Source organism: Nostoc sp. 'Peltigera membranacea cyanobiont' 232 (assembly GCF_002245985.1).
In the GTDB taxonomy this organism is placed as follows: domain Bacteria; phylum Cyanobacteriota; class Cyanobacteriia; order Cyanobacteriales; family Nostocaceae; genus Nostoc.
Window position 1 is genome coordinate 1 of the sequence record NZ_NOLK01000008.1, and the last position, 57,671, is coordinate 57,671.

The 57,671-nt window shown below is 39.0% G+C and carries 52 protein-coding genes, 1 tRNA gene and 1 pseudogene (1 of these 54 running past the window's edge); 32 read left to right on the plus strand and 22 right to left on the minus strand.

What is annotated here, in order from left to right:
* From CDG79_RS04320 to CDG79_RS04345, 6 genes are all read right to left on the minus strand, one after another.
* The coding region (locus tag CDG79_RS04320) for a citrate/2-methylcitrate synthase (protein WP_317616570.1) at window positions 1-262 on the minus strand (262 nt) is incomplete at its 3' end.
* A 108-nt stretch (window positions 263-370) separates the two neighbouring features.
* Complete coding sequence (gene sixA, locus CDG79_RS04325) at window positions 371-865, minus strand: phosphohistidine phosphatase SixA (RefSeq protein WP_094341031.1); 495 nt, start codon at window positions 863-865, stop codon at window positions 371-373.
* Window positions 866-916: 51 nt separating this feature from the next.
* Window positions 917-1,177 carry a ParE family toxin-like protein gene (locus CDG79_RS04330; protein ID WP_094341032.1) on the minus strand — a complete coding sequence of 87 codons (261 nt, stop codon included), beginning with the start codon at window positions 1,175-1,177 and terminating at the stop codon, window positions 917-919.
* Window positions 1,174-1,374 (minus strand): hypothetical protein, encoded by a 201-nt coding sequence (locus CDG79_RS04335; protein WP_094341033.1) that lies wholly within the window; start codon window positions 1,372-1,374, stop codon window positions 1,174-1,176. The genes CDG79_RS04330 and CDG79_RS04335 overlap by 4 nt, the downstream gene beginning before the upstream one ends.
* A gap of 259 nt (window positions 1,375-1,633) precedes the next feature.
* Window positions 1,634-1,777, minus strand: coding sequence for an HNH endonuclease signature motif containing protein (locus CDG79_RS04340; RefSeq protein ID WP_094341034.1), 144 nt, complete (start codon window positions 1,775-1,777; stop codon window positions 1,634-1,636).
* 74 nt (window positions 1,778-1,851) lie between these two features.
* Window positions 1,852-2,307, minus strand: a complete 456-nt coding sequence (locus CDG79_RS04345) for a DUF29 domain-containing protein (protein ID WP_094341035.1) — start codon at window positions 2,305-2,307, stop codon at window positions 1,852-1,854.
* 13 nt (window positions 2,308-2,320) lie between these two features.
* On the opposite strand from CDG79_RS04345, the gene CDG79_RS04350 reads away from it, so the two are divergent.
* On the plus strand, window positions 2,321-2,716 hold the full coding sequence (locus CDG79_RS04350) for a hypothetical protein (protein WP_094341036.1): 396 nt from the start codon (window positions 2,321-2,323) through the stop codon (window positions 2,714-2,716).
* Window positions 2,717-2,760: 44 nt separating this feature from the next.
* Here the strand turns inward: CDG79_RS04350 and CDG79_RS04355 are convergent, their stop codons facing one another.
* Window positions 2,761-3,768 (minus strand): hypothetical protein, encoded by a 1,008-nt coding sequence (locus tag CDG79_RS04355; protein ID WP_143855414.1) that lies wholly within the window; start codon window positions 3,766-3,768, stop codon window positions 2,761-2,763.
* A 391-nt stretch (window positions 3,769-4,159) separates the two neighbouring features.
* Here CDG79_RS04355 and CDG79_RS04360 point away from each other — a divergent pair, with 391 nt between their 5' ends.
* The gene (locus CDG79_RS04360; RefSeq protein ID WP_094341038.1) at window positions 4,160-4,528 is read left to right on the plus strand and encodes a hypothetical protein; all 369 of its coding nucleotides are present in this window, start codon (window positions 4,160-4,162) and stop codon (window positions 4,526-4,528) included.
* A gap of 755 nt (window positions 4,529-5,283) precedes the next feature.
* On the opposite strand, the gene CDG79_RS04365 is transcribed toward CDG79_RS04360, so the two are convergent.
* Both CDG79_RS04365 and CDG79_RS04370 read right to left on the minus strand, forming a co-directional pair.
* On the minus strand, window positions 5,284-6,567 hold the full coding sequence (locus CDG79_RS04365; RefSeq protein ID WP_094341039.1) for a DHH family phosphoesterase: 1,284 nt from the start codon (window positions 6,565-6,567) through the stop codon (window positions 5,284-5,286).
* A 644-nt stretch (window positions 6,568-7,211) separates the two neighbouring features.
* Window positions 7,212-7,709, minus strand: a complete 498-nt coding sequence (locus tag CDG79_RS04370; RefSeq protein ID WP_069070622.1) for an HNH endonuclease — start codon at window positions 7,707-7,709, stop codon at window positions 7,212-7,214.
* A gap of 393 nt (window positions 7,710-8,102) precedes the next feature.
* Between CDG79_RS04370 and alr the strand changes: the two genes are divergently transcribed.
* From alr to CDG79_RS42080, 3 genes are all read left to right on the plus strand, one after another.
* On the plus strand, window positions 8,103-9,290 hold the full coding sequence (alr, locus tag CDG79_RS04375; protein WP_094341040.1) for an alanine racemase: 1,188 nt from the start codon (window positions 8,103-8,105) through the stop codon (window positions 9,288-9,290).
* 124 nt (window positions 9,291-9,414) lie between these two features.
* Window positions 9,415-9,496, plus strand: a tRNA-Leu gene (locus tag CDG79_RS04380).
* A gap of 636 nt (window positions 9,497-10,132) precedes the next feature.
* Window positions 10,133-10,447: a hypothetical protein gene (locus tag CDG79_RS42080; protein WP_094327288.1), complete on the plus strand. Its 315-nt coding sequence runs from the start codon at window positions 10,133-10,135 to the stop codon at window positions 10,445-10,447.
* 84 nt (window positions 10,448-10,531) lie between these two features.
* On the opposite strand, the gene CDG79_RS04390 is transcribed toward CDG79_RS42080, so the two are convergent.
* Window positions 10,532-11,236 carry an HAD family hydrolase gene (locus tag CDG79_RS04390; RefSeq protein WP_223278004.1) on the minus strand — a complete coding sequence of 235 codons (705 nt, stop codon included), beginning with the start codon at window positions 11,234-11,236 and terminating at the stop codon, window positions 10,532-10,534.
* 653 nt (window positions 11,237-11,889) lie between these two features.
* On the opposite strand from CDG79_RS04390, the gene CDG79_RS04395 reads away from it, so the two are divergent.
* From CDG79_RS04395 to CDG79_RS04415, 5 genes are all read left to right on the plus strand, one after another.
* Complete coding sequence (locus CDG79_RS04395) at window positions 11,890-12,957, plus strand: response regulator (protein WP_094341042.1); 1,068 nt, start codon at window positions 11,890-11,892, stop codon at window positions 12,955-12,957.
* Between the two features lie 66 nt (window positions 12,958-13,023).
* Entirely contained in the window at window positions 13,024-13,401 is a 378-nt protein-coding gene (locus CDG79_RS04400; RefSeq protein ID WP_094341043.1) for a response regulator transcription factor, read from the plus strand.
* A 4-nt stretch (window positions 13,402-13,405) separates the two neighbouring features.
* Window positions 13,406-13,903, plus strand: coding sequence for a chemotaxis protein CheW (locus CDG79_RS04405; RefSeq protein WP_094341044.1), 498 nt, complete (start codon window positions 13,406-13,408; stop codon window positions 13,901-13,903).
* A 56-nt stretch (window positions 13,904-13,959) separates the two neighbouring features.
* On the plus strand, window positions 13,960-16,788 hold the full coding sequence (locus tag CDG79_RS04410) for a methyl-accepting chemotaxis protein (protein WP_094341045.1): 2,829 nt from the start codon (window positions 13,960-13,962) through the stop codon (window positions 16,786-16,788).
* Window positions 16,789-16,927: 139 nt separating this feature from the next.
* On the plus strand, window positions 16,928-19,981 hold the full coding sequence (locus tag CDG79_RS04415; protein ID WP_094341046.1) for a hybrid sensor histidine kinase/response regulator: 3,054 nt from the start codon (window positions 16,928-16,930) through the stop codon (window positions 19,979-19,981).
* Between the two features lie 721 nt (window positions 19,982-20,702).
* Here CDG79_RS04415 and CDG79_RS04420 read toward each other — a convergent pair.
* Window positions 20,703-21,653, minus strand: coding sequence for a 1-aminocyclopropane-1-carboxylate deaminase/D-cysteine desulfhydrase (locus CDG79_RS04420; RefSeq protein ID WP_094341047.1), 951 nt, complete (start codon window positions 21,651-21,653; stop codon window positions 20,703-20,705).
* Between the two features lie 208 nt (window positions 21,654-21,861).
* On the opposite strand from CDG79_RS04420, the gene CDG79_RS04425 reads away from it, so the two are divergent.
* From CDG79_RS04425 to CDG79_RS04435, 3 genes are all read left to right on the plus strand, one after another.
* Entirely contained in the window at window positions 21,862-23,592 is a 1,731-nt protein-coding gene (locus tag CDG79_RS04425; RefSeq protein ID WP_094341048.1) for a diflavin flavoprotein, read from the plus strand.
* A 138-nt stretch (window positions 23,593-23,730) separates the two neighbouring features.
* Window positions 23,731-24,252 (plus strand): phosphate-starvation-inducible PsiE family protein, encoded by a 522-nt coding sequence (locus tag CDG79_RS04430; RefSeq protein WP_094341049.1) that lies wholly within the window; start codon window positions 23,731-23,733, stop codon window positions 24,250-24,252.
* A 36-nt stretch (window positions 24,253-24,288) separates the two neighbouring features.
* Window positions 24,289-26,025 carry a diflavin flavoprotein gene (locus tag CDG79_RS04435; RefSeq protein WP_094341050.1) on the plus strand — a complete coding sequence of 579 codons (1,737 nt, stop codon included), beginning with the start codon at window positions 24,289-24,291 and terminating at the stop codon, window positions 26,023-26,025.
* A gap of 352 nt (window positions 26,026-26,377) precedes the next feature.
* Here CDG79_RS04435 and CDG79_RS04440 read toward each other — a convergent pair whose 3' ends face one another.
* Window positions 26,378-26,644 carry a hypothetical protein gene (locus CDG79_RS04440; protein ID WP_442946168.1) on the minus strand — a complete coding sequence of 89 codons (267 nt, stop codon included), beginning with the start codon at window positions 26,642-26,644 and terminating at the stop codon, window positions 26,378-26,380.
* A gap of 206 nt (window positions 26,645-26,850) precedes the next feature.
* On the opposite strand from CDG79_RS04440, the gene CDG79_RS04445 reads away from it, so the two are divergent.
* On the plus strand, window positions 26,851-27,855 hold the full coding sequence (locus CDG79_RS04445) for an ABC transporter ATP-binding protein (RefSeq protein ID WP_094341052.1): 1,005 nt from the start codon (window positions 26,851-26,853) through the stop codon (window positions 27,853-27,855).
* Window positions 27,856-28,668 (plus strand): ABC transporter permease, encoded by an 813-nt coding sequence (locus CDG79_RS04450; RefSeq protein ID WP_094341053.1) that lies wholly within the window; start codon window positions 27,856-27,858, stop codon window positions 28,666-28,668.
* A gap of 62 nt (window positions 28,669-28,730) precedes the next feature.
* Here CDG79_RS04450 and CDG79_RS04455 read toward each other — a convergent pair whose 3' ends face one another.
* A complete protein-coding gene (locus tag CDG79_RS04455) occupies window positions 28,731-29,078 on the minus strand; it encodes a four helix bundle protein (protein ID WP_094341054.1) in 348 nt (115 codons plus the stop codon).
* A gap of 280 nt (window positions 29,079-29,358) precedes the next feature.
* On the opposite strand from CDG79_RS04455, the gene CDG79_RS04465 reads away from it, so the two are divergent.
* From CDG79_RS04465 to purU, 3 genes are all read left to right on the plus strand, one after another.
* A complete protein-coding gene (locus CDG79_RS04465; RefSeq protein ID WP_094341112.1) occupies window positions 29,359-31,170 on the plus strand; it encodes a GldG family protein in 1,812 nt (603 codons plus the stop codon).
* A gap of 152 nt (window positions 31,171-31,322) precedes the next feature.
* The gene (locus CDG79_RS04470) at window positions 31,323-31,949 is read left to right on the plus strand and encodes a DUF4340 domain-containing protein (RefSeq protein WP_094341056.1); all 627 of its coding nucleotides are present in this window, start codon (window positions 31,323-31,325) and stop codon (window positions 31,947-31,949) included.
* Between the two features lie 33 nt (window positions 31,950-31,982).
* Window positions 31,983-32,837, plus strand: a complete 855-nt coding sequence (gene purU, locus CDG79_RS04475; protein WP_094341057.1) for a formyltetrahydrofolate deformylase — start codon at window positions 31,983-31,985, stop codon at window positions 32,835-32,837.
* 153 nt (window positions 32,838-32,990) lie between these two features.
* On the opposite strand, the gene CDG79_RS43390 is transcribed toward purU, so the two are convergent.
* Both CDG79_RS43390 and CDG79_RS43395 read right to left on the minus strand, forming a co-directional pair.
* The gene (locus tag CDG79_RS43390; protein ID WP_223278005.1) at window positions 32,991-33,227 is read right to left on the minus strand and encodes a PEP-CTERM sorting domain-containing protein; all 237 of its coding nucleotides are present in this window, start codon (window positions 33,225-33,227) and stop codon (window positions 32,991-32,993) included.
* A gap of 90 nt (window positions 33,228-33,317) precedes the next feature.
* Entirely contained in the window at window positions 33,318-33,596 is a 279-nt protein-coding gene (locus CDG79_RS43395) for a hypothetical protein (RefSeq protein ID WP_223278006.1), read from the minus strand.
* 513 nt (window positions 33,597-34,109) lie between these two features.
* Here CDG79_RS43395 and CDG79_RS04485 point away from each other — a divergent pair.
* Window positions 34,110-34,793: an ATP-dependent Zn protease gene (locus CDG79_RS04485; protein ID WP_094341058.1), complete on the plus strand. Its 684-nt coding sequence runs from the start codon at window positions 34,110-34,112 to the stop codon at window positions 34,791-34,793.
* A gap of 18 nt (window positions 34,794-34,811) precedes the next feature.
* Here the strand turns inward: CDG79_RS04485 and CDG79_RS04490 are convergent, their stop codons facing one another.
* Window positions 34,812-35,834 (minus strand): GGDEF domain-containing protein, encoded by a 1,023-nt coding sequence (locus CDG79_RS04490; protein ID WP_094341059.1) that lies wholly within the window; start codon window positions 35,832-35,834, stop codon window positions 34,812-34,814.
* Window positions 35,835-36,765: 931 nt separating this feature from the next.
* Entirely contained in the window at window positions 36,766-36,966 is a 201-nt protein-coding gene (locus CDG79_RS04495) for a heavy-metal-associated domain-containing protein (RefSeq protein WP_094341060.1), read from the minus strand.
* 246 nt (window positions 36,967-37,212) lie between these two features.
* Here CDG79_RS04495 and alaS point away from each other — a divergent pair, with 246 nt between their 5' ends.
* Together alaS and CDG79_RS40725 are read left to right on the plus strand one after the other, a co-directional pair.
* Window positions 37,213-39,855 carry an alanine--tRNA ligase gene (alaS, locus tag CDG79_RS04500; protein ID WP_094341061.1) on the plus strand — a complete coding sequence of 881 codons (2,643 nt, stop codon included), beginning with the start codon at window positions 37,213-37,215 and terminating at the stop codon, window positions 39,853-39,855.
* A gap of 132 nt (window positions 39,856-39,987) precedes the next feature.
* The gene (locus tag CDG79_RS40725; RefSeq protein ID WP_143855416.1) at window positions 39,988-40,305 is read left to right on the plus strand and encodes a hypothetical protein; all 318 of its coding nucleotides are present in this window, start codon (window positions 39,988-39,990) and stop codon (window positions 40,303-40,305) included.
* A gap of 5 nt (window positions 40,306-40,310) precedes the next feature.
* On the opposite strand, the gene CDG79_RS04505 is transcribed toward CDG79_RS40725, so the two are convergent.
* The 5 genes and pseudogenes from CDG79_RS04505 to CDG79_RS04520 all read right to left on the minus strand — a co-directional run bounded on the left by CDG79_RS04505 (window position 40,311) and on the right by CDG79_RS04520 (window position 43,787).
* Window positions 40,311-40,805, minus strand: a complete 495-nt coding sequence (locus CDG79_RS04505; protein ID WP_094341062.1) for an ureidoglycolate lyase — start codon at window positions 40,803-40,805, stop codon at window positions 40,311-40,313.
* 123 nt (window positions 40,806-40,928) lie between these two features.
* Window positions 40,929-41,948 carry an RNA polymerase sigma factor, RpoD/SigA family gene (locus CDG79_RS04510; RefSeq protein WP_223278007.1) on the minus strand — a complete coding sequence of 340 codons (1,020 nt, stop codon included), beginning with the start codon at window positions 41,946-41,948 and terminating at the stop codon, window positions 40,929-40,931.
* A gap of 628 nt (window positions 41,949-42,576) precedes the next feature.
* Window positions 42,577-42,690, minus strand: a pseudogene (locus tag CDG79_RS40730) (DUF3172 domain-containing protein); the annotation flags it as partial.
* Between the two features lie 261 nt (window positions 42,691-42,951).
* Window positions 42,952-43,299 (minus strand): deaminase, encoded by a 348-nt coding sequence (locus CDG79_RS04515; RefSeq protein WP_094341063.1) that lies wholly within the window; start codon window positions 43,297-43,299, stop codon window positions 42,952-42,954.
* Between the two features lie 71 nt (window positions 43,300-43,370).
* Complete coding sequence (locus tag CDG79_RS04520) at window positions 43,371-43,787, minus strand: hypothetical protein (RefSeq protein ID WP_094341064.1); 417 nt, start codon at window positions 43,785-43,787, stop codon at window positions 43,371-43,373.
* Between the two features lie 1,526 nt (window positions 43,788-45,313).
* On the opposite strand from CDG79_RS04520, the gene CDG79_RS04530 reads away from it, so the two are divergent.
* From CDG79_RS04530 to CDG79_RS04580, 11 genes are all read left to right on the plus strand, one after another.
* Window positions 45,314-47,518: a GumC family protein gene (locus CDG79_RS04530; RefSeq protein ID WP_094341066.1), complete on the plus strand. Its 2,205-nt coding sequence runs from the start codon at window positions 45,314-45,316 to the stop codon at window positions 47,516-47,518.
* Window positions 47,519-47,591: 73 nt separating this feature from the next.
* On the plus strand, window positions 47,592-48,533 hold the full coding sequence (locus CDG79_RS04535; protein WP_094341067.1) for a hypothetical protein: 942 nt from the start codon (window positions 47,592-47,594) through the stop codon (window positions 48,531-48,533).
* A 51-nt stretch (window positions 48,534-48,584) separates the two neighbouring features.
* A complete protein-coding gene (locus tag CDG79_RS04540) occupies window positions 48,585-49,538 on the plus strand; it encodes a glycosyltransferase family 2 protein (protein ID WP_094341068.1) in 954 nt (317 codons plus the stop codon).
* 96 nt (window positions 49,539-49,634) lie between these two features.
* Window positions 49,635-50,957 carry a flippase gene (locus CDG79_RS04545; RefSeq protein WP_094341069.1) on the plus strand — a complete coding sequence of 441 codons (1,323 nt, stop codon included), beginning with the start codon at window positions 49,635-49,637 and terminating at the stop codon, window positions 50,955-50,957.
* Between the two features lie 54 nt (window positions 50,958-51,011).
* Complete coding sequence (locus CDG79_RS04550) at window positions 51,012-51,938, plus strand: hemolytic protein HlpA-like protein (RefSeq protein ID WP_094327333.1); 927 nt, start codon at window positions 51,012-51,014, stop codon at window positions 51,936-51,938.
* 37 nt (window positions 51,939-51,975) lie between these two features.
* Complete coding sequence (locus tag CDG79_RS04555) at window positions 51,976-53,196, plus strand: O-antigen ligase family protein (RefSeq protein WP_189524880.1); 1,221 nt, start codon at window positions 51,976-51,978, stop codon at window positions 53,194-53,196.
* A 47-nt stretch (window positions 53,197-53,243) separates the two neighbouring features.
* Window positions 53,244-54,071 (plus strand): class I SAM-dependent methyltransferase, encoded by an 828-nt coding sequence (locus CDG79_RS04560; RefSeq protein ID WP_094341071.1) that lies wholly within the window; start codon window positions 53,244-53,246, stop codon window positions 54,069-54,071.
* A gap of 67 nt (window positions 54,072-54,138) precedes the next feature.
* Entirely contained in the window at window positions 54,139-55,410 is a 1,272-nt protein-coding gene (locus CDG79_RS04565; RefSeq protein WP_094341072.1) for a glycosyltransferase family 4 protein, read from the plus strand.
* Between the two features lie 24 nt (window positions 55,411-55,434).
* Window positions 55,435-56,451, plus strand: coding sequence for a hypothetical protein (locus CDG79_RS04570; protein WP_094341073.1), 1,017 nt, complete (start codon window positions 55,435-55,437; stop codon window positions 56,449-56,451).
* A gap of 75 nt (window positions 56,452-56,526) precedes the next feature.
* The gene (locus CDG79_RS04575; RefSeq protein WP_094341074.1) at window positions 56,527-57,420 is read left to right on the plus strand and encodes a glycosyltransferase family 2 protein; all 894 of its coding nucleotides are present in this window, start codon (window positions 56,527-56,529) and stop codon (window positions 57,418-57,420) included.
* A gap of 112 nt (window positions 57,421-57,532) precedes the next feature.
* Window positions 57,533-57,671: the 5' end (the start) of a glycosyltransferase family 4 protein gene (locus CDG79_RS04580; protein WP_094341075.1), read on the plus strand. 1,013 nt of this gene lie beyond the right edge of the window; the window shows 139 of its 1,152 coding nt (coding positions 1-139); it begins with the start codon at window positions 57,533-57,535; its stop codon lies beyond the right edge, outside the window.

A 57,671-nucleotide genomic window follows, 5' to 3' on the forward strand; every position in this document is an offset into this window, starting at 1 on the left:
AGCATTTCATCATGTCCCGAATGCGGTATTTTATCCGCCGGTGGTAACGAACTTCATGCTCAAATGCTTCCAGTTCTTCCTTGTTTGGCAGTTCACCCCAAATCAAGAGATAAGCAGTTTCCAGGAATGTACTTTTTTCTGCTAGTTCCTCAATTCGGATGCCACGATATTCTAGTATTCCTTTTTGCCCATCAACATAGCTGATACTTGATTGAGCGGCGGGAATGCCTTCTAAACCAGGCTTGTATTCGCACACCATCATGGCACCACCATTTGCTTTTTGAAATATCTGATCGAGTTAACTTACCAGAAATTTATTGTCGCCATAACAGTAGCCGTTCTAACAACAATCGAAAATGTTGAAAAACTGTTATAGCAGGTACTTGGGTGGTGTCAACCAAAACATCTGACTCCGACCCAGAGGAGAACCTGTTTCTGGTAGTTTTATCCCAATCATACCTGCTTTTTTCAAGACTAAGCTTTCTTTGACTTCTCCCCACAGGAGAATTTCTGCCCAATTGGTCAAACCAGGTTCGTGTCCAACCAGCGCCAGTTGGGTATTTTGGGAATAATTTCTTGGTTCTAACCAGTCTTTGAGCCAACTAGAGATTTGACCATCGTGAGCAAGGTGGCTAGATTCCTCTAATTGGGAGCTTAGTTTTTCTGCTATCAGGATTTCAGCCGTTTGGCGGGCCCGCACTAAGGGACTGGTGAGAATTAAATCAAAGTTTAAACCTAATTTAACAAGTTTTTGGGCAACTTTCTCAGTTTTTTGCCTTCCTTCTTTGGTTAGGCTGCGTTCCTCATCCTTGATGCCTAATCCCTGGTCTTCGGCGATACCATGACGAATTAAGTATAGTTCCATACTTTGTATTATGAGCGATCAATTAGGCTGCTCTTATGCAATGTTAGAACGCTATCCACCACTTAGCAATCTGTCATACTCTGGATGCGATCCAATCCAAAACCATACAAAATTATCATCTTCTTTTACAGCAAGCGCCCGATAATATATACCAATACGCACTGACCAAAACTGACCGACTTTTTTGAAATGCAATGATGGATATTTGGGATCTTCCCGAAGAAACTCGTAACATCGATCAGCAAGCTCTTGGATATCAATTGGTAACTGGCGATAGTAATACCAAAAATCAGGGGTTGCTCGATGTTTCACAGATCAGTACAACGTCCTTCTCGAAGATGTTTGAGTGCTTTCTGTGCCAATGCATCTAACCGACCAGCAGCCACATCTTTTTCAATCTGTTTATCCCAGGCTGCTGCATCGAATTCCGCAAACCAGGCACGAAAAGCAGCTAAATCCTCTGGTGAAAGTTGACTAACAGCGAGTTCTACTTCATTTAGGGTACTCATAATCTAGGTAAATCAAGCTTGTTATTCTCTAACTTAAATATACAAGTACTTCCGAACAAAATAACTGAATTTATTTAGGCTAAATATTTTGACACCATTTACACTGCTCCAACCTCTGTTTCAAAAATTCTTGGTTGGGACGGCACATTTCATCTTTTGGAACTCGTATCTCTTTACCATCGATTGTTTTATATTCAGTTTCTTTGAGAACAGGGGAAATATGTACCTTCATTGTTTTTGGATCGATAACAATGAGATTTCAATCAAATAAGGTATGTAAGTCAGCACGTAATAATAAACCATTTGACGGATGATTATTCTCTGTTTCGCTGTAAGGAATTATGTGAGCAGCTTCGAGCGCAACCTCAGCATCAAAATTGGTAATAATCATGATGTTAGCCATTTAGTATACTAAATATAAACAGTATATTTACTTGTTTGAAGTATGGCATCGTGATTGTCGTAGCGCAAATAACCTTACGATTGTTCCTCAACGTTAGGATAAAAGTCTAAGTCTAAAATCTCATCAACAGAAAACGGACAAGCGATCGCAAAGTTATCTTCTGATAAACTTGTTTCCACCATTGCCTCTGGCCGCGCTCTTTGATAAGTAGTATTTATCCACTCGGCATCATTTAAAAAACGCCGCAAGCTAGGACTTTCTTGCAGCAATTCATCTATATTCAGTCGCTCACGGGTAATGGTCACTTGCCAACTGTGACTACGACGTTCTGGTTGATACTTCCATTTCAACAAATGCGATAAGACTAACCGCAACGCACTTTGCAACGCTCGCTGTTGACTCTTACCCAAGTCCACCACTTCCTCAATTAAGTGTTCTAAATCCAGCGTGTCCCAGTGGTGCGATCGCAAAAGCTCTGCTGTCTGCTCTACCCAAGCACAAAAATCTTGCTCATACAGAGTTTGTAACATTTGCAGTTTTAAAATGTTTTTACAAGCAGCAGGGCAATATGATCCAAAATCAAAAGAAACACAAATCTTTTTTGGTAGAGTTCATAATGAATTAAATATAGTTTTGAGTAGTGAAAAAGCTATAGATATGCGACAAAGATTAGAAAATCATCTTAATAAGAAAATTAGTGAATCTGAGTTATTACGAGATTATTTTCCAATTATTGATTTAGCTAATTATGCTGCTGTATGTCAAGCTGCTACTAACAATATGGAACAAGGTATGCATCCTATAAATGCTATTAGATTAGCTGCAAAACAGGTTTTATCTTCAAGCTATATTCCAAAACCTATAGATTTTACTGAGCGTATAGCTTTGGTTCGTTTAAGAATACAGCATTCAAATCAAATTAATTTGTTGCCTGAATGAATTTTAAAATTAATGATTGCATAGATTTTTCCATTAAAGTTAAATTATTCAGTAAATAAGTTCTCATTTTTTTTAACCATTTCTTCGTTAATTAGATTTTCTTCTTTGAAATCTTTATTGTTATCAACTTGATAACTAGTGTTATTATGGGTTATATTCGGATTTAGTAAGCCTAGTATAACATTTTGATAACTTTCGTTATCAGGGATTAAATTCCAGACTGGTTTTTCTTTAAAATTTTCTCCAGCATAAAAAAGTCTATAAAGATTCCCCTCAATTTGTATACCAGATTTGTTGATTACTTCGATAGGCTCTTCTAAAAGTTTTCTAGGTTTTATTACTTTACCCTGCTGTTTTATTTTTTCTATAGCTTTACTCATTAAATAGTCAACTTGACTTCGTGATAAGTTAGTCTTTTTAACAACTTCAGCAGTAATTATTTCCTCAAATTTCGGAAGTTCTTGTAAGTTTTCCGAAACTTTAGACTCACTTATGATTTTATTTACTTCTGTTTGTAAAGGCTTGTTATTATTTTTGTTATTAATTTTGATAACGGGCTTGTTTGTTTTTGGCTTATTGTTATCACCTTCGTTATTAATAGCTTCTAAAATGTTATCACTTTCGCTTTTTTCTGGATTATCAATTCTGTTATCATTTATGATAACATCTTGAATTTTACTTTCTACATTGAGACTATCAGTTTTGTTATCAGAAGTTTTTACACTGTTATCATTATTGGCTTCCTCAATTTCCTCAGTATTTCTGCTCTTGTTATCATCGTTATTATTATTGATAACATTTACAGGTAAAGCTTTTAGGGTATGTTCTAATATTCTTATTCTTTCTTCCAGAGTTTCAAACATTTCTTTAGTAACTTCTGGACTAGGAGCAATAATGTTTTTTCCAGGAATTGCTATTGGAAAGTTAAGGTAAGTAGATAGTGCTTTAATTAGTACTTCAGTTTTGCTATCTCCAGTTTCTTCACAATGCTTTTCTGCTTGCTCATATAGTTCATTTGGAATTCTGCCTGAAAAAAATCGGTTAGATGCCATACTGTTATCATAGATCGATAACGTCATAATAACAGTACTTTCGATTAAAATCTATACTTTTATCAGATTGTTATCACTGTTATTAAATTTCATTTGATGCCGGCAAGCCGTATTGCTGTACTGACAGCTTTGGCTATTTCTCTTTATCCGTGGACTTCCGAGGACAAGTAATTTATTTTTTAAGCCGGGATCTAAGAACTGGAAGCGATTAGGCGGCGAAGCGGAGTGGCAGGGGCGGGCTTGCGAAAACTGGTTGGCCTCACGACAATTCTTCTGCCCGTCCCTGCCACCGCCTAATCGAGCGAAGCGGTCTTCCAGTTCGTTGGGCCTCATGAGGGGGATTTGTTTAACTTCTTTTGTCTAAAAGCTAACCACGTCTCAGATGACCAATATGAAAAAGACTTTTGAATTGGGCTTAAGTTTTAGAGATTTGATTGATTATATTCATATTGGGCAGTGCTACTCTAATGCCTTATTGGTGGCTGACGTTTACCCTGAAATTGAGTATGTAGAAGGTTGGGTATTTAATCATGAAGAATGGATACAGCACGCTTGGAATCGGAAGTCTGGTGAAGAATTTGATTTAACTTATCAAATTCACCTACCCCACCTTCTCTACTGCGATCGCAAAATTGAAGTTGTGGGAACTCTCAAAGGCTTGGAAATGAAGGGATATTCATTTGCTCCAGGGTTTGCCCCTTTAATTGAGCAGCGCTATCGAGTAGCACCAAGCGGGTTATTGACCGGAAAAGGCAAATAAGCCCTTCCTGCGGCGAAGTGTACAAGTTGGGATATAAAAGTCAAGCAATTATTTATTGATTTTCTGCCTTTTACTTCTGTGAACTAGCTTTCTCGTTACTAACTTAATTTTAGCCTTGTTGGGTTGTCCTATAATTTGTTGTCCTTCTCAAAAGCAGAAAATTTAATATTAGTAAATCTGAGATATTTAATATTAGTAAATCTGAGATATTTAAGTTTGATAATAATAGTATTATCTTTTCCATTTCTCTGTAACTATTGCTATACAAGGGTTTGAGAGAAATCTTTGATTAAAATGGCATTTTTGATAAAAAAAGATAGGATATTTCTTTCCAAATCTCTGATCTTTCTTTTATAATAAAAATATGTAGGTTAAAGCCACAGCACAACCCCAAGCCTACATTCTGCAAACCTGGGGATTGGTGCTATTATTTGGTGACGTTAATGACTACCGCAATGGTTATCATCGTCTTCCCTAACCTTCTTACGGTTGCGATGATTCTTCTAGCCCAGAAGTAAACTCGGTTAATCAATAAAGTCTTGGGTGTTAGCTGCACTCAAGGCTTTTTTATTAAACGTCATACATATAGTATATCTAATCCGCCTTCACTTGAACCTATGTGAAAATATCAAAATTCCCGACTTTTATAAAAAGTCGGGAAATATGTTTATCACGAATGACTTAGGGATGCTATCTGACCAAACACTTTGACTGCTGTATGAGTTAGGAGTTTTCCCCATCTCCTTAATCTCCCTCTACTCCGACTGAATTGGGTTGTCTCTAGGGTTAACCAACCTCAGCAGTTTTTGCTTAATTTGAGTGTCGAATACTTCCCATTTCATTTTCGCATAGGCAGAATTTTCGTTGCTGCCGGATAAGAAGCCCATCGGAATTTCAAAGCCGCCTGCGCTTGTCCTTCCACCGCCGAAAAAGCGCCCTGCACTATCTTGTCCAAAGGCTTCTTTGATGAACTCATCAGGGTCAAGGGTCAGTTTGCTAGTTCTCAGGGAACCGATGACTATTTCCAGTTCATCGTCTTCATCGTGAACAATGCCGTAAACTACGGCGGTGTGGACGTTTTCTTCGGTGACGAGAAAATCAGCCGCTTGAGGGATGGCGTCACGGTCTTCGTAGCGTAAGTAACCAACACCAGCAATGGAAAAGTTATTTTGGACGATGCGATTTTTTAGCGATCGCTCGATCACATCCATTACCCGCTTGGAACGGTTCGCCTGTAAAATAGCATTCAGCAATTGGGCATCATAAAATCGGCTTAAATACGCAGCTGCCATAAAGTCTTCTTCTTGCGCTTGCATTAACCGATTTGTATCCGATCGCAAGCCGTGCATCAAGGCAGTTGCACATTTAACGTGTTGATTTATGCTGCTATCTAATGCCAATAACCCTGTTTGGAGATATTGAGTAAAAATTGTTGCCGTCGCTCTTACATAAGGACGGATATCTTCAAACTCTGAGTGCAGATCGCCTTGAATACTGTGATGGTCAACGAGTACGACTAGGGGAATTCCAGCTTGCTGTATTGCTGACAGTAACTGTGAAGTGGTTCCTTGGTTATCAATTAATACAAAACCTTGATAACATGACAAATCTTTGGTTTTCAAGGTTTGCGTTGTCCAGCGTTGGATTGGTAAGTTAGTCAGCCTTACCAAGGCAATATTTTCTTGATGGCTCAATGCGCCAGCATAAATTATCTCACATTTGATATCATATTGCTGGGCAATTAACTGATAAGCCCAGGCACAAGAAAGGGCATCAGGGTCAGGAAAATCTTGCAGAATCACCAATTGGCGATCGTGTCGGTGTGCCAGAAGGGTTTTTTGTAGTTCTTCTGACTTTTGTTGTGCCAGAGAATTACCACGGTGATTGAGATATATGGCCCCATCGCCTACCGATGGCGGTAATGATGGACTTTTAAATGCAACTTCCACTGGCGCTTTCTCTATTTCAGGTTCCTCTGGGTTTGGCTCTGTAGTCAATGACAAACTCTCAAACTGAGTAACGGGAGAATTCAAGTACATAGGGAACTTTTTTAAAGTGTTAGGCTCCTTTAATTCAGAAATACTACGATCGGTAATTCACTGAATTTAGCCACATTATTTTGATCTTCGCAAAAATATCAAGACATTGCACTATACATCTAAGTATATTTTTTGTCAGTAACAGCGCTTGACATCAACTAAATTCCATTGGAGGGGGTATGAGTGCTGGAAACAAGGAAGTTTTGTATATTGGGCTGAATCTGGCAGCATGAATCTGTTTGAGAAGCTTTTTTCTCTTCGGTAAATTTAATCAGCAGAATTTTTATCTTACTTAAGGCATACTTTCTATCTTATACTTTCGGGTTAGTCCTTGATATTTTAAATATTCTTATGCTCAATACTCTCATTATTGTGACTATTGAGCAATTAACAATTATTTTTGATTAACAATGGGTGTTTTATCCCCTTGGAAAATTATGAGAATTCAGAGAAGATGCAAAGCAAAAGGTAAACCCCATACACAAGTATCGAGGCTTGAGCGTTAACGGATTGCGCCTATCTACAAGACGCGATCGCTTTCGTTGCAAACCATATAGCTGCCAATTTTCAGCACTCCATAACTAAAGTTGTTGTTTGTGTCCCAAAGCAGCAAGGTATTTATTCTTTCTCCTCCGCTTTTTTGCTCAAAGCCCTATAACATACTTTTGCCACTCTGTATGCAATCCACTCTTAAGATGTTTACTGACCTCGAAATAGAGGCTGCTATAAGGTTGGCGGGGAGGATGACGTAAAGGCATGTGAGCTTCATGGGGAGTGCGACTGCCTTTTTTAACATTGCAACGGACACAAGCGGTCACAATGTTCTCCCAGGTATCGCCCCCGCCGCGCGATCGCGGTATTACATGGTCTAGAGTCAACTCATCTCCTGTGTAACCACAGTATTGACAGGCATGACCATCCCGGTGCAATATATTTCGGCGAGTCAGAGGAATTTCTTTATAAGGAACGCGTACATAATGACGTAACCGGATTACGGTCGGCAACGGAAAATCCGAGTACAGGAATTTACCGTTGTGTTCTACGCGTTCTGCTTTGCCTTTGATTAACAGAACCACAGCACGCCGCCAACTCGTTATATTGAGAGGTTCGTAAGATGCGTTTAAGACTAAAACCTTCCCCATGTATCTGCGCTCAGGGTATTAGCTTTACATAAATGTTAACACAAATACAACCTGCTAGGGAGATGAGAATAAATTATACTTTCGGCAGAATTCTACAATTAATTTATGAGTTAAGAGTTGTGAGTCAAGAGTTAGCAGTTTGAAAGTAAAACTTCTCACCTGACAGCAGGAATTTTACGTAGGCTAATGCAAATAACACAGCAAAAAGCCGAGCTATAAGATTTATTTATAGGTATTTACTCATAAATCTTAACTTTTATTTTACTAACGCAACATCTTGTATCAATTCCAATATGAAGGTTAAACTTCCTATTTAATCTGATCTCGCTTTTAGGAGCGTGTATAGATAGATAACTTGAAAGTTTAGCCGTGGTGGGATAGGAGTCAGTACAAATGTTAAGTCGCAAAGAAATCCCTGGTGTAGTTCCTAATCAGCAGTGCGACCCCTACGCGTGGTTTTCGCAACGAGCTTGGGTAGAAATTGATTTAGGGGCATTGTCGTATAACGTGCAGCAATTGGTGCAGTTTTTATCGCCGCGGACTCAGTTGATGGCAGTAGTAAAAGCTGATGCTTATGGACATGGAGCGGTAACAGTCGCCCAAACTGTAATTCAATCGGGAGCTAGTTGGCTGGGAGTCGCTACAGTTCCAGAAGCTATTCAATTGCGAGAAGGCGGGATTGAAGCGCCCATTTTGATTTTAGGAGCAACTCATACACCAGAACAGATTCATGCGATCGCACATTGGAAACTTCAGCCCACACTCTGTAGCCCTAAACAAGCTTTGGTCTTTTCCGATACTCTGGAATCCATGAGTCATGGTTCTCCAGTGCCCGTACACATCAAATTAGATACGGGAATGTCTAGGTTAGGAACTAATTGGCAGCAAGCTGGTGAATTCGTGCAATTAGTGCAGCGTTTACCACATCTATCTATTGCCAGTATTTATTCTCATTTGGCAACAGCAGACGATCCTGATACTACGGCAATGGAAGAACAGCATAGACGATTTGAGGAAGCGATCGCCCAAATCAAAGCAATGGGAATTGAAGTGCCATGCTTGCACTTGGCAAACTCAGCAGCTGCACTCACAGATCCGTCATTGCACTACGACATTGTGCGAGTAGGTTTAGCTGTTTACGGACTCTACCCAGCACCGCATTTACAAAATGCGATCGATCTCAAACCCGTTTTGCAACTTAAAGCACGAGTCACCCAAGTTAAAACAATTGCCAAAGGAACTGCTGTTAGTTACGGGCATAAATTTATTGCCCCGCGCGAACTTCGCCTCGCTGTCGTGGGAATTGGCTATGCTGACGGCGTTCCTCGCAGTCTTTCTAACAAAATGCAGGCGTTAATTCGCGGTCAGCGAGTTTCGCAAATCGGGACAATTACAATGGATCAGTTGATGCTGGATGTGAGTGCCATACCCAATATCCAAGAAGGAGAAGTGGTCACTTTGTTAGGGGAACAGGGAAATGAACAGATTTCAGCAGATGATTGGGCAGAACAATTAAATACTATCTCCTGGGAAATTCTCTGCGGGTTTAAGCATCGTCTGCCTCGTGTTGCAGTTATGTAATTGAGCATGGAGAAGAGGCAGAGGGGCAGGGGGAAGGGTGCAGGGGGAAAAACTCTTTCTTCTCCCCGACTCATTTATTCCCTATTCCCAAAAATAATTTCTTGTGGTAAGATAGTAAACTGATGCGGATATGGCGAAATTGGCAGACGCGCTAGATTTAGGTTCTAGTTCCGAAAGGAGTGAAGGTTCAAGTCCTTTTATCCGCACTTGTGACTTTGCGATCGCTCATTTCTTGGATGATATCAAACCTGAAGACAATCATCTCTCATGGTAATTGCTGCGATCGCTTATCCTACCTTTTTTAGAGGAAATTTCAATTGTGACTGTGCTTTGTTGTTCCATGTAGCACTATACTATGGACGCTGGTTTGCTTTCGGGCGGGCGAATGCTATGGCAGGGCTTCGCCAATCGCATTTGCTACAAGCCTAAACAGTAACTTTAAGGGAGCCTTGGGATTTTCAGTTAAGTAAGTCGGCATGAAAATTTCAATGTATGTCATTGCGAATGTAACGAAGTGGAATGAAGCAATCGCAAAGGTCTTGTAGTTTTTACATTCTGTTACATGGTTAGATTTATTTGTACCGACTTATTTATATAAAAAAGTTTTGAATAATCACCTCTAAATATAGGAATCCAACTTGAATCTTGCTAGGCATACTAGAGTATAACCCATGTCAGGTAAGATTTTGACCATTATAACTTTTCAAAAATCAAATATAAATCCTAATAATAGTTACAAAAGTAACTATTTCAACATGACTTTGTATACAGGCATATACCTGACTATTCCGATTACATTGAAGATGTACAAATCAAGTAATGCAAGGCACATTAAAGGATATATGAACCGCTTTAAATCTATTCTTCTTGGAGGCTTATTAGCAGCTGCTTCAATTGCTGCTGTTTCTCAAAATGCTAATGCTGCTGAATTTAAATCTGAGCATGATAACTTTAATCGTAATACTGTAGCTTTTAATAACAGTAAAGTCGAACACGAACGTCAAGTCCGCGAACAACGCGCTCGTGAATTACGCGAACGTCAAGCTCGTGAATTGCGCGAACGTAAAGCTCGTGAGTTACGCGAACGTCAAGCCCGTGAATTGCGGGAACGTCAAGCCCGTGAATTGCGTGAGCGTCAAGCGAGACTTCATCACTAAGTTGAAATTTTCCCTCACTCATATTACGTTAGGAGAGTATTGCTACTCTCCTTTTTTTTATTTGCATGAATAAATCTGCTTAAATTAATGCCCAAATTCAGCTAAATCTGAGGTGATGAGTTTTTCAATTAGTTCCATAACACCATCCCCCCGACTACCATTAGTCACAAAATCTACACGCTCTTTGAGCATCGGCAAAGCATTGGCAACTGCTACTGAATAACCACAAATATTGAGGAAATCATGGTCATTTTCTGCATCGCCAATCCCGACTACATTTTTAGGTGATAACTGCATCTCATCCAAAGCGGCAGCTAACCCTGTGGCTTTATTAATTCCTGAAGGTAGCACCATCACCGCACCTTTATTCAATATGACTTGTAATTCTAATCCCATCTGGCGGATAGTTTCTAAAACTATAGTTTCTTGGGGATGCCAAGTCGCAACAATTACACGGCCAACTGACAGGGAATTGACTTGGCGATCGCGCAATGCGTTAATAAATTCTGCTGATGGTTGCGAACCTAATAGTTTCTCCCGACGGGTAGCTGGCGAATACAGCAAAGCGCCGTTTTCTGCTACTACATAATCAAACAAATCTACATGTCCAAAAACTTGCAGCAATTCATCTAGCTGTCTACCTGTCACCAAGATGAGTTTGTAACCAGAATTCCGCAGACGTGATAGTGCTGCCAAAGTATTTTCATTTACATGATTGTCAGTTGCTAGTGTACCGTCGTAGTCAGTGGCCAATACAGAATAACGCATAAAGCCAGTAAATAAAGACACGAAGCATTCAGCAATTATACATCCTAATGCTTAATCTAGAGATGTGGCGATCGCACTCACACTACATCCACAGTACGAATAAACTGGCGATCGCGCAAATTTTTTGGACAACCAGAAAAATTCACCTGGAGACTTGGTTAATTTCATACCTTTTCCCGATCTAGTTATTATTTCCTCTGAATTGTGTTTTATTTTTTTCAAAAAAATCAGTATTATCCCTGTAGTCACAACAGGGTTGCTTAATGAAGAGTGGCTTTATTTAGTACTTATATGCTTAAAGACTAGATTTTTTTAAGTGTAAATACAGAAGTTCAAATATATTGATTTAAGAAAATCAGTATTATTCCTGTGGTCAGATTGGGGTTACTCAATGGAAAGTGGCTTCATCTAGTCTTGACATTTCTATGTCTTATTCTCCAAAGATGTCTGTAAATCTCAGTAACAGGAAGTAAATTAATAATAATTTACGAATTTGCTGAGATTTGATCGTTTGAAAAGAACGCTATTTTCGTTGAGTTTCACCACAAACCCTAAATATAAACTGATGTACTTTAACATACAAAAGTTTGATGCTTTTTACTTGATTTTAATTGTGGAATAACTCTATACGAATTTAGTTTACACGGATCGAATTTAGCTGAAGTAAAAGCAAAATGAGCACAACTCCTATAGGTAGCTACAGGTTGTTCCAGAAACTACATCCGCTATCTCTGTTGGCACAATTAACCAGTCGGCGTGCTACAGGGTGCTTAAGCATATTTACTGGAATAGTTTCTTGGTCAATTTATCTAGAGGACGGTAAACTTACTTATGCCTCCTATTCAGATAAACTGTTTGAGCGGCTTGATAGTCACTTACGACGCTTAAGCCAACAAATTCCCGCTCTCAACAGCGCCACTCGCGTGCAGATGCGACTGATGTTTGAGACAAAGAATGAACATCAATCAATACCTAATGCGGATTACCAAGCTATTTGTTGGTTAGTAAATCAGGATTATATTACCACTGTACAAGCAGCAAGCCTGATAGATGAATTAGCAAAAGAAGTACTGGAATCATTTTTATGCTTAAAAGAAGGTAGCTATGAATTCAGCCCGGAAAGCTCTTTGGATGAACTACCAAAGTTCTGCCGCCTGGATTTGCGGTTACTTGTTGAATACTGTCAAAAGCAATTACGAAATCGGCAAAATATCCAGTCATCAATTCCGGCTGGTGGGAATTCCCAAGTTTTGTCTAAAATACAACCGTCTCAAGTTCAGCCACAACTACAAATAAAACTTGGGCAAAAGTTGCCGATACCAATCAATTTTGATATTCCTGAAAATAATAAAACTACTCAGCCAACTGTTGGCAAAAAACTATATACAATTGCCTGCATTGATGATAGCCAAACAGTTTTGAATTCCATCAAACACTTTTTGGATGAAAACACATTTTCAGTTGTAACTATCAACGATCCGGTGAAGGCTTTAATGCAAATTCTTCGGAGTAAGCCCGATCTGATTTTGCTAGATGTTGAGATGCCAAGTTTAGATGGTTATGAGCTATGTTCCTTATTACGAAAACATTCAGCTTTTAAACATACACCTATCATTATGGTGACTGGTAGAACAGGATTTATCGACAGGGCAAAGGCAAAAATGGTCAGATCGTCAGGATATTTGACCAAGCCTTTTACACAATCAGAATTGCTAAAAATGGTTTTTAAACATCTTGGTTAATTTAGTAACAACCAATAACTATAACCAAATTTAATCGCCTTAAGTTATTTTTTAGGAGATTTAATAGTGAGTCTGACTTTAATTGGCACAATTCTGATTGTAGAAGATTCTCCCAGTGAATTGGAATTAATGAGCCATTATCTCAAAGAGAGTGGTTACAACGTAATTAAAGCAAGTGGTGCAAAAGAGGGTTTAGAAAAAGCTGTGTTAGAAAAACCAGATGCGATCGTTACTGATGTAGTAATGCCAGAAATGAGCGGATTTGAGTTGTGTCGTTCTTTGAGAAGAAATCCGATTACTTCAAAAGTGCCGATTGTGATTTGTAGTTCCAAAAATCAAGAAATTGACCGTTTATGGGCGATAAGACAAGGTGCAGATGCCTACATAACTAAACCTTATACTCGCGAACATCTGCTACGTACTATTAAATCAGTGGTAATTTGAATCAATGACTAGTACAAACGTTACACTTCCTTTAAAACCAACTCAAAATAATTTAGCAGACGGTTATCTAAAGTTTCAGCTAAATCAACAGACTGCTGCGGTTTTATCAATGAAGCATACGCAAGAAGCAATTCTTGTGCCTATTGAATCTGTAACCCCAATGCCTAATATGCCCACCTGCATATTAGGATTAATGAATTGGCGGAGTCGGATAATTTGGGTAGTGGATTTGCCAAGAATGCTCAATTTAGAATCTCTTGATTATCGACTGCGGCAGTACAGTGCGATCGTTATTCAAGTGGAATCATTGGTGCTAGGTTTAGTTGTGCAAGAAATAAAAGGTACCACTAAGTTTATTCCTGATGATGTTCAATCACCTATAGGACAAGTGGCATCCAGTTTAGTTCCTTATTTATGTGGCTGTGTTGTCCAACAAGAAGAAATATTGCTGGTATTAGATGCACAAGCAATTGGGCAATCTTCTATTCTCCGCAGTGAGTAGGGTGTACTACTAAAAATTTTAGTGTTCTTATTCACATAGTTAGGAGAACTATTTTTATGTTTAATAAAACCAACGGAAATCAAGGTAGTAGCGCTCAAAATCGAGCATCACTGATTTCATCCCAAAAAATAACTGGTAGTGCCATCAAATTGCCAACTAAAAATAGTAGTGAAACGGCTAATAATTCTTCGCTAAATCAAGCTTTTGCCTCTTTTACAAAACTTGGATTGGCTAAGAAAGCGACTATTTTAGCGATCGCAATTGGTACAATACCAGTATTGGGCATCGGTGCGATCGCTTTTACTTTTGCCAACAAGTCTATTACTAAGCAAATTACCCAGTCTCAACAAGCTGAAGCCACTGGTTTAAGTGATAAAGTTAACCGTTTTATGTTAGGACGCTACGGTGATATTCAGGTAATATCAAGTTTGCTTTTTTTGACAAGTCCCCAAGCTAGTGTAAATATCACTACTCAACAAAAGCAAGCAGTCCTAGATCGAGTTGTCGAAGCCTACAAAGCTTATGACAGCGTTGCTGTTTTTGATCGTCAAGGTAACTTGATTGTCCAATCCACAGGCGAACCTTTAGATAACCAAAAAGACCTTACCTACTTTCAAGACGCTTTACAAAAAGATACTCCTGTCATCAGTAAACCGGAAGCAGTAAAAAACACTGGTGTAGTGAATATTTATATAGCTGCACCTGTGAAAGAGACAAGGACGGGCCAAACCATTGGTGTGGTCAGAGCGCGGATGCCCGTAAAATCTTTAGAGGAAGTCATCAAGAACTACGTAGCCAATGGACAACAATACTATTTGCTCGATGCTTCAGGAACAGTTTTCTTGAGTCCCCAAAAGGAATTATTGGGGAAAGAAGCAAAAGCAGAGTATTCTAATTTACCTAAACTGCTGGCAGCAAATAAGGTAGATAGCTTTATAGATGTTTCCAAAACTGACAAAAAACCAGAATTAGTCAGCTACGTACCAGCCAGTAGGCTAGACGGCTTACCAGATTTAAACTGGCAAGTACTTTTATCCACAGATACAGCAATTGTATTTGAGCCGCAAAGACAATTGTTGTGGACTATAGCCATCGGTACAGCAGTGACAGCATTGATTGTGGGTGCGATCGCATCTCGGTTAGCTAAACTGACTACACTGCCAATTATCACTGCAACTGCGGCATTAGCAAAGCTTGGTCAAGGTAAATTCAATACCCGTGTGGAAATCGAAAGTGAAGACGAATTAGGGGTATTGAGTGCAAATATCAACCTTATGGCCGAACAATTGCAGGTTTTAGTTAAGGAACAAGAAGTAGATATTGAAGGCGCAAAATTACTAGCAGATATTACCCTACGAATTCGGAAAAGTCTCAAAACTGAAGATATTTTTCACGCAGTAGTGAAAGAAGTTCAGCAAGTGCTAAAAACAGACCGAGTAATCATTTATAGTCTGAATCCAGATAAGCGGGATGGTGTTGTTGTTGCGGAATCGGTAACTGGTAATTGGCCAGAAATGCTCGGAGTGAAAATCGACGATCCTTATTTTCGGGAACGTTATCTCGAAACTTCTCATGATGGACAGATGCAAGCAATTGCCAACATTCATCAAGACCAAAGCCTGAAAAATGCCAACGGTTACATTCAATTTTTAGAAAAATTTGCTGTCAAAGGTAATTTGGTCGGACAAATTCTTGTCCAAGAGCAACTTTTAGGCTTATTAATTGCTCACCATTGCGAAACTGTGCGTGTTTGGCAACAGCCGGAAATTGACTTGTTTCAACAGATAGCAACTCAAGTCGGTTACGCCTTAGAACAAGCCAAGTTATTAGAAGAGATAGAACAAGTTAGGAATGTTGCAGTCACCGATTCTGACGATGAACGGCATCAAAAAGAAACACTGCAACAACAACTTTTAGAACTGCTCAACGACGTAGAAGGCGCAGCCAGAGGCGACTTGACAGTGCGTGCAGACGTGACGGCGGGAGAAATAGGCACTGTTGCCGACTTTTTCAACTCCATTGTCGAAAGCCTCCGGGATATTGTTACCCAAGTTCAACAAGCTGCCACCCACGTTAATACTGCCATTGGCTCTAACGAAGGAGCCATCCGCCACTTGGCAGAAGAAGCACTTACCCAAGCTGCCGAAATCAACCGCACTCTCGATGCTGTTGACCAAATGACCCAATCCATGAAAGCCGTAGCCGAAAGTGCCGAAAAAGCTGCTTTCGTTGCCAATCATGCGGCGCACACCGCTACCAAGAGTGGACACGCAATGGATTTAACAGTCCAAAATATCCTGTCTTTGCGGGAAACTGTGGGTGAAACTGCTAAGAAAGTGAAACGTTTGGGAGAGTCTTCGCAACAAATTTCCCGTGTGGTTTCCTTGATTAACCAAATCGCCATTCAAACTAACTTACTGGCCATTAACGCCGGTATTGAAGCAGCGCGTGCGGGTGAAGAAGGTCAAGGTTTTGCCGTAGTTGCGGAAGAAGTCGGCGAACTAGCAGTCAGGAGTGCCGCAGCAACCCAAGAAATTGAACAAATTGTTGAAAATATCCAACGAGAAACCAGTGAAGTGGTGCAGGCGATGGAAATAGGCACTACCCAAGTAGTGGAAGGAACTCGAATTGTGGAGGAGGCTAAACAAAGTCTGAGTGAAATTTTGGATGTATCCCTTCAAATTGACACCTTAGTGCAGTCGATTTCCACTGCAACTGCATCTCAGGTTGAAACATCGCAAAGTGTTAGCCAATTGATGAAAGATATTGCTGCTATATCACAACGCACCAGCGATTCTTCTCGTCAAGTTTCCCAATCTCTGCAACAAACTGTGGAAATTTCTCAGCAGTTGCAAGAGACTGTCGAGGCTTTCAAAGTTAGTTAAGTTTGTCATTTGTCATTTGTCATTTGTCCTTTGCTAGTGACCAATGATGAATGACTTTTGTTATTTGTCTGTTGTCTTTTTACTAATGACCAATGACTAATAACTAATGACCAATGACCAATAACTAAGGACAAAAACTATGTTACAAGACAAAGAATTAGAAATCCAGATGCAGTTTCTGGAAGAAGCAACTGATTACTTAAATACGTTAGAAGGTGTGTTGCTAGAAATCGATACTAGTAACCGCATCGATTTAGATAAAATCAATGCTGCACTCCGAGCCGCTCATTCTATTAAAGGTGGTGCGGGGATGATGGGATTTAAATCGCTAAGTCATTTATCTCACCGTTTGGAAGATTCCTTTAAAGTTTTAAAAACTAAAAAAAATTCTCTAGAAATTGACACCCAATTGCAAAGTTTATTGCTATCTGGAGTTGATTGGCTGCGTCAGATTGTCGAATTGCTTGCAGAAGGAAATGTTGTTGAAGATGCGTGGTTAGCAACCTTTTGTTACCCAGTTTTTGATGAGTTGCACGATCGCTTGGGCGACCCCACTCCAGAGGATGCCTCATCTATGCTATCCCCAGAGGATGGGCAAGATGTTATCCCCTTGCTATTTGCCACAGAAGTAGAAGAGTGTTTACAGCGTCTAGAATCTGTATTGGCAGATAGCCAACAGCCCGGTTTGCATGAAGAAATTGTCATTATGGCAGCTGAATTGGGCGGTTTGGGTGAAATGCTCCAGTTAGGAGCTTTTAGCAAGCTTTGTGAGTCAGTAACACAGCAATTAGAAACGGCTAGCAGTTCGCGTATTCCCGAAATTGCCCAGTTAGCATTGCAAGCATGGCGGCGATCGCAAGCTTTGGTGCTGACAAATCAATTAGATAACTTACCTACAGAACTTGATTTTGGTAGTTATACGCAATCCCAGCTACTATTACCACCAGCAGAAGCAATACCACAGCTTCCCCCCGCAGACACAGATATCGCCGATACAGAAGTAGTGCCAATATCTGTTTGGCAACCAGAAAATATTAGAGAAAATTGGACTAATGATGAAGCGTTGGCGCAGCCTAGTGCAGGTATCGCTGCTAATTTTACATTTGTAGATGCAGAGTTTGCAGATGATGTTAATGCTATCAATGTTACAGAACAAAATCCCATATTTGCTAGAGAAAATAATTCTCTAGATGCCAAATCTAGCGAAGGAAAAGGAGAGTCAAATGGCGTTGTTAAAGATCGGGAAATTCCTGAGAATAGCGTCCGAGTTCCCAGTAAACAACTAGAGCAAATTAATGATTTATTTGGGGAACTGATTGTTCAACGAAATGGCTTAAACTCGCAGCTAGAAAGATTACGCAAACTCGTTCGTAACCTGAACCAGCGAGTACAAGTTCTTGACCGGGAAAACCAGGATTTACGTATAGCTTATGACAAAATTTCTACTCAAGCTGCTACGTCTCCTGGCGTGGGGGTGCAAGCTGAAAATGGACATCAAACACAAGGCACAGAGAGGGAATTTGATGCTTTAGAAATGGATCGTTATAACGATTTAAACCTGCGATCGCAGGAAGTTATGGAAACCATTGTTCAGGTACAGGAAGTTACAACTGATGTGCAACTCAGTGTAGATGATACAGACCAAATTGCTCGTAAAATCAACAAAACATCCAAACAGTTACAGACAAAGTTAAATCACATCAGAATGCGGCCGCTATCCGATTTAACCGAACGTTTTCCTAGAGCTTTGCGCGATTTAAATGTAGAGTATGGGAAAAATGTCCAGTTAAAAATTGAAGGTGGCAACACGTTAATTGAACGCAGCATTTTAGAAACATTAAACGAACCTTTAATGCATCTCTTAAGGAATGCTTTCGATCATGGTATCGAAGATTCTGGCACTCGCCGTCTTCTGGGTAAACCAGAACAAGGATTGATTGAAATTACAGCTAGTCACCGCAGTAATCGTACCCTCATTACTATCCGTGATGATGGTTGGGGCATTTCTTTGGAGAAAATCCGCACCCGCGCCCTCGCTATGGGATTGGATGCTTCATTACTAGCTAATGCAAGTGATGAAGAACTATTATCACTAATTTTTGAACCAGGTTTTACCACCTCCGAGCAAGTTACAGCATTATCTGGTCGCGGTGTCGGTATGGATGTAGTTCGTAACAACCTCAAACTGATTCGAGGAGATGTGAAAGTTGATACAGAACCAGGAGTTGGTACTACCTTCACCCTATCAGTACCATTTACACTTTCCGTTGCACGAGTTCTGTTGGTAGAAATCAACAAAATGTTATTGGCATTTCCCACAGATGTCATTTCAGAAATATTCTTACTCCAAAACGAGCGAGTTTTTCAAATGGCAGGTAGCGAAGTTCTAAATTGGCAAGGAACTATGCTGCCACTGATTCGCCTGACTCCTTATTTAGAGTTTAATTGTCTGCGTTATGATACCTCAGAATTAGAGACTCCGGCAGCAATTAATGCTAACAGCGTGTTAGTAGTCAAAGGGAATAATCAGCCAGTAGCAATCCAAATAGACCGTTGCTGGGGCGAACAAGAGGTTGCTATTCGCCAAGTTGAGGGAAATATACCTTTACCGGAAGGCTTCAGCAACTGCACAATTCTCGGTGATGGTCGAGTAGTGCCACTAGTTAATGTTAATGAATTGCTGTATTGGATTGCTACAAATCGCCGGACTCCTAAAGGTATTCAATTACCATCGGCAAGGTTAAAAACGCCATTCTTGATATTTGATGAAAATAAAATATCAGCAGCGTCTGTTAAGCAGAAAGGCACAATTTTAATCGTAGATGACTCGATTAATGTTCGCCGCTTTTTAGCTCTGACTCTTGAAAAGGGAGGTTATCAAGTAGAGCAAGCTAAGGACGGTCAAGATGCTTTAGAAAAACTCCATAGTGGATTGAGAGTTGAGGCGGTAATTTGTGATATTGAAATGCCTCGTCTAGATGGTTATGGCTTTTTAGGTAAGGTAAATTCCGACGTTGATACAAAAAATATTCCAGTTGCGATGCTGACTTCTCGTAGTAGCAATAAACATCGGCAACTAGCTATGCAATTGGGGGCGCGGGCTTACTTTTCTAAACCTTATAACGAGCAAGAATTACTCCAAACGCTGGAGGAGATAATTCGTAATGTCGCAGAGAAGGCAGCTTCTAATTGATAATTCATAATTAGATTTCATATATTTTGTAGGGTGCGTTAGCCTTTGGCTAACGCACCCTTTGTTTTATAGTGCCTTGGCGACCAGAAGTCGCGGCTATACAGACAAAACCCGCCTGTGCGGGTTAAAAAGCTGGGTTATGTTCAGTAATAATCGCCCAGCTTTTGCGTAATACTATTTGTATTATTTAATTCAATTTGTAGCGAATTTATGATAACTGTAACACTGACGGCTGTTGCTACTGCGATCGCAACTACGCTTTGGACTAAACAGGGTTAGCGCGTCTCAAACCCTATTGACAAGAGGAGTTGATTGATCGGTAATTGGGTTTAAAACAAAGTGGTACTATCCAAGCTAGGGTAAGATTTAATCCATCTAGCTGCAACCTCTTCCGTAGCTTATTCAAGAGCAATAAGTTTGTCTTATTTACTTTACCCTGCTTTATTTAATAGTAATTTTTTTACTGATTTTCGTCCAGAAAGTATAGCAGTTCCTGCATTATTGCTCCTCATTTAGCTAAACGTCAAACCATTAAGCTAATTAGTAAAGATCGTCCGTCGGAAAAATATAACGATATTTTTAAATACATACTTCTAGATTTAATAAATAATAAATCTGAGTTCATTCCTGATTTAATATATCAACTTAAAAATAGTTCTAATTTCAAACTTGTATATGAAACTGATAACGTTTTTTTGTTTGTAAAAGTGTGATATATTTTTTACTGTCGCAAGTATCGCTTCTCCATACCGATGTTGCCTTGCAAGCCGCCTGTGTGTACCAGCAGCAACGAATCGCCTCTACCAAAAAATCCCTGTTTTAGTAAATCCATCACTCCGTAAAACATTTTGGCGGTATATACGTAATCAAGGGGGACATTATGTTCTTTCTTGAATTGTTGGCTAAACAGCAGCAATTCATTGTTCACCTTTGCATAGCCGCCAAAGTGATAATCACATACCAATTCCCAAGGAGCGGGAGAGTTAGATGGTGTAGGTAAATCAGAGGTGAGGTAATTTGTCAATAAACTTTCGATTTCTTGTGCGAGAAATGCGCCATTTTTTAGAACGGGAAAAGCGATCGCTCTTTGTCCTTCATGCAACGAAAGCGCAATCCCTGCTAGTGTGGTAGCTGTACCGCAGGCTACGCATATACGATTAAATGCGTAGGCGTAGCCAGCCGTAGGCATCGCATCGCCAACAATCTCTGTACAGCCGCGCACACCATTTAAATTACTCCCACCTTCAGGAATGATAAACACCTCACCAAAGCGTTGTTGCAGATATTCCTCTACCACTGCTGTGTTGCGCTGTCGATACATCTCGCGATTCAGGTATACAAGCTGCATACCCTGTTGGATAGCAAAACTCAGCGTCGGATTTAGTGGTAGCGTCTCCTCTCCACGAATTACACCAATGGTACGAAAACCGAAAAGATTACCAGCTGCCGCAGTTGCATAGATGTGATTAGAATAAGCGCCCCCAAAGGTTAACAGGGTTGTGAAATATTTCTCCTTGGCCTCTAAAAGATTGTATTTTAGCTTGAACCACTTATTGCCGTTAACCCACGGGTGCATCAAATCCAGACGCAGCACATACAGATCCACACCAGCACTATGAGCGATTTCGCTGTTGATTTTTTGTATGGGAGGAGGAAAAAATATTAAGGACATTCCTAAAGATTCTAACTGATTATTTACATTTTCTCACATTCATTATTGATGGTAAACATTGAGTAATTCAATGGTAAATCAATATAAATGATGAATAAAACTTTCTGATGATTAGCTTTAGAAATTAGCATTTTACTAATTGAGTATTTCAGGTCAATATAAGAAACATAAAGCTCGCTTCAGACAACAATCTTTTTGGAGAAAACAAATGGTTGCACTCATCCAGCCCACTCAAGTTACTCCCAACTCAGGACGTTTGACAGTTCAAACTGTTGAAATTGCTCCTCAAACAACTGCTATTCGTTGTCTAGACTGGGATAGAGAGCGTTTTGATGTCGAGTTTGGTTTACGGAATGGTACGACCTATAATTCTTTTTTAATTCAGGGAGAAAAAGTTGCCTTAGTTGACACATCTCACCGTAAGTTTGAGCAATTATATCTTGAGATACTGGTGGGATTAATCGATCCGACTAAAATAGATTATTTGATTATTAGCCATACAGAACCAGACCATAGCGGCTTAGTAAAAAATATTTTGCAATTAGCTCCCTCCATTACTGTTGTCGGTGCTAAGGTAGCTATTCAATTTTTAGAAAATATGGTTCACCAGCCTTTTAAATCAATGCAGGTGAAAAGTGGAGAGCGATTAGATTTAGGCAACGGACACGAATTAGAATTTATCTCTGCACCTAACTTACACTGGCCTGACACAATCTTTACTTATGACCACAAAACTAGCACTCTCTACACCTGTGATGTGTTTGGGATGCACTACTGTGATGACCATACTTATGATGAAAATATCACCTTACTTGAGGAAGATTTTCAATATTATTATGATTGTCTTATGGGCCCCAATGCTCGGTCTGTTTTAGCAGCTTTAAAGCGCATTGAAAAGTTAGAAATAAAAACAGTTGCTACAGGACATGGGCCGTTACTACAAGAATATATTTCAGAATGGCTTGGACGTTATCAAAACTGGAGTTTAGAACAAGCAAAAACAGAGGCTTTAGTAGCTCTATTTTATGTTGAAGATTATGGGCATAGCGAGCAGTTAGTCCGTACAATAGCTCATGGGTGCGCGAAAACAGGCGTGGCTGTAGAATTATTTCCTCTCAATAGTTCCGAACCTCAAGAAGTTAGAGAATTAGTTGCACAATCTTCTGGTTTAGTAATTGCAATGCCACCCCAATCTTCAGCGATAGCTCAAGCTTCTTTAAGCACTATTTTAGCTGCTATTCATAAGAAACAGGCAATTGGTTTATTAGAGTCGGGAGGGGGAGAAGATGAACCCATTTATCCTTTACGCAATAAGTTTCAAGAACTGGGATTAACTGAAGCTTTTCCTCCTATTTTAGTTAAAGAAATTCCTACCCCAGCAACGGAACAGCTTTGTGATGAAGCGGGGACAGATATGGGTCAATGGTTGAACCGCGATCGCACTATTAAACAAATCAAATCTATCAATACCGAGTTAGAGAAAGCTTTAGGGCGGATTAGCACAGGATTATACATCATCACCGCCAAAAAAGGAGAAGTTCAGAGTGCAATGTTTGCTTCTTGGGTAACACAAGCCAGTCTTGAGCCTTTAGGAGTTGCGATCGCAGTATCCAAAGACCGGGCAATTGAGTCTTTGATGCACGTTGGCGATCGCTTTGTTTTAAATGTTTTAGAAGAAGGGAAATATCAAGGATTAATGAAACATTTCCTCAAACGTTTTGCTCCTGGTGCAGATAGATTTGCGGGAGTGAAAACATATCCAGCTAAAAATGAATCGCCCGTTTTAGCTGAAGCTCTAGCTTACATGGAATGTGAAATCACCAGCCGTATGGATTGTGGAGATCATTGGGTAATTTATAGCACAGTCCAAACTGGAAGAGTCGCCAAGCTAGATGCACTTACCGCCGCCCATCACCGAAAAATTGGCAATCATTATTAAATAGTCATTTGTCATTTGTCATTGGTCATTGGTCATTGGTCATTGGTCATTCTCCTTGTCCTTGTCCCATTGTCTCCCTTATTTACCCTGATTCCTACAGACGCGATGAATCGCGTCTCTACAAACTCCCAAAAAACTATGTATAAATCTGTTGAGAATACTCCGATTACTATGTACGAAATCAATCGGGGGCGCGTTGTGCGAACCTTGGAATTTATTCAAGATATAATTGTAATTTCTCTGTGTATCGGTTTATTTAGCTTCATGGTGCTTCAGGTGAGAGATATGTTTCTCTCCTTACTTCCGCCTCTAGATTTTCATGCTGTTACTGCCGATATTCTCTTTTTACTCATCTTAGTTGAGTTATTTCGACTACTGATTATTTACCTACAGGAACATCGAGTATCTATTGGGGTAGCTGTTGAAGTTTCCATTGTTTCTGCTTTGCGAGAAGTAATTGTTAAAGGTGTTCTAGAAACTAATTGGAGTCAAATTTTAGCAACTTGCGCCTTTTTATTAGTACTGGGAATACTACTATTTCTACGAGTTTGGCTACCCCCTACCTTTGAAGGTATCGATCCGGAACAAGAAGCATCTAAACGCTATAGAAGCAGAGCCAAGTCGGAACTAACACAAACCAATGGCCAGCATAATTCGTAATTCGTAATTCGTAATTCGTAATTAAGAGAGAATATTATGTCCACTGCCACATTAACGTCTAACCATAGCAAAGATGTACAAGTTGCTGAAATTGGTAAAAATACTCTGATTCTCCGATCGCGGACTTGGGACAGATTAAAATTTGAGGTGGAATATTCCCGCCAACGGGGAACTACAGCAAATTCTTATTTGATTCAAGCTGATAAAAAGGCTTTAATTGACCCTCCCGGCGAATCTTTTACCGAAATTTACCTTGAGCAACTTGCACAACATCTAGATTTCATTACCCTAGATTACATTGTTCTCAGTCATGTCAACCCGAACCGGAGAGCAACTTTGCAAGTATTGCTCTCTCTGGTTCCTCAAGCCACTCTCATTTGTTCTCGTCCCGCCGCTAATGCTCTCAAAACAGCCTTTCCCGAATTTGAATCACCTATTCAAGCAATGCGATCGGGCGATACTCTAGATTTAGGACAAGGACATCTTCTCTCATTTGTCACCGTACCTACTCCCCGGTGGGCTGATGGACTTTGTACTCATGATTCTGCAACAAAAATTCTCTACACAGATAAACTTTTCGGCGCTCATGTTTGCGAAGATACTTTGTTTGATGAAGATTGGAAAGGGTTAGATGCGGAACGTCGTTATTATTTTGAATGTCTTCATGCGCCCCAAGCCAAACAAGTTGAAGTAGCTTTAGATAAAATCTCGGTTTTGGGAGCCAGATGTTATGCCCCAGCACACGGCCCGGTTGTCCGTTACAGCCTGAGTCGTTTTACCTATGATTACCGTCAATGGTGCCAAGGGCAAAAATCTCAAGAATTGAGTGTCGCTTTGCTCTATGCTTCGGCTTATGGAAATACAGCAATTATGGCGAATGCGATCGCTCAAGGTTTAATTCAAAATGGTATTAATGTAGAATCAATCAACTGTGAATTGGCGGATTCTGCCGAGATTAACCGGATTGTAGAAACTTCCGATGGCTTGATTATCGGCTCACCTACATTAGGCGGACATGCACCAACTCAAATTCAAACCGCTTTAGGAATAGTTCTCTCGGTGGCGGCTAAAACTAAGTTAGCAGGGGTGTTTGGTTCCTACGGTTGGAGTGGCGAGGCAATAGATTTAATCGAAAGCAAGCTCAAAGATGCTAATTATCAACTAGGGTTTGAAACAATTCGGGTGCGTTTTAGCCCTACTCCTGAAATTCTTCAGCAGTGTGAAGAAGCAGGTGCTTTCTTTGCCCAAAACTTGAAGAAAACCAAAAAATTGCGGACTTCCCGCCAGATTGTCACAGAAACCCATGTAGATCGTACCGAACAAGCGGTGGGGCGGATCGTTGGTTCTCTGTGTGTTGTGACAACTCGTGATGAAGAAACTCACAAAGGGGTTTTAACTTCTTGGATATCTCAGGCAACTTTTAACCCGCCAGGAATTATGATTGCGATCGCAAACGAGCAGAATGCAGAGTTAATGCATCATCCTGGCGATCAATTTGTGCTGAATATCCTTAAAGAAGGCAGAAATGTCCGACGCTATTTTTCTCGTCACAGCACTTTAGGCGATAATCCCTTTGCTAATCTTTCCACAAAAACTGCTGATAATGGTTGTTTGATTTTGAACGAGGCATTAGCGTATTTAGAATGTACGGTGCAAAATCAGCTTGAATGTGGCGATAGATGGTTAATTTATGCCGTCATCAATCATGGTGAAGTGTTGGAAAATGATGGTATCACTGCCTTGGAACATCGAAAATCTGGCAGCTATTATTAATGTGACTGTTCAGGGTATTTGAAAAACCTCACTTCTATTTCTCTCTCCTAAAAAGAGAGAGACTTTGAATTTTCCCCCTTACCAACGTGGGAAGGGGGTTATATCATGTCCCCCAAATTACCCATAATAAAAGAACCCCTCCCCGCAAGCGGGGAGGGGAGACAAAGCATAGCTTTGGCGGGGTGGGGTTCTTCGGGTTTAATAAGCAATCAAGTGGACATGATATTAGGGGATTAGGCATTTCTTTCTTCTCTTTGTGTCCTTTGCGTCCTTTGCGTCCTTTGTCCTTTGCGGTAGCCTGCGGCAAGCCGTTCGCGTAGCGTCTCGTAGAGAAGCGTCTACGTTAAAAAAATTAACTTTGGGAAAGAGCTTTAGCCTTAACTAAACTGTATTCTTTTAAAGATGCAATGCGATTGTTCCGACTAACAATGCGATTGTTTCGCCTAACAATGCGATTGTTCCGACTAACAATGCGATTGTTCCGACTAACAATGCGATTGTTTCGACTAACAATGCGATTGTTCCGACTAACAATGCGATTGTTTCGACTAACAATGCGATTGTTCCGACTAACAATGCGATTGTTCCGCCTAACAATGCGATTGTTCCGCCTAACAATGCGATTGTTTTTACAAGATTTAGAAAACCTTTCTTTTCATTAAGAGGAGAGAGGTTTTAATTTTTCTCCTTTCTCTAATATGCAAAGGGATTAGAGTTTTCAGGAACTTTACCCGTTGTCGGCTAATCTTAGTGCCAGTCCCCCATACTCAATATTGCGATCTAAGATTGTTGGGTATCTTATAAATTGCGATCGCCACTATACGGATGATTGAAGTTGAACATCTGAGTAAAATATACGGCTCTACCCCAGCGATTACTGATGTTACTTTTAGCGTCGAACCTGGGGAGATTTTAGGGCTTCTTGGCCCCAATGGCGCTGGTAAAACCACAACCATGCGGATTCTGGCTGGTTATTTACCGGCAACCAATGGTAATGCCCGGATTGCTGGTTATGATGTCCATGAAAATTCTCTGGCTGTGCGCCAACGAATTGGTTACTTACCCGAAACACCGCCGTTATATCCAGATATGACGGTTGAGGGATTTTTGCATTTTGTCGCCCAAATTAAGGGAGTATCAGCAGGCGATCGCCCCAACAAGGTGACAGGCGCCATCAAACGCTGCAACTTAGAAGATAAGCGGCGAGTGATTATTCGCAAACTCTCTAAAGGATACCGCCAACGTGTAGGAATTGCTCAAGCGATCGTCCACGATCCACCGGCAATCATTCTCGATGAACCCACCGTTGGACTCGATCCTCGACAAATCATAGAAGTGCGGAATTTAATCAAAAGCCTCGCTGGTACTCATACAATTATTCTTTCCACGCACATTCTGCCAGAAGTGAGCATGACTTGTAGCCGCGTCGCCATCATTAATCGCGGTAAAGTTGTTGCAACTAATACACCAGAAAACTTGATGACTCAGTTGACAGGTGGTTCAGGATATGAATTAGAAATAGAAGGAGAAGCTGCCCTAGCGAAACAGGTATTGCAAAATGTTGCAGGTGTGAGTCTGATAGAATCAATTCCAACCGCCGGAGGACATCAACCGCAGACAAATCGCGCTTACCTGCGGGTGATATCGCAACCGGGAAAAGAACCAGGAAAGGATATTGTGGCAACATTAGTGCGTGCAGGCTTTGGTTTACATGAACTGCGACGAGTTAACGCTACCTTAGAAGATGTGTTCTTGCAACTAACCACAGAAGAAAAGAACTTCGAGACTGAGGTAGACTTAGCAGCAGACAAAGAAGGAGAAGCAGCGTAAATGGGTATAGTGCTGAGTAATATTATTGCCATTTATCGCCGAGAGTTACAGAGTTATTTTGTATCGCCTTTAGCTTATGCGATCGCAGGCATATTTTGGTTCATCGCCGGGTTATTCTTCGTGATGATTTTGCTAGGGCCAGATGGCATTTTGGTAGGAGTGGCGGCCATAGATGCACAAGGGCAACAACTCGGAGTGCCAACACCGCCGATAGATGTCCCTTACGAATTTATCCGAGCATTTTTAGATCGTATGGGGTGGCTATTGTTATTTATCTTGCCGATTCTCTCGATGGGACTCTATGCCGAAGAACGGAAGCGCGGCACTTTAGAACTATTAGCCACATCACCGATTACCAATTGGGCGGTAGCTGTAGGTAAGTTATTAGGTGTGCTAACATTTTTTACTACGATGGTTGTACCCATGCTAGTGTTGGAAGCGATCGCAATCAGTGGATCGAATCCACCAATGGCATTCTCAATTCCCTTACTGGGTCATTTTGGATTAATCTTACTAGCAGCAGCAATTTTATCTGTAGGAATGTTTATTTCTTCCTTAACAGACAGCACAATTCTGTCTGCCGTTTTCACATTTGCAGTAATTTTATTATTGTTATTGATTGATTTAATCGCCAAAATTGTCCCTGGCCCCGTGGGCGAAGCTTTAGGTTATCTGTCGTTGCTGAAAAATTACAACACCTTAATTCAAGGAATTTTTGATACCAGTGCCTTAATTTTATTCGCTAGTTACATTTTTTTGGGCATCTTTCTCACCGCTCAATCAATAGATGCACTGCGATTTCAAAGGCAATAGTCATTCGTCATTTGTCATTTGTCATTTGTCATTTGTCATTTGTCATCTGGTACATTGCCAATTTAGTTTAGGTAGGAGTTTAATTTTGGTGCTAATTCGTTAATTATAGTTTTGATTGTATTTATCTGTTTGCTAGTTAAAAGGTTACGAGTGTAAGCTCGTCTTAGCCAATGTTGAGTTTCATTCAAAGAACCTCTCGCTATCCTTATAAACCGTCTATTTTCTTGAAAACTACCTCTTCCTACACCTTCTGCTATATTGGCACCGATACTATCTGCCGAACGAACAATCTGTTTACCAATCGTATCTTTTGCAAAAAAGTTCCATCCTTCAACAATTTTCCAAATGTCATCTGATAATTGTTCTGACAATTGATACACCTGTAATTCTTGAAAACGCTTTGTAGCCATTTATTCAGTCAGTTATCTCGGTAGTTTTTATTTCATCAATTTTCGTGCATATATTTTGAATTGTCACTAATCTTTGATACATGACCAATGACAAATGACAAATGACCAATAACAAATGACAAATGACAAATGACAAATGACCAATAACAAATGACAAATGACAAATGACAAATGACAAATGACAAATGACAAATGACAAATGACAAATGACAAATGACAAATGACAAATGACAAATGACAAATGACAAATGACAAATGACAAATGACAAATGANCAAATTATGAATATAGTTGCAAAAAAGAAACTGTGGAAATATCTATTTTGGTTTGGCCCATTCCTAATTGCTGTCGGCTTAACAGTTGGGTTAGTCTCTGAAAAGTGGGGACTAATTCCATTAGCATTTCTGATTACGGGAATTGCCATTAGTGGATTTGGAATAATATGGCAAAGCTATGAGACTAACTGGTGGAAACGTCGTTCTACCCAAGCCGGCACTAATGCCTTAGTAGCAACTCTAGCAGTGTTGGCAATTTTGGGATTGATTAACTTTTTGGGTACTCGCTACCACTTGCGGGCAGACTTAACAGAAAGTCAATTGTTTACCCTTGCGCCGCAGTCACGAGAATTAGTGAGTGTTTTACCACAACCAGTTAAAGTGTTGGTATTTGATATTAACCAAAATCCCCAAGACCGAGAATTACTAGAAAATTATCAACGGCAAAGCTCAAAATTTCAATATGAGTATATCGACCCTCAAGCTAAACCAGGACTTGCAGAAAAGTTTGGCGTTAAAGATTATGGGGAAGTTTATTTAGAATCGGGCGAAAAACGGCAATTAGTACAAACAGTAAATCAAAATGAGCGTTTGTCAGAAATCAGATTAACTAGTCGGCTGCAACAACTAACAAATTCAACTACAGCCAAAGTTTACTTACTCCAAGGTCATGGCGAACGCCAACTTTCGCCTGGTAAAGATGCAATATCACAAGCTGTTCAGGGATTAGGCGACAAAAATTTCACAACATCACCCTTGAATTTAGGAGAAACTTCCAAAGTTCCTCAAGATGCGTCTGTAGTGATAGTAGCTGGCCCCAAGCGAGGGCTATTTGAAGGCGAAGTCAAAGCTTTGCAAGAATATCTTAATCGCGGTGGTAACTTACTGCTGATGATCGATCCGAATACCGATCCCAAACTTAACAGCTTGCTACAAGAGTGGGGTGTTCGTCTGGATAATCGTTTAGCAGTTGATGTCTCTGGCGAAAGCGTAGTCGGACTTGGCCCTGCTGCACCCTTAGTCACAGAATACGGGCAACATCCAATTACCAAAGATTTCGGTAACGGCAATTCTTTTTATCCGATTTCTCGACCACTGGAAATTACCTCTGTGCCTGGTGTTCAGGCTACTCCATTGCTACGAACCAAACCCTATCCCAAAAGCTGGGCAGAAAGCGACCTCCAAAGCGAAAAATTGGAGTTTAATGAAGGTAAAGACCTGAAAGGGCCTTTAACCTTGGGCGTTGCTTTAACAAGAAAACAAGCAGCTAAATCTGCTTCCATTCCCCAAGCTGCACCGACACCTTCACCCCTGCCATCACCAACCACTCAAGGCAAAGCTAGCCCCACTCCTTCCACCTCCCGCAGGACTCCGCAAGCTTCACCTCTGCCATCACCAACCACTCAAGGTAAAGCTAGCCCTACTTCTTCCGCCTCCCGCAGCACTCCACAAGCTTCACCTTTGCCATCACCAACCACCCAAGGTAAAGCTACCCCCACTCCCACATCTGCGGCTACTGCTTCTCCAACTCCCTCATCTCAAACAGCTACTGAGTCGCGGTTAGTAGTTTTAGGAAATTCCAATTTCGCCACCGATGGCTTGTTTCAACAGCAATTAAATGGGGATGTATTCCTCAACTCAGTTACTTGGCTGAGTCAACAGGATCAGCAACCCCTTTCCATTCGCCCCAAAGAACCGAAAAACCGTCGGATAACCCTGACAACCATGCAAGGCAATTTTTTAATATTGTCATCTCTTTTAATTTTGCCTTTAATTGGATTTGCGATCGCAGTTATTATCTGGTGGAAACGACGATAGACGCGATTAATCGCGTCTGTACAAGAGTTAGGAGTTATAAATACTAACTCTTCACCAATGACAAATGACAAATGACAAATGACAAATGACAAATGACAAATGACAAATGACAAATGACAAATGACAAATGACAAATGACAAATCACTAAAAAATGAAATTGCCGAGAACGACTTTAATTTTGATACTGCTAATGCTGGGTTTAGGTGCTTTTGTTTACTTCCATGAAATTCGGGGTGCAACTCTGCGAGAAGAAGTCAAGGAACAAAAGCAGAAAATTTTCTCTTTTGCAGCAGATGATGTGCAATCTTTAACAGTCAAGACAAAAAAACTAACTCTGAATCTAGAACGTAACCCTGAACCTAGTAACCCCAAGTGGGTAATCAAATCTCCCATATCAGGCCCAGCCAATGATGCTATTGTTTCTTATTTAATGGATTTATTGGTCAAAGGTAATAGCGATCGCACCTTATCAACTCTAGCAAAAGACCTTGGACAATTTGCCCTAGATCAACCTCCAGCCACTATTAATATTACCCTAAAAAACCGACAAAGCCATCAGTTAATTTTAGGTAAATCTAACTTTAACGGACGTTTCTTATATGCTCAAACTGACCCTGCTACAAAACCCGATGGGAATATAAATGTGCTGTTGGTATCTACAGATTTTGCAAATGCCGTGAATCGGGATCTATCAGAGTGGCAGCAACCTGTAGATAAGAGTCAGAAACTGCCTTCTTCGCTCACCATTCCGAAACCGAGTCCGACAAACAGCAAATAATTAATTAAAAACAATTAAAAATTTGGCGATATTATGACAAATCCGACAGCAACATTGCTGATTTCCTGCCCAGATCAACGGGGACTGGTGGCGAAATTTGCCAATTTCATCTATTCTAACGGTGGTAATATTATTCATGCAGATCAGCATACAGATTTTGCTGCGGGGTTATTTCTCACCCGCATTGAATGGCAGCTAGAGGGGTTTAATTTACCGCGTGAGTTTATTGCCCCTGCTTTTAATGCCATCGCACAACCTTTAGGTGCTAAGTGGGAAATACGTTTTTCTGATGCAGTACCACGCATTGCTATTTGGGTAAGTCGGCAAGACCATTGTCTATTTGATTTAATTTGGCGACAACGTGCTAAAGAATTTATTGCTGAAATTCCTTTAATTATTAGTAATCATTCTAATTTAAAGGTAGTTGCAGAACAATTTAATATCGACTTTCAGCACGTTACTATTACTAAAGATAATAAATCAGAACAAGAAGTCCAACAACTAGAATTACTCCGCCAGTACAAAATAGATTTAGTTGTATTGGCGAAATATATGCAGATTGTTAGTGCAGATTTTATTAGTCAATTTCCGCAAATTATTAATATACATCATTCATTTTTACCAGCTTTTATCGGTGCAAATCCTTATCACCGAGCTTTTGAACGTGGGGTAAAAATTATTGGGGCGACGGCGCATTATGCCACTGCTGATTTAGATGCAGGCCCAATTATTGAACAAGATGTAGTGCGAGTTACCCACCGTGATGAAGTTGATGATTTGGTGAGAAAAGGCAAAGATTTGGAGAGAGTTGTATTAGCAAGAGCGGTGCGATCGCACTTACAAAATCGTGTATTAGTCTATGGTAATAGGACAGTGGTATTTGAGTGATTTTGAAAATTTAATTTTGTGTTATTCCGCATACGCAGATTTTGTTTGTGTAGCCGCGAATTCCATTTGATAGAACTTAAGCTGACACTAACATCAATGACATCTGTGTTAACCCACGCTAAGGTTTAATTAGCTGAAGATTTCTGTATGTTTTTAGGAAACTTTTTTGAGCTTCTTCTCAGTGAATTTGGATCGCTTATTCCGTTTGAGTGCTGAACCAGCGCAGAGAGTACCGAGGGCGACTAAGCTAAGAATTGAGGTGGGTTCAGGAACAGTGATTATGGTTGCAGAAAAACTAATGGGTAACTCACTATCTTCCGTCCCAAAATTTTCCGACCCTAGTGTAATTGGCGGTGCAGAAAAAACCTCTAAATAACCCGGTGTTGGCAAAAAATTAGCGAAAAACGGACTAGAATAGTTTCCCCCCGATGTAGAATACCCAAAACCATCAATTGTTAACTGCTGAGTATTAAGACTAATTCAATTGTCAACATTAAAAGGTTCGTTCCCTGGTATTGGAGTTCCGGCAGGTTGTAGACCAGTAATTGTTTCACCATTTCGTGTACCAGTAATTCCAGAAATCAGGTAAAAACCTAAATCGTTAGGGGTATTATTGGTTGTGAAAGTACCGTTTGCTGCTATGCCAGTACCAGAATAATTCCAGTTCCAATTTAAAGCAGAGGCAGCTTGCATTGTGCCGAAAACTAATCCAGATGTTGCGGCGAAGGCTGTGACAGATAGTAGAGCTAGAGTTTTCATGGAATTTTTCAGTGCAATTGTTTTCAGCATAGTCAGGAAGAATCGGCTCCTGTCGGTTGAGTTAAGCTACAGTGCAATCCAAAACCAATGGTAGTTTAACATCAAAGATACCTATTTATATAGATAAATAAATTAAGTTTTTGTTACTTAATGATAAAATTTATCCATTTGTATTGTTTGCTAAAAAGAAACAAAAACATATCCAAAATCCAAAAACATATCCAAAATCTATGATTTTTTTGGAGATATTTAATCAAGTCAAACGGAATTAACTTATACGCTAATACTATTGGTAATAAGCCTTGGTTTCAGATAATTGTAATTTATTAAATGACTCTTATTGTTTAACTCAATTTACCGATCTACATTAATTTGATGGGATGCTTATCGGCTAGTTAACAGGCTGTTTCAAGAGATTGATAAAGGTAGTTGATACAGAAGTTGTGCTGTATCTCCGCCTGTCGTAGACATCGCTTTATAATGAAATATTAAGCTGCACTCAAAAAACTCTCAATGAGCCAGACTACTTTAAATTTAGTTGCAATATCTATCTTTCTCATGACCCTATCGGTACTGCTGGGGCCATTTTTGAATTTATCGCCAGCAGTGCCGGCACTTGCAACCTTCACCATATTAGGCATAGCTACGTTGGATAGTTTTAGCTTGCAAGGCAAGGGTGGTACTATCTTTTTAGATTGGATTGCTGGTTTTTCAAGCGAACACCGCGATCGCATCGTCCACCACGAAGCAGGGCATTTTTTAGTTGCTTACCTGCTGGGGATTCCCGTTACCGGCTACACACTCAGCGCTTGGGAAGCCTGGAAACAGGGGCAACCTGGGCAAGGTGGCGTTAGCTTTGACGATCGCGAATTAGCATCTCAATTAGAAGTGGGTAAAATCAGTGCCCAAATGCTAGACCGCTACTGCACTGTTTGGATGGCGGGTATTGCTGCTGAAACCCTAGTTTTTAATGATGCTGAGGGTGGCGCTGATGATAAAAGCAAGCTGATAGGAGTCTTGACAATTTTGGGCTTTTCTGAATCAGTTTATCAACAGAAACTGCGGTTTCATGCCCTCCAAGCAAAAACCCTACTGCAAGAAAATTGGTCTAGTTATGAAGCTTTAGTTAATGCCATGCGACAACGCGCTTCGGTAGAAGATTGTCATACTGAGCTAGAAATGACAAATGACAAATGACAAATGACAAATGACAAATTATGAAGAAACAGCTTTTAAATGTGAGACATGAGATAAGTACTTCGAGTGAATAACTCGATTCCGCCCAGCATTTTTAGCTTGTAACAAATACTGATCGGCGCGATTCAGCAGACTCTCTCCTTGTTCATCATCATCAGCTTGCAGACTGGCTGTGCCCAGACTAATAGTGATATTAATTGTCAGTTTATTACTGAATGCAAATGGTTCGTCGCTGACTACGCGATTAAGACGACGGGCTACCAATACTGCTTCTTCATCAGTAGTGTTAGCCAGAAGAATCACAAATTCTTCGCCACCATAGCGGAATGCTGTGTCTTGACAGCGCAGGTTGTGTCGCAGACGCTGACATAATACTTGCAAAATGCGATCGCCTACTAAATGTCCGTGAGTATCATTAACTTTCTTGAAATAATCTACATCTAGAATAATCAAACTCAGAGAAGTTTTTTGACTTCTAGCTCTTTCAATTTGCCTCGGTAAGTCCCATTCTAAAGCACGACGATTATTTAATTCTGTCAACGAATCAGCTAAGGCGATCGCTGATAACATATCATTTGTCCGAATCAAATCTCGATATTTTTGTGCTTTTCGCAAGCCAACAGTCAATTGAGCAAGTATTAATCCATGATTAGCAGTCAATTCTGCCAAATTATGGTCTGTTTTTTGATCGATAAGATGCCAAATATAAGCATCGGCTCCTTGCTTTAGGGCCGCAGCGCTCATCTCTAATTCTCTGTGCCAACCCTTATTTCTATCAGTAAGTTGTTGGGAACGATCCTCGAAAAGAATGCAGTATATCCAAGATAGTTTTGTCTGGTCTTTCAACCAACTGCACAGTTCCATACTGCCATCAAGACTAGCCTGCACAAGTATTATATCGGGGGGCGTTGTTTTAATCCACGACACTGCTTGATTCAGATTGTCCATATCTTCTACATTAAAAGCAGTCGCATAACGGATCTGATCTGGAAGTGTGGCGATAAAATTATTTTTTCCAAAGACCAGAATAGAAATATTCATTGCTTTATTTTTTATCCTATTTAAATTTTAAAGAAATTAATTTGAGTAACATGCTGCTATTGTTGCCTAATGCTAAATATGATTTTTTAGGCTGAGTTATATTTCTTGATATATTATTTTTTGAACACTGAACTACATTATTTTTCCAAATTTAATCTCCTTTTAAGGTCTTATCTTTACTCCTACAGTTTCTGAAATATCTACTTCTGACAACTAATGTCTTCCTTACAGAATATTTTTCAAACAGTAAAAATACTGAACATTCTTTAGATGTATAAAAACTATTGCTGTAGTTTCTTAAGTGTTATTTACCTGATAAAATTACCAAAATAAATAGTTTGTAATAACTGTCACATTAGGTAACTAATTTCTTTTTAGGTAGAAAAATTAAGAAAATATAAAGTTTTTTAATTTAACGCTCAAAACCAAAATTTTATCATTGAATTAAAAATGTTATTTCCCATAGGATACTTCCGCTTTTTTATTAATAAACTAGGCTTTCATTAGGTATTAAAGTAAGAGTGGATGGCAAAAACAATGCAGAACTAAATAGACAGCAAAACTCCCTGCTGATATGGACATGGAGCTTTCTGGCACTAATAAACTCTACAATTGCAGAGGGAATTTATAGGGTAAAAATCCCCAATTGGAAGTGGGGTGTAAAGCTTGATTTAACAATGTATTGGCAGGAGAAATAAAAGGTCTCTGCCTACTCGCTTTATCTGGGTTTGTTTACTTAACTCGCATTTTTTGTTTAATTGGTTGCAACATCATAAATCTAGAAAAAAAAGCTTGATGTCAAAACCTGCCCCTAATGTGGGTAAATTAGTTTGATTCCACCTATAGAAAGGGTGGAATCAATATATAAAAAATTTTGTTAGCCTAGCCTGAGATATTAAAATCTCAATTTCTGCGAAAAGCTAAAATCGCCTCAATAACCTTCAACTGTGTAACCAGCAGCAACAATTACCTGTTTGATTGACTCGTCAGAAGCTGCGGATTCCACCGTGACAGTTTTAGCTTTAACATCGACATGCACCTTGGACTCAGGTTCCATAACGTGGATGGATTCAGTAATTGTTTCTGCACATCCCTCACAAGCAATATTTGATACTTTAAGTTTTAGTGCCATTTGTTACTTTGGTACGGGGTTTTTAAAGTATTCCTTAATAATTAATCCTAACTATCGAAAGGCGGTTACACATCCTGCCAGAGGCAGATAATGGCCTAAAAGCATCCTCATCACTGCATATAGCTCACAGACTTGCACAATTTACTGGCGGTAATATGAAACAAAATGCAAGAATATATAAAGGATGAAAATACACCTACTTAGTGCCGCTACGCCCAAGTCTAAAGTCTAAAGTTAAAAATACCTATGTCTTCAAATCCCCAGTACCTAAGCGGTAACGAAATTCGCAACACATTCCTCAACTTCTTTGCCCAACGGAGTCACCAAATCCTCCCAAGTGCCTCTCTCGTGCCAGAAGATCCAACCGTACTGCTGACGATCGCGGGGATGCTACCATTTAAGCCGATATTCTTGGGGCAGCGCACACCAGAATTTAAGCGGGCTACGACTTCGCAAAAGTGTATCCGTACCAACGACATCGAAAATGTCGGACGCACCAAACGGCATCAGACGTTTTTTGAGATGCTGGGTAATTTCAGCTTTGGTGATTATTTTAAAGAACAAGCGATCGCTTGGGGTTGGGAAATCTCTACACAAGTCTTTGGCATTTCCCCGCAAAATCTCGTTGTCAGCGTTTTTAAAGATGATGATGAAGCCTTTGGAATTTGGCGCGATCAAATCGGTGTGCCGGTAGCGAGAATTAAACGCTTGGGCGAAGATGATAACTTTTGGGTATCTGGCCCGACTGGCCCTTGTGGCCCTTGTTCAGAAATTTATTACGACTTCCACCCAGAACGCGGTGACGAAAATATAGATTTAGAAGACGATACTCGGTTCATTGAGTTTTACAACCTCGTGTTCATGCAATATAACCGGGATGCGTCAGGCAATTTAACGCCACTGCAAAACAAGAACATTGACACCGGCATGGGTTTGGAGAGAATAGCGCAAATCCTCCAAAAAGTGCCCAATAACTACGAAACTGACCTGATTTTCCCAATTATTCAAACAGCCGCTCAAATTGCTGGCATTGACTATCACAGCAGCGATGAGAAAACCAAAGTTTCTCTAAAAGTTATTGGCGATCACGTTCGTTCTGTCGTCCACATGATCGCTGATGAAATTCGCGCTTCCAACGTCGGAAGGGGTTATGTGCTGCGGCGGTTAATTCGGCGGGTGGTGCGTCATGGGCGATTAATTGGGATTTCTGGCGAATTTACTACCCAAGTTGCCGAAACTGCGATCGCTCTTTCGGAATCAGCTTACCCCAATGTGCGCCAACGGGAAGCAGCAATTAAAGCTGAGTTGCAACGAGAAGAATCCAATTTCCTCAGAACTCTGGATAGAGGCGAAAAACTCCTAGAAGAAATCATCCAAGAGGTGAAACAGCAAGGAAATACTCAAATTAGTGGTGAAAGCGCATTTACCCTCTATGACACCTACGGATTTCCCCTTGAACTTACTCAAGAAGTTGCCGAGGAAAATAATCTCACAGTTGATGTTGAGGGATTTGAGGCACAAATGGAAATCCAAAAAGGACGTGGTAGAGATGCACATGAAACTATCGATTTAACTGTGCAAGGTTCCCTCGACAAGCTAGCAGAACACATCCAAGTCACCGAGTTTTTAGGCTATACCCAACCAGCAGCGACGGCGAAAGTCGAAGCGATCTTAGTAGAAGGTGTTTCCCAAGAGGAAGCAGAAGCGGGAACACAGGTACAAATTATTCTTGACAAAACGCCATTTTATGCTGAATCTGGAGGACAAATCGGCGATCGCGGTTATATCTCTGGTGATGGGATTGTTGTTCGCGTTGAAGACGTTAAAAAAGAATCTGATTTCTTTGTTCACTTTGGACGCATCGAACGCGGTACACTGCGCGTAGGCGATCGCGTCAACGCCCAAATCGATCCGGCTTGTCGCCGTCGCGCCCAAGCAAACCATACCGCAACGCATCTGTTACAAGCGGCGTTGAAAAAAATTGTTGATGATGGCATATCTCAAGCAGGTTCCCTGGTTTCCTTTGACAGGTTGCGCTTTGACTTCAACTGTCCCCGCGCGTTGACAGCAGAGGAAGTGCAACAAATAGAAGAACAAGTGAACACTTGGATTGCCCAAGCACATGCTGCAAATATAGAAGTATTACCTTTAGCAGAGGCGAAAGCTAGGGGTGCTGTTGCCATGTTCGGTGAAAAATACGGAGATGAAGTCCGCGTGATTGACTTCCCTAACGTATCAATGGAACTATGCGGTGGAACTCATGTGAGTAATACTGCTGAAATTGGCGTATTCAAGATTATCTCAGAAGCTGGCGTAGCTTCTGGGGTGCGGCGCATTGAAGCTGTTTCAGGGCCGGCAATCCTAGATTATCTCAACCTGCGGGATAAAGTAGTTAAAGATTTGAGCGATCGCTTTAAAGTTAAACCCGAAGAATTACCAGACAGAATCACAAGTCTGCAAAGCGAACTCAGAACTAGCCAAAAGGAATTGGAAACCTTGAAGGTACAATTAGCGATCGCTAAATCTGACAGCTTACTACAAACAGCCGAAATTGTAGGCGATCATAAAATTATCGTCGCCCAATTAGAAGATGTCGATCCAGAATCATTGAAAACCGCAGCCGAACGCTTATTGCAAAAAATCGGTAACGGTGCAGTGGTACTGGGTTCTGTTCCCGAAGCCGATAAGGTAAGCATAGTCGCAGCTTTTAGTCAAGAAGTCAACAAAAAAGGTTTGCAAGCTGGTAAATTTGTCGGTGCGATCGCTAAAATCTGCGGTGGTGGCGGCGGTGGAAGGCCGAACTTAGCCCAAGCTGGCGGACGCGATGCGAGTAAATTACCAGATGCGTTGGCACAAGCCGAAAGTGAGTTAAAATCTGCCTTGGGTTAAAACTCTTTGTTACAACATCTGTCGTAGTAGTCTGTCAATAAATAATTGATGGATAAATTCCCTGTAGAGACGGCGATTTATCGCGTCTCTCTAACCGTCAAAATCAATTTGACAGACTATTAGGGGCAATTCATGAATTGCCCCTACGAAAAATCAAGGCTTTCACTGCCTTTCTGCGTAATATCAAGTCCGCTTAATCACTTACGATATGTCATTGCGAGTGAAACGGAGTGGAACGAAGCAATCGCTGCGGACTCTGCGATTACTTCACTTCGCTATCGCTGCGTTCGTAATGACAAGTATTTATCCAGACATGATATAAGTCCTGAACATTCCCAAACAGACGCAAAAATCCTCTCTATTTCTCTTCTCTCTGTGTTGCGCCAGGTGCTACAAACTCCTCCACCCCCACAACGCACTGGCAACTCTATTGCCTCTGTGGTTCGTTGATTTCCTTAAACCATCTCAAACTCTAATTGATGACTCTTAAAAAAATCATGAGTAAAATGATCCACCACATTCGTATCAGCTAATTCTAAATTATAAAAATCCACAACTTCATGGTCAAAATGGGGGCCAGCGTGCCAAGTTCCCTCATGTAGCTTAATAAAACAATTCCCCGGAATCCGAAAAGCAGCAATCTCTTCTAATGCTGGCTCACTCACATCATTATGAGGAGGACAAACAGCAATGAACCAATCCTTCCCATCCAAAGAACCTAAACATTGAGTGCATTGCTGATGGCGAGTAATTTTGTGAAACTTTCGCCCTCTCTTCTCCAACCGCATAATATAAAATCGTGGAATTCCATTTTGCAGGTTTAGCTGGGCATCTTCCACATCGTAACCTTTGCCATCAACACTCGCAAAAATTACCTGTCCATAACGCCGAAATTTTTCAGAACTCACCCATTGCGCTTGCAATTGTTGCACTGTCTTTGATGTGCCCATATCAAATCTTTGATAGAGATTACTTAGGTTTATTTTCCCCCAAAATGACTGAATTTTATACATACAGCCATTATGGTGACTTTCTAAGTTTAAATGCTCTAAGTTTTGGAAAAATAACCTCAGCTAGCTAGCTAGATAACTCCGTACTTGTTCCTTTTGTCGTCGCAGCAGACTGAGAGCTTTTTGCTCAATCTGACGTACCCGTTCTCGACTAATGCCCATGCGATCGCCAATCTGTGCTAAAGAAAGTTCATAGCCATCAGTCAAACCAAAGCGCAGGGTTAATATTTCTCGCTGTTGGGGAGACAACTTTGCCAACAAGTCGTGTAAATCTTGGTGGAGAGATTCTTCAACAGCATAGTCTTCAGGAGAAGGGCCGTCATCTTCCAGGATGTCCTGCAATTCTGTATCTTGTTGTTCGCCAACTCGCGCCTCTAGCGAAAAAGGTTGACGCGCCAAATACAAACATTCTCTAACTTGGCTAGGTGTCAAAGATAACGCATTCGCAATTTCAGCAGTAGTGGGAACGCGACCCAGTTGTTGAGATAATTCTCGCTGTACCCGTTTAATTTTATTCAGTTTCTCAAAGACGTGGATCGGTAAACGAATAGTTCGTCCTTGTTGAGCGATCGCTCGCGTGATTCCTTGACGAATCCACCAGTAAGCGTAGGTAGAAAACTTATAACCAAGAGCAGGATCAAATTTATCCACTCCTCGCTCTAAACCCAAAGTCCCTTCTTGAATTAGATCCATAAATTCCAGATTGCGGTGCTGGTATTTTTTTGCCACAGCCACCACCAACCGGAGATTAGCCTGAATCATTTTTTTCTTGGCTTGGTGTCCTTGACTTAACTGTTGCTCCAGTACCTCAACACCTAACTCCACCCGATCTGCCCATTCTTGTAGCGTGGGTTCGTGGTCTAATTTCACAGCCAATTCTTCTTTAGCAGCTAATAAATTCATCATCAGCTGCACTTGTTGGGCAAAAATAACCTCTTGTTCGCGAGTCAACAAATCTACACGCCCGATCTCTTGCAGATAACTACGCACAATATCATCTGTAGCTCGAGGTTTTTTATCTGCGGCTAAACTTTTTTTCTTCGTTTTTTGAACTTCGGTAGGTGGAGATGTTAAGTTGCTCATGGTTATTTGCTCCTCTGTAACCTCATCAATTTATTGGTATCAAGTCTATATATTCAGACCCATAGCCATTCCACACTGCTAATCATATTAATTGGCAATACTGATGAATTTTGGTCTATGATACATTACAAGTTAATTGTTGGAGATAATAAACCCAAAATCAACCCACCTCATAATACTAACATTATCACCAGTCACAAATCAATTACCCTAAAGTATTATCACTATATCTTTTGAAGTAATTACACTTGTTTCTCATAGAAAATTGCAGATTTTCAAAAACAATTATATGTAGTTCAATTCTTCAATGTAGTTAATGGGAAAAATGAAAACTTGATTGAGCAACAATTTAATTCCCAAAAGAGAACTTAATAACAGCAGATATCAACATAACTCCAAATTCTTAAACCACGGAGCTTTTAATTTTTTAACAAGCTGATTATACTTCTATGTAATTCTAATTAAGTGGAATTAATTACATATAAAATATTCATTTTTTACTTTTATTTGTTGCTAGATAATTAAATCATCTCAAGCTGGATACATAACAGGCGATCGCTAAATATTAACAAAAGAACTCTCCTGCTCAAGAACAGCTTTCTTTGGGAGTCCGGTTAAATACTTGTAATTAAGGATTTAGAATAACGAAGACGCAGGTATGTGTGACAATTGCACTTGTGTCATACTGCACGCAGACATCTGCATTGAATGCGATACTATCAATCTGATTGCTTTTGGAGACATTTTTAGAATAAAAGTAGTAACAGTGGTCACATTAGCACCAAGGATAGTTCTTGGCAAGACATGAATACCCGCGATCGCTACTAATATCTTATTGAAGCGAAAAGATTTACGTTTAAAGGTGGGTAGTTGATTCTTATGTAGCATACTTAAACAATAAAATTCCCCACTTCTGCAATCAGTCGGAAATCATCTGAGACTCTTAGCTAGAAAACATCTTGAAGCTTCCTCACTTCCTGATTTTCACCCTAAGTTGACATAATCACACAATTATGTAATGACCCTTATTGCGGGGATCTGGATCGACTAGAGATACATATATTTCATGTATACGACAATCCTCTGCGATCGCAAAAGCACATGCAGGTGTGCGTTCATGAAAAGAACAGGGTTCAAGAGTTACATACATTTTCAAAAAGTTGAAAGCTTTACCTTGAATCTGTTTAAGTGCGTTAGCCTCAGCATGATGTTTTCCTGGTACTTGCGTATATCCTTGAGCTACTATCTTTTGAGTATCTACGATTACACAGCCTACTGGTGGATTAGGCAAACATTCCGGCAAAGCTTTCCTGCTTTGAGCTAAAGCAGCCAGCATAAAGATTTCATCCATGTTTTAGCGTAAATTATCTAGATAAATTACACTACCAAAAATTAGCTATCTTTAGTAAAAAAATTCCTATATCAAAATTTAGTAACTGTTACACTAATACCAGAATCGAGCTTAGGAACCTTAAAATACTCAATTGGCTCAGTACTTTGAGAACTTTGGGTATTTGTTGGTTTTTGACATTCCTTAAAGAAAGCACCAGGGTTATTGATGAATTCAAGGGGGTTAATATTTTGGCATCCTCGTTCCTGCACTAGCGAAATTGATTCAGCAGTTTGTTTGGGATTATTAGTCTGTCCCGTAAAATTACTCCATTTAGTGGTAATTGTCGCTGGTTGTGTCAATAAAGCTCCAGCCTGATTGTGATCGTAAAATTGCTCCTTCAGAGCATCGCCTGTTGCGATCGGAACATTATCTTGGTTAGCATAGACACTCTGAGGTAGAACAAGTACACCAATCACAACCACTAAGGAGATAAAAGAGGATTTCATAATTCAATCTCTTAATGTCAGTTTAATAATTACAATTCGCTAGATACAGACAACAGACACCAAACAATAGCAGTCTAGTTTTAGTACTTCAGACTAACACAGGTAGTAAGAAGTATAGCTAAACTTCATTAAAAATCTAGTGAAATCTAATCAGAGGTAGATTTTTGTCTAGGAGGAGATCGTCGAGGAATCCACCCTCTAACACATCAAAATTTGACACTCCCCTGTTATCTGCCTCCCTTTGTAACTGTGCTAATTCATATTTTGTTACCCGTACTACTAGCCGTTTATCTTTTCTACGTGTTACCATACGGTTACACAGATAACACAACATCAATATTGTTTAGCTAAATCTTGTAAGATATATTTTGCGTCTATTGCAGAATACATCTTACAAGATGATTGCAAGTTTACAGTTGAACCTAAAATACTGGGATATAAACCCAAGGACGGGAACTGTGTTGTAATTTTCATATCTCAAGGCACATCAACAAACCTTTCACCAGTCTAGGCAAATTAAACTGAGTACGAGTTATTACAATTTAGATACTCGGATTATGTAATCTGAATATTGTCAGTTCCGTATAATTCCCCAAGTTTGGCATTATTCAGCATTATTTCAGAGTAAGAATTAGTTGTTGCTGAAAGCTTCTAATAAGCTTACGTAAATATCCATACAATCTTTCCAATTATCTCTTATCCCTACACAGAGTCTATCTCTGAAGTGCTTACATTACTTGTGGCTGGCAAAATTGCTATATCTCTTACCATTAAGGTATTAATTGCTCTTATCTTTTCAAAATTGGCGAATCGGCAGCTAATGTACTGGTATATTATATGAATTTTTTGTAAAGTTATCCAATTAAGTGTTTTTACATAATATGATATTGAATGTTGGATTACTAATCAATAATTACATCAGCATTAACGTAAAACTGAATCAACAAAAAAAGGAGTGCTAATAAAGTACTAAAAATATGAGTTATCCTGTTGTTTCTCTCAGCAAGATATAAAACCCTGTGAAGGTGGGTAATATATACAGAAAATATGTTTGACGCAGTTTAGTCGAATATATTCTGTGAGTTAGGCTGTCAGGTAATACTTTGGGTTTAAAAAAATTTAAAATCAGTTAATAAAATCGTCAAGATTCTATATGTAGCTATCAGAGTATACACTAGCAAACTTTGATAAATTAATACTACAATAGTTTCATTAAAATTAAAAAAAGTTGAGTCTCTTTGAGTCTGGCTTTGATAGAATTTTGACTTTTATAAAATCGCTTTATCTTGCCATGAAGGAGGTTGTGCTTTAGTTAGCAAGAGTGTATTCGGAATGCCAATGGTTCAAATTACATACTGTATATGTTCCATCTGTAAATGGAAATCGGGTAGTATGAATTAAAAACATCTGTTAGTTTAGTTCAACTCTTAAGCAACCTAAAGCACAAAGCGTTAACTCATAACCAACGCAAATATTACTAAGAAAATCTACAGCAAATAGTCTTTTAATTTTAAATTTTTCTTATTATGACGATGGAATCTTTACCACAGTTTGAAGAAGTAAATATTCAGAAATACTTAGAAGTTATTCAACGGCGTTGGCTACCTCTAGTTGGAATTTTTAGCATAGCTGTTACCCTTGGATGCTTGTATGCGTTTTCACTGAAACCCTCATACAAGGCAGAAGGGAGTTTGATGATTAAAACAAATCGTTCTTCCTCACTCACAGGGGTATCAGAAGATATAGGAAGATTGGAAGCTTTGAACTTAAACGACAATCCCTTGGAAACTCAGGTGAGAGTTATTGGCTCGAATCCAGTGATTGGCAAAACAATTAATTCACTTCAACTCAAAGATAGTAAAGGCAAATTACTGTCGATTCCTGACTTGGCAACGCAACTAAAAATAGAAGGAATCAAAGGCACCGATGTTGTACAAGTTTCTTATAAAGGTAACGATCCTGGACTGGCTGCCAAAATTGTAAATGAAGTTATCAAAAGTTATATTGACCTAAATATCAAGGCTAATCAGGAGGAAGCACGAACAGCCAAAGAGGTTCTTGTAACGGAAGTACCCAAAGCTGAAGACATTGTTACAAGAGCTGAATCAAAACTGCGGGTATTTAAAGAACAGAATAAAATTGTTGTTCTGGAACAAGAAGCAACCGCAGCAGTCGATACGATTTCTAAGTTAGGAAACCAACTTTCTGAAGCTCAAGCTCAACTAAATAATGTCACAGGTCGTTTAGAACAGTTAAGCAAGGAAGCTCAGGTAAATCCACAACAGGGTGTAATTGCATCTGAATTGAGTCAAGCACCTGGAGTTCAAACAGTGCTTACCCAACTCCAAGAAACAGAAAGCAAGCTGGCAGTAGAACGTACCCGTTTTTCACCTGAACACCCTACAATTATTGACTTACAAGCAAAAGTTGTAGCTCTTCAGAGCTTGTTAAAACAGCGGACAGGACAAGTCGCTGGTACAGCACAGGTAACACAGGGAAGTTTACAGGTTGGACAACTGCGCCAAAGCTTAATTGCAGATATTACTCGTGCTCAGGCAGATCGTATCGGTCTAAAAAGACAAATTGACACACTCTCTCAACAGCAAGCTGCTTACATCAAACGAGCAAATAATTTGCCAAAGCTAGAACAGAAGCAACGAGAGTTAGAACGAAAACTACAAGCGGCTCAAACAACTTACGAAACACTATTAAAGAAACGCCAAGAAATTGATATTGCAGAGAACCAAAAGATTCCTAATGCTCGTGTAATTTCCTTAGCTTTAGTCCCCGAAAAAGCAGAAGGGCCTCGCAAAACGCTATTTATTGTTGGTGGAGGAGCAGTTGGTCTTTTCTTAGGTGTCATTGTCGCCTTTAGTTTAGACTTGATAGACCGCTCAGTGAAGACAGTTAAAGAAGCTAAAGAAGTCTTGAAATACACTGTTTTAGGAGTAATTCCAGCACAAGGCAAAAATGGTAAAACTCATTCTTCTATAGGAGGAATTGATAGACCTATCCCCAAAATTATTGGTAGAGATATTCCTTATTTTCCTCTTGGTAACGCATATCAAATACTCCAAGTAAACTTGAAGTTTCTCTGTTCTGATAAACCACTAAAAAGCATTGTAATCACAAGTTCCGTTGCTAAAGAAGGAAAGTCTGACGTGTCTGCAAATTTAGCTGTGACTATGGCTCAAGCAGGCCGTCGAGTGTTGTTGGTGGATGCAGATATGCGTCATCCCATACAGCATCATATCTGGGGGCTAAACAATACAGTTGGACTAAGTAATGTCATTGTAGGTCAAGTTTCTTTAGATGCAGTTGTTCAAGAAGTTATGCCTAATCTAGAGGTTCTTACTTCTGGAGTTTTGCCTCCCAATCCGGTAGCGCTGCTAGATTCTCAACGGATGGCAACATTGATAAGTAACTTTGGTAGAGATTACGATCTAGTTATTTTTGATACGCCACCTCTCTCAGGAATAGCAGATGCTGCTGTTTTAAGCACCCTCACTGACGGTATTCTATTAGTCGTTCGTCCTGGGGTAGTTGACTTGAACAGTGCTAATGCAGCTAAAGAGTTTTTAAATCAGTCAGGTCAGAAGGTGTTAGGGATAGTCATTAATGGTGTGAATATTAAAAACGAGTCTAATAATTATTTACCTGAAAGCAAAAAACGACAAATTGAACAAGATTTAGTATCTAGCAGTTTAACCAAATTTACCAAAGAGCGTTAATTTTTCGTATGTAGAGCCTTAGAGCCTTACTACAAACATCTAAACCAAAGTTTTTGACTGTAGGATTAAATTAATGACATTAAGCAAAAATCTCAAGCAATTCCTAAAATCAAATACTCCATTAGCTAAATGGAAAGGCTCTGTTTATACAAACACAATAATTCTCAAAAATCAGGTAAAAAATTATGATATATATAAGCAAATTTTATCTCCTCAACAAAGTAATGAATTACTTACCAATCTGATTACAGATAGTGAACCTTTTATGATTAGTCGCTTTGGCAGCACAGAAGCTTATTGTGTACATGAATACCTAAAAGGAGGTTACAAGGGATCTATATTTGAATCGATGTCTAATGATTCTGGGTTTTTTCCAGTAGATGAAAAACATCTAAATCAATTTAGCCAACTTTTTCTAGAATCGTCGAAATCTATAGATGCTTTGGGAGTATGGTTTCAAATTGGAGAGCCAGAAATCATCAGAAACTCTTGTCCACAAGCTTCTTTTGTTGAATTAAATACACTTGAGCCTTATTATCACAACAACCCTTGGAGCCAGAATCTTGAAGGGAAAAAAGTTTTAGTCATTCATCCTTTTGCAGAAACCATTCTATCACAATATAAAAACCATAGAAAGTTACTTTTCAAAAATCCAAATATTCTGCCTGAATTTGAGTTAATTACCTTTAAAGCAGTTCAGTCTCTGGCTGGAACTCAAACCCAGTTTAATACTTGGTTTGATGCTTATGATTGGATGTGTAACAACATTAAAGATCAAGATTTTGACATAGCTATTATAGGATGCGGTGCTTATGGACTTCCATTAGCTGCTTACGTTAAATCTCTAGGGAAACAGGCTATGCATCTTGGAGGAGCAACTCAAATTCTTTTTGGAATTAAAGGCAATCGTTGGGATAAAATTCCATTTTTTCAGTCTCTTTATAATGAATACTGGGTCAGATGTAAACCTGACGATATACCAACAAATCCTTCAAAATATCCAGCCTATTGGTAGTTGTCAATTGTAAAACTCCATTTTATTTTTCTATTGGAGATGCATTTTTATATGGGTATAAATAAAATCAAAACATCTTGTTTAATTAATAATTACAATTACGCTGAGTTTCTCTCAGAGGCTATTGATAGCGCTTTAAATCAAACTATTAAATTTGACGAAATTATTATTGTTGATGACGCTTCCACAGATAATTCTGTGGAAGTGATCGCTAAATTTACTCAATTAGCTAATGTTAAATCTATTTTAAAAGAAAAAAATCAAGGGCAATTATCATCCTTTAATGAAGGGTTTTTAGCTGCCACTGGGGACATTATATTTTTTCTAGATGCCGATGATATTTATGAACCTCAATATTTAGAAACCATCCTAAATTTTTATAATAGACGTAATGAATGTGATTTTATATTTTGTGACTATAAGAAATTTGGGGCAGTGGAAGAAACATTTCAAGTTGATACCGTTGATTTGGATTTAGGTTATTCAGTCATCAGAACTTTATATAGTGGTGAATGGATTGGCTCCATAACTTCAACATTATCAATACGTAGAGAAATAATTAGAAAATTTTTACCTATTCCCAATATAGAAGATTGGCGTGTAAGGGCTGATGACTGTCTGATATGGGGGGCTTCTTTGGTAGGGGCTAAAAAGTTTTATATGTCTAAACCTTTAGTGATGTATAGAATACATCAAAACAACCAGTATCATAACAAGAAATTCTTAGATATAGACAATAACTATGAATATAAGAGATTCTGGAAACGTAATTCTCTATTTAATTACATTTTGCAAAAAAATAATTTAAGTTTACCGTTATTATTGGCTTTTACCTCTCTCAATGAGTTAAAAACAATACCATGTCCAAAATATGAAGATTTTATTTCATACATGAAAATAATATTTTTGTTTGAGCATAATTTATTTTGGAAAATGAAGGGCATAATTTTATTATTTAGCTATTTTTTGAAAACTCTAATGGCTGGTAAATTCAAAATGTTGTAGGTAATAAATGAAGCCTAGATAAATCAACATAATATTTCACCTTAAAAAACAAAGATAGTACACGAGAAAATGTCACAGAATTAACTCCTAAAAATAATGCTAAGTAAATTAAAAATTCCCAGTTTATCAAAATTTACATCTCGTTCTGGGCTGCGTGCAATTATTGCCAATACAGGTTGGTTGTTTGCTGACCGCATTCTCCGTATGGGTGCAAGCTTGGTTGTAGGAGTATGGGTAGCACGCTACTTAGGAGTACAGCAGTATGGTCTTTTTAACTATACTTTAGCTTTTGTTAGCTTATTTAGCCCAATTTTCACTCTAGGGTTGGATGATGTAGTAATTCGCCATATTATCCGTCAATCATCAAATAGAGAGGAAATTTTAGGAACCACTTTTTGGCTAAAATTGCTTGGTGGAACTGCTTCTGTCTTATTTGCAGTTAGCACTATGTTTTTCTTGGGTGAGCATGAAACACTGAAAATATCGCTAGTTGCAATTTTAGGAATGGCAGGAATTTTCAGGGCGACTGATACCATTGATTTGTGGTTTCAATCACAGGTGCAGTCAAAATACAGTGTGATCGCTAGAAACATAGCATTTCTGCTAAATACTGTTATTAAAATCGTACTAATTTTAACAAAAGCATCATTGTTAGCTTTTGCTTGGGTAACATTAGCAGAATTTGCAATGAGTGCAATTGGCTTACTGATTGTTTACCAAGTTAAAGGGTATTCATTGTGGTTATGGCGTTGGAGTTTGTCTGCTGCCAAAACCCTTCTTAAAGAGAGTTTACCTCTAATTTTTTCGGGGTTCGCTATCATGATTTTTATGAGAATCGATCAGGTGATGTTAGGTCAAATGATCGGAAATAGTGAGGTTGGAATTTATTCTGCTGCTGTCCGTGTCTCTGAAATTTGGTATTTCATTCCGGGCGCTATTGTTTCTTCTGTTGCTCCTTCAATTTACGCAGCTAAGGAAAAATCAGAAAGTCTTTACTATCAGCGAATAGGACAATTACTCAGTCTAATGACATGTATATCTTTAGGAATTGCTCTGCCAATGACATTCCTATCCGAAAAGATAATTATAGTGATGTTTGGAAGTGGATATGCGGAAGCGGGACCAATATTATCAGTTCATATTTGGACTTCTTTGTTTGTATTTATGGGTCTTGCCACATCACCTTGGTTTATTGCTGAGGGTTTGAACCATGTTTCTTTAGGTAAAACTTTATTTGGGGCAATACTAAACATTATTCTCAATTTATTCCTTATTCCTAAATATGGTGGACTTGGGGCTGCAAGTGCAACAATAATTTCACAAGCTGCTGCTACTTTTATATGCAACGCATTTGATTCAAGAACACAAAAGATTTTTAAGATTCAAGTGCGATCGCTTCTTCCTTTCTATAAGTATTGATCGTTATTATCTAACTTTTGCAGTATCAAGTATATTGAGCAAAATTAATCCAAGATGGAAACACCAGTAACTTTTATTATTTTCAAGCGCCCACAAACAACAGAGAAGGTTTTTGAAGCTATTCGCCAAGCCAAACCAAGAAAACTTTTTGTAATTGCAGATGGGGCACGCACCGACCGCGAAGATGAGGCAGAAAAGTGTGAAGCAACTCGCGCAATTATTGAAAGAGTTGATTGGGAATGCGAGGTTATCAAAAATTATTCTGATATCAACTTAGGTTGTGCAAAACGAGTATCTAGTGGTTTAGATTGGGTATTTAATAATGTTGAAGAGACAATTATTTTAGAAGATGATTGTATCCCTCATCCGACATTTTTCAGATTTAGCGAAGAACTGCTAGAAAAATATAGAGACGATACCAGAATTGCCACAATCTCTGCTCAAAATCTTCAATTTGGACGAAAACGCACCAATTACAGTTACTATTTTTCTCGTTACAACCACTGCTGGGGTTGGGCAAGTTGGAGACGTGCTTGGCAGCATTATGATTTGACTATCAAACTCTGGCAAGAAGTGGAATCAGAAAACCTCTTACATGACATTCTTGTCGATCCGAAAGCAGTAAGTTATTGGCGACGAATATTTCAGTCTGTTTATAACAATCCTACAGGTATAACCTGGGATTACCAATGGACATTTGCCTGCTGGATACAGGGTAGCTTAAGCATTATTCCCAATGTAAATTTGATTTCTAATGTTGGCGTTGGGGCGGACGCGACTCACTTCACTTCCAACCAGGAATTTTCGTTCATCAATATGTCGATGCAAGCAATGGAATTTCCTTTAAAACATCCACCGTATATTGTGAGAAATGTAGAGGCAGATAATTTTACTCAGAAAACAGTATATAAAGCAACTATATTGAATATTTTTAAAGAGGAAGTGAAGAAAAGATTGAATTACTCAACGATAAAAAAATAGTGATATCTTTAGTTAATTAATTAATTAAATGTCAATAATGAACGTAAAGTTAACAGAAAAAATATTAACTATCTTACTACTACTCATTGCAGCAGGGGTATTAACAATACACCCTGCACAAGAAGTTTCTATGTCTACACTTGGAGGCGATAAGGTAGATACTTTGTTCAATATAATTTCATATTTAATATTATTTTATTTTCTAATTTCGTACTGGAAAGGTTTTATTTATGTAATTAAAAAAAGTCCATTACAGTTTTTTTTACTAGCAATAGTTATATTTTCCATATTGTGGTCAGAAGACCTAAGTTCTACTCTAAAAGATATAAAAGGTCTAATTCGAATATATTTTCTTGCAATCTATTTGGCAGTACGTTATCCCCTTAGAGAACAAATGAGGCTAATAGCTTGGGCGCTTGGTGCAGCTGCATTATTGTCTATGATATTCTCTGCATTCATACCAGGTTATATTCACAAATCCCCGGAATTAGTAGATATGTGGAGCGGAATTTATGGTCATAAAAATGAATTAGGTTACATGATGAACTGGAGTGCAGGAGTTTTTTTACATCTTGCCCTTAGTAGTTATCGATATCGCTGGTTAATGTGGGCACTATGTGGGTTATCTATATGTCTAATTATCCTCACACGTTCAACAACATCTTTGGCGATCCTATTGACAATGATATTACTTTTGCCTTTTTATCGATCCTTTCAAAAAACTAATTATAAATTACAAGTTATTATGATTACTTCAGCTTTAATGCTACTCATTATTTTTTCAATATTACTGATCAATAATGCCGAAACTGTAGTTGGTACTTCTGGTAAAGACCTTACCTTCAATGGACGCTCTGATCTCTGGGAACTAGTGATATCTAAGGTTTTGGAAAGACCTTGGCTAGGTTATGGATTTTCTGGATTTTGGACTAGTAATGCTGCATCTAATCTGAGAGCTACTTATGATTGGGCAAGTAATGCTCACAATGGTTTTTTAGAACTATTGTTAGAATTAGGATTTTTAGGTTTCTTGACTTTTGCAGCAGGATTTATCCGGTTCTTTGTAATGGCACTGACTCGAATTGTTTCGGTGGCAGAAAAACCTGAAGATTATTGGCCAATGCAGATGCTAGTTATCATCGTCATCGTGAATTTTTCAGAAGCAAGATTATTAACTCCCAGTTGGAATTGGTTAATGTATGTCACAACCTCTTTATCTCTGACTCTTAGTTTTCAGCGTACACCAATATATAAATAAGTCAGTACAGTAGTTTACATACTTCCATAATTGAAAGGAGAGAAAACATGAAAAAGTTAAATTTTGGATGTGGACACAGATTTTCTTCTGGATGGATCAATATAGATTTTAATTCTGAGCATCCTGAAGTGATTGCTCAGAATTTACTGCAACCACTTCCATATCCTAAAGATTATTTCGATGTAATTTATAGCAGTCATGTCCTAGAGCATTTCTCTAAAGACACAGGAGAAATGCTGGTGAAAGAATGCTATAGAGTTCTCAAACCTCAAGGCATTTTACGCATCGTTGTTCCTGACTTAGAACGAACATGTCGTGAATATTTAAGAATTATCGACAGTATTGAAAAGGAGGAAGCAAGGAAACAATATGAATGGGTTATTATTGAGTTAATCGATCAATTGGTGAGAACAGAACAAGGCGGATTGATGAAAACTTATTGGCGGGAAGTGCTTGAAAACAATGATGAGCCATCTATAACCTATGTAGAAGAAAGAACAGGTGTTAAAATCAAAAAAGAGATAGCAAACAATAATACTTCTTCTTTGTTAGAAAAAGTATTTAATATCAATCAAAATAAACTCAGAAACAAATTCAAATACCTCTATATTGACATGGTAAAGAAGTTGATACCACGCTATGTCCGCAAGTCTATGATAGATGACACATCCCTGGGTGAAAAACATAAGTGGATGTATGATAGCTATAGTATGAAAACGCTCTTTGAAAGAGTTGGCTTTTCAGATATTAAATTTATGGATGCCCATACAAGTGATATTCCAAACTTTAGTAATGAAGTCTTGGATATTAATGCTGATGGGACAGTATATCTACCAGGCTCGCTATATTGTGAGAGCAGAAAGCCAAACAACTAATATTGATTCTCTGCGATAGAGGATTAGTCTTATCAAGAATATTTTTTTCAAGTTCAATAATACTAATATGAACGTTTTGCTCCTTAGTACCCAGGATGTGGCGGGTGGTGCGGCTCGGGCTGCATATCGGTTGCACAAAGGTTTACAAAATATTAACTTCCAATCACAAATGCTGGTGCAAGAAAAATATACTGATGACAAAACAGTAATTGCACCTAATATCAGATTATTGCAAGGCATCGCTAAGGCAAAATTGACACTGGAAACTTTACCTTTAAAACTTTATTCTCAAAAGCAAAATACTCCATTTTTTATTCAATGGTTGCCAGATAGAGTTATTTCTCAAGTTGCTCAGATTAATCCAGATATAATCAATTTGCATTGGATTAGCGCAGCTTTTATGCAAATAGAAACTATTGCTAAACTAAAGCGTCCTTTGGTCTGGACAATTCATGATATGTGGGCATTTACTGGAGGATGTAGCTACACTGGGGATTGCGATCGTTACCAAATCTCCTGTGGAGCCTGTCCTCAACTGAACAGCAAAAAGGATTGGGATTTATCCCATTGGGTGTGGCAACGTAAAACCAAAGCTTTGAAAAATTTAAATCTGACCATTGTTTCGCCAGGTTCTTGGTTAGCCGAATGCGCCAAATCTAGTTCTTTGTTTAAAAATTTACGAATTGAAGTAATTCCCAATGGGTTGGATACTCAAAAATATAAACCCGTCGATCAAGGTTTAGCGCGAGAACTACTGAATTTACCTCTGGATAAACAACTCATTTTATTTGGAGCATTAGATGCAACTAATGACTCTAGAAAAGGTTTTCATTACCTGCAACCAGCACTACAAGAATTTAGCAAATCTGGCTGGAAAGATAAGTTGGAGATCGTTGTTTTCGGTGCATCTCAACCTGAAAATCCACCTGATTTGGGCTTCAAAACCCACTATTTGGGACATTTATATGATGATATATCTTTAGCAACTGTTTACTCAGCAGCTGATGTGATGCTTGTGCCGTCTCTGCAAGAATCTTTTGGACAGACAGCTTCTGAATCACTCGCTTGTGGTACTCCAGTTGTTGCATTTAATTCTACTGGCTTAAAAGATATTGTCGATCATCAGCAAAACGGCTATTTAGCTAAACCTTATGAAATTGAGGATTTCGCCAAAGGAATTGCCTGGGTACTTGAAAATGAGCAGAGATTAGAAAAGCTGTCATTCTATGCTCGCGAGAAAGCAGAACAAGAATTTACTCTAGAACTTCAAGCGCGTCGTTATTCAGCTTTGTTTCAGGAAATATTGATGATAGCAAAGAAATCTTCATTTAGTAATTAACTTAGTAAATCAATACTTCATAATATGTCAATACCTATAGCTTTTATAATTTGTACAGAACCTGGTCGCTTGGAAGCTCAATCTTTAATGCTTGCAGAAAGTATTCGTAAGTTCTGTGGAAAATTAAAAGATACGCCTATATTTAGTTTTCATCCTAGAGTGGGTGAACCTATATCAAAGCAAACCCAAAAAGCATTTGAAGCGTTGCAGGTAAATCATCAACAAGTCCCTATCAATCAAGAATTTCATGAATATTATTTAGCAAATAAACCTCTGGCTTGTGCCTATGCAGAACAAAATATCGACGCGGAAATATTAGTTTTTCTAGACAGTGACAAATGCTTTTTTTCTGAGCCAAAAGAGTTTTTGTTACCCGTGAATTGTAACGCTCGTTTACGTCCTGAGTATGGTCAAGGAATTGGTTCTACAGGTCTGCAAGACTCTCAAGAATGGTATTGGCAAAAGTTATATGAAGTGCTGGGGGTAAAGCGTGAGGTATTTGTGGAAACACCAATTGGTAAGAAAAAAATTAGAGCCTACTGGAATTCTGGTTTGGTCGTTGTGAGAAGGAGTGCAGGTATATTTACAGCTTGGAAAGAGAATTTTGAAAAAGTAATGCGCCTTGATATCACTCCTCCTCAAGGTCTTTATTTTGTTGAGCAGTCTGTTTTATCGGTAACTTTATGTGCCTTAGAAGAAAACGTTGAACATCTTCCTGCTAATTATAGTTATCCTTTGCCTTTACATAACCGTTTATCAACCGAACTACAAATTAAAGACTGGAATGATATTACATCAATTCATTATTTCAATTTATTCTTCTATAACGATTGGGATGCACAAATTAAAAGACTGAAAAGACTTAATCTTGATTCAGAAAAATATCGATGGTTGTGTCAAGAGGTTGTCAGACTCAAGATGCCTCGCATATCAGTTTTACATCGATATATGCTGGTAGTTATAAGAATGGAACAAAAATTACGAAACTTTAATTTAGATATTAATTTGAGTGGCTGGATAGAAAAAATGGCTAAACTTTAAACGTAATCAAAATAGTTCTGTATAACTTGATTATTTGGATTGAGCATTTTCATAGGAAGACATGAGGTAAATGGGATGAAACAAGCAACTTTAGCTATAGTTATGACTTGTCATAACAGGCGTAATACCACTCTTGCCTGTCTACATACTTTATATGAGCAAAAAAATCATTTTGATATTTATTTAACTGATGATGGTAGCTCTGATGGAACTGCACAGGCTATCAAAGCAGAATATCCAGAGGTAAACATTCTTCAGGGTAATGGGAATTTATTTTGGGTGGGAGGAATGCATCTCGCCTTTGGTGAGGCGATAAAAAATCAATATAACTATTATCTGTGGTTGAATGATGACACATTTCTAGAGGCTAATGCTGTCAGTAAATTATTACAGATTCATCAAAATTTGACGGAACAAGGTTATCCAGACTCAATTGTAGTTGGTTCAACTAAAGACCCAATGACAGGAAAAGCAACCTATGGAGGAGCAGTAAAATCTAAAAAGTGGTATTCCAATAAGTTTGAATTTTTAGAACCAAGTTCGGTTATTCAAAAATGCGATGCTATGTATGGTAACTGTGTGCTAATTCCTGAAGCTGTTGCTGCAAAAATTGGCAATATTGATACAGCTTTTATTCACAGTTTAGGAGACTTAGATTATGCGCTCAGAGCGCGTAAATTAGGTTGTCAAATATGGGTAGCTCCTGGGTATATTGGTAGTTGTACAAAAAATTCTATCCGCAATAGTTGGGTAGATACTAATTTGAGTATATTACAACGTTTGAAAAAGTCGCTGCAAATTAAAGGATTTCCATTAAAACCCTGGACTGTATTTTGTATCAGACACTCTGGGCCATTATGGATATTTTACTGGTTTTTACCCTATATTAGAGCAATTATTGGTTACAAAGATTTAGCAATTTCTCCTACATTTTCTGATGACATCAGCCAAACTAACTCGAAAATTTGATTATACTCTTAGTATAAAATAAGATTTAGACAATTAATAACAATCTAATCTTAGCTGAGAAATTTCTCTTAAAAAATCAATTTTTAAAATATTGAAATAATTCATCATATTTATGGGGAAACGCTTACTAATTGTCTCAACACTTGATTCTAGTCAACCATTTGGTGCATTTACTAGACCTTTTTATCTTGGACAATATCTTACTAAATATTTTGATGTTTTTCAGCTAGGATTAGATTGTTCATCTGTTA

Bases quoted from the DNA above. Each gene is read 5' to 3' on its own strand.
- sixA (WP_094341031.1), bottom strand. From the start codon at position 865: ATGGAACTATACTTAATTCGTCATGGTATCGCCGAAGACCAGGGATTA.
- CDG79_RS04335 (WP_094341033.1), bottom strand. From the start codon at position 1,374: ATGAGTACCCTAAATGAAGTAGAACTCGCTGTTAGTCAACTTTCACCA.
- CDG79_RS04340 (WP_094341034.1), bottom strand. From the start codon at position 1,777: ATGGCTAACATCATGATTATTACCAATTTTGATGCTGAGGTTGCGCTC.
- CDG79_RS04345 (WP_094341035.1), bottom strand. From the start codon at position 2,307: ATGTTACAAACTCTGTATGAGCAAGATTTTTGTGCTTGGGTAGAGCAG.
- CDG79_RS04350 (WP_094341036.1), top strand. From the start codon at position 2,321: ATGTTTTTACAAGCAGCAGGGCAATATGATCCAAAATCAAAAGAAACA.
- CDG79_RS04355 (WP_143855414.1), bottom strand. From the start codon at position 3,768: ATGGCATCTAACCGATTTTTTTCAGGCAGAATTCCAAATGAACTATAT.
- CDG79_RS04360 (WP_094341038.1), top strand. From the start codon at position 4,160: ATGAAAAAGACTTTTGAATTGGGCTTAAGTTTTAGAGATTTGATTGAT.
- CDG79_RS04365 (WP_094341039.1), bottom strand. From the start codon at position 6,567: ATGTACTTGAATTCTCCCGTTACTCAGTTTGAGAGTTTGTCATTGACT.
- CDG79_RS04370 (WP_069070622.1), bottom strand. From the start codon at position 7,709: ATGGGGAAGGTTTTAGTCTTAAACGCATCTTACGAACCTCTCAATATA.
- alr (WP_094341040.1), top strand. From the start codon at position 8,103: ATGTTAAGTCGCAAAGAAATCCCTGGTGTAGTTCCTAATCAGCAGTGC.
- CDG79_RS42080 (WP_094327288.1), top strand. From the start codon at position 10,133: ATGAACCGCTTTAAATCTATTCTTCTTGGAGGCTTATTAGCAGCTGCT.
- CDG79_RS04395 (WP_094341042.1), top strand. From the start codon at position 11,890: ATGAGCACAACTCCTATAGGTAGCTACAGGTTGTTCCAGAAACTACAT.
- CDG79_RS04405 (WP_094341044.1), top strand. From the start codon at position 13,406: ATGACTAGTACAAACGTTACACTTCCTTTAAAACCAACTCAAAATAAT.
- CDG79_RS04410 (WP_094341045.1), top strand. From the start codon at position 13,960: ATGTTTAATAAAACCAACGGAAATCAAGGTAGTAGCGCTCAAAATCGA.
- CDG79_RS04415 (WP_094341046.1), top strand. From the start codon at position 16,928: ATGTTACAAGACAAAGAATTAGAAATCCAGATGCAGTTTCTGGAAGAA.
- CDG79_RS04420 (WP_094341047.1), bottom strand. From the start codon at position 21,653: ATGTCCTTAATATTTTTTCCTCCTCCCATACAAAAAATCAACAGCGAA.
- CDG79_RS04425 (WP_094341048.1), top strand. From the start codon at position 21,862: ATGGTTGCACTCATCCAGCCCACTCAAGTTACTCCCAACTCAGGACGT.
- CDG79_RS04430 (WP_094341049.1), top strand. From the start codon at position 23,731: ATGTATAAATCTGTTGAGAATACTCCGATTACTATGTACGAAATCAAT.
- CDG79_RS04435 (WP_094341050.1), top strand. From the start codon at position 24,289: ATGTCCACTGCCACATTAACGTCTAACCATAGCAAAGATGTACAAGTT.
- CDG79_RS04445 (WP_094341052.1), top strand. From the start codon at position 26,851: ATGATTGAAGTTGAACATCTGAGTAAAATATACGGCTCTACCCCAGCG.
- CDG79_RS04450 (WP_094341053.1), top strand. From the start codon at position 27,856: ATGGGTATAGTGCTGAGTAATATTATTGCCATTTATCGCCGAGAGTTA.
- CDG79_RS04455 (WP_094341054.1), bottom strand. From the start codon at position 29,078: ATGGCTACAAAGCGTTTTCAAGAATTACAGGTGTATCAATTGTCAGAA.
- CDG79_RS04465 (WP_094341112.1), top strand. From the start codon at position 29,359: ATGAATATAGTTGCAAAAAAGAAACTGTGGAAATATCTATTTTGGTTT.
- CDG79_RS04470 (WP_094341056.1), top strand. From the start codon at position 31,323: ATGAAATTGCCGAGAACGACTTTAATTTTGATACTGCTAATGCTGGGT.
- purU (WP_094341057.1), top strand. From the start codon at position 31,983: ATGACAAATCCGACAGCAACATTGCTGATTTCCTGCCCAGATCAACGG.
- CDG79_RS43395 (WP_223278006.1), bottom strand. From the start codon at position 33,596: ATGAAAACTCTAGCTCTACTATCTGTCACAGCCTTCGCCGCAACATCT.
- CDG79_RS04485 (WP_094341058.1), top strand. From the start codon at position 34,110: ATGAGCCAGACTACTTTAAATTTAGTTGCAATATCTATCTTTCTCATG.
- CDG79_RS04490 (WP_094341059.1), bottom strand. From the start codon at position 35,834: ATGAATATTTCTATTCTGGTCTTTGGAAAAAATAATTTTATCGCCACA.
- CDG79_RS04495 (WP_094341060.1), bottom strand. From the start codon at position 36,966: ATGGCACTAAAACTTAAAGTATCAAATATTGCTTGTGAGGGATGTGCA.
- alaS (WP_094341061.1), top strand. From the start codon at position 37,213: ATGTCTTCAAATCCCCAGTACCTAAGCGGTAACGAAATTCGCAACACA.
- CDG79_RS40725 (WP_143855416.1), top strand. From the start codon at position 39,988: ATGAATTGCCCCTACGAAAAATCAAGGCTTTCACTGCCTTTCTGCGTA.
- CDG79_RS04505 (WP_094341062.1), bottom strand. From the start codon at position 40,805: ATGGGCACATCAAAGACAGTGCAACAATTGCAAGCGCAATGGGTGAGT.
- CDG79_RS04510 (WP_223278007.1), bottom strand. From the start codon at position 41,948: ATGAGCAACTTAACATCTCCACCTACCGAAGTTCAAAAAACGAAGAAA.
- CDG79_RS04515 (WP_094341063.1), bottom strand. From the start codon at position 43,299: ATGGATGAAATCTTTATGCTGGCTGCTTTAGCTCAAAGCAGGAAAGCT.
- CDG79_RS04520 (WP_094341064.1), bottom strand. From the start codon at position 43,787: ATGAAATCCTCTTTTATCTCCTTAGTGGTTGTGATTGGTGTACTTGTT.
- CDG79_RS04530 (WP_094341066.1), top strand. From the start codon at position 45,314: ATGACGATGGAATCTTTACCACAGTTTGAAGAAGTAAATATTCAGAAA.
- CDG79_RS04535 (WP_094341067.1), top strand. From the start codon at position 47,592: ATGACATTAAGCAAAAATCTCAAGCAATTCCTAAAATCAAATACTCCA.
- CDG79_RS04540 (WP_094341068.1), top strand. From the start codon at position 48,585: ATGGGTATAAATAAAATCAAAACATCTTGTTTAATTAATAATTACAAT.
- CDG79_RS04545 (WP_094341069.1), top strand. From the start codon at position 49,635: ATGCTAAGTAAATTAAAAATTCCCAGTTTATCAAAATTTACATCTCGT.
- CDG79_RS04550 (WP_094327333.1), top strand. From the start codon at position 51,012: ATGGAAACACCAGTAACTTTTATTATTTTCAAGCGCCCACAAACAACA.
- CDG79_RS04555 (WP_189524880.1), top strand. From the start codon at position 51,976: ATGAACGTAAAGTTAACAGAAAAAATATTAACTATCTTACTACTACTC.
- CDG79_RS04560 (WP_094341071.1), top strand. From the start codon at position 53,244: ATGAAAAAGTTAAATTTTGGATGTGGACACAGATTTTCTTCTGGATGG.
- CDG79_RS04565 (WP_094341072.1), top strand. From the start codon at position 54,139: ATGAACGTTTTGCTCCTTAGTACCCAGGATGTGGCGGGTGGTGCGGCT.
- CDG79_RS04570 (WP_094341073.1), top strand. From the start codon at position 55,435: ATGTCAATACCTATAGCTTTTATAATTTGTACAGAACCTGGTCGCTTG.
- CDG79_RS04575 (WP_094341074.1), top strand. From the start codon at position 56,527: ATGAAACAAGCAACTTTAGCTATAGTTATGACTTGTCATAACAGGCGT.